At 72.3% G+C, this 43,516-nt stretch carries 35 protein-coding genes and 3 pseudogenes (1 of these 38 running past the window's edge); 32 read left to right on the forward strand and 6 right to left on the reverse strand.

Annotated features, from left to right (window positions below; translation table 11 throughout):
* The 12 genes from BZY54_RS14625 to BZY54_RS14680 form a co-directional block, all read left to right on the forward strand.
* A protein-coding gene (locus BZY54_RS14625) for a cell division protein SepF (RefSeq protein ID WP_208640653.1) crosses the window boundary here: on the forward strand, positions 1-204 show its 3' portion. The gene continues 186 nt to the left of window position 1, outside the view; 204 of the gene's 390 nt are visible here — the last part of the coding sequence; its start codon lies off the left edge, out of view; it ends in the stop codon at positions 202-204.
* Positions 205-333: 129 nt separating this feature from the next.
* Complete coding sequence (locus BZY54_RS14630) at positions 334-1,665, forward strand: AAA family ATPase (protein WP_244217169.1); 1,332 nt, start codon at positions 334-336, stop codon at positions 1,663-1,665.
* Positions 1,662-2,117 carry a nucleotide pyrophosphohydrolase gene (locus BZY54_RS14635; RefSeq protein ID WP_086725613.1) on the forward strand — a complete coding sequence of 152 codons (456 nt, stop codon included), beginning with the start codon at positions 1,662-1,664 and terminating at the stop codon, positions 2,115-2,117. The genes BZY54_RS14630 and BZY54_RS14635 overlap by 4 nt, the downstream gene beginning before the upstream one ends.
* Before the next feature lie 179 nt (positions 2,118-2,296).
* Positions 2,297-2,827, forward strand: a complete 531-nt coding sequence (gene cpt, locus BZY54_RS14640; RefSeq protein ID WP_086725650.1) for a chloramphenicol phosphotransferase CPT — start codon at positions 2,297-2,299, stop codon at positions 2,825-2,827.
* A gap of 328 nt (positions 2,828-3,155) precedes the next feature.
* Positions 3,156-3,629 (forward strand): DUF6099 family protein, encoded by a 474-nt coding sequence (locus BZY54_RS14645; RefSeq protein WP_086725614.1) that lies wholly within the window; start codon positions 3,156-3,158, stop codon positions 3,627-3,629.
* A 72-nt stretch (positions 3,630-3,701) separates the two neighbouring features.
* Entirely contained in the window at positions 3,702-4,625 is a 924-nt protein-coding gene (locus tag BZY54_RS14650) for an LLM class F420-dependent oxidoreductase (RefSeq protein WP_086725615.1), read from the forward strand.
* 169 nt (positions 4,626-4,794) lie between these two features.
* Complete coding sequence (locus tag BZY54_RS14655) at positions 4,795-5,721, forward strand: DUF4232 domain-containing protein (RefSeq protein ID WP_086725616.1); 927 nt, start codon at positions 4,795-4,797, stop codon at positions 5,719-5,721.
* A gap of 107 nt (positions 5,722-5,828) precedes the next feature.
* Complete coding sequence (locus BZY54_RS14660; protein ID WP_086725617.1) at positions 5,829-7,307, forward strand: 3' terminal RNA ribose 2'-O-methyltransferase Hen1; 1,479 nt, start codon at positions 5,829-5,831, stop codon at positions 7,305-7,307.
* Positions 7,304-9,871: a polynucleotide kinase-phosphatase gene (locus BZY54_RS14665; RefSeq protein ID WP_086725618.1), complete on the forward strand. Its 2,568-nt coding sequence runs from the start codon at positions 7,304-7,306 to the stop codon at positions 9,869-9,871. Before BZY54_RS14660 ends, BZY54_RS14665 begins: the two co-directional genes overlap by 4 nt.
* Positions 9,872-9,990: 119 nt before the next feature.
* Positions 9,991-11,217, forward strand: a complete 1,227-nt coding sequence (locus BZY54_RS14670) for an arginine deiminase (RefSeq protein WP_086725619.1) — start codon at positions 9,991-9,993, stop codon at positions 11,215-11,217.
* A 93-nt stretch (positions 11,218-11,310) separates the two neighbouring features.
* Positions 11,311-12,318 carry an ornithine carbamoyltransferase gene (gene argF / locus BZY54_RS14675; protein ID WP_086725620.1) on the forward strand — a complete coding sequence of 336 codons (1,008 nt, stop codon included), beginning with the start codon at positions 11,311-11,313 and terminating at the stop codon, positions 12,316-12,318.
* A 163-nt stretch (positions 12,319-12,481) separates the two neighbouring features.
* Positions 12,482-13,939 (forward strand): amino acid permease, encoded by a 1,458-nt coding sequence (locus BZY54_RS14680; protein ID WP_086725621.1) that lies wholly within the window; start codon positions 12,482-12,484, stop codon positions 13,937-13,939.
* Here BZY54_RS14680 and BZY54_RS14685 read toward each other — a convergent pair.
* Positions 13,899-14,354, reverse strand: a complete 456-nt coding sequence (locus BZY54_RS14685; protein WP_208640654.1) for an ATP-binding protein — start codon at positions 14,352-14,354, stop codon at positions 13,899-13,901. The two genes, BZY54_RS14680 and BZY54_RS14685, sit on opposite strands and share 41 nt — an antisense overlap.
* 400 nt (positions 14,355-14,754) lie before the next feature.
* On the opposite strand from BZY54_RS14685, the gene BZY54_RS14690 reads away from it, so the two are divergent.
* Together BZY54_RS14690 and BZY54_RS14695 are read left to right on the forward strand one after the other, a co-directional pair.
* On the forward strand, positions 14,755-15,582 hold the full coding sequence (locus BZY54_RS14690; protein ID WP_086725622.1) for an enoyl-CoA hydratase family protein: 828 nt from the start codon (positions 14,755-14,757) through the stop codon (positions 15,580-15,582).
* 6 nt (positions 15,583-15,588) lie between these two features.
* The gene (locus BZY54_RS14695; RefSeq protein ID WP_086725623.1) at positions 15,589-17,868 is read left to right on the forward strand and encodes a bifunctional salicylyl-CoA 5-hydroxylase/oxidoreductase; all 2,280 of its coding nucleotides are present in this window, start codon (positions 15,589-15,591) and stop codon (positions 17,866-17,868) included.
* Here the strand turns inward: BZY54_RS14695 and BZY54_RS14700 are convergent.
* From BZY54_RS14700 to BZY54_RS14710, 3 genes are all read right to left on the reverse strand, one after another.
* Complete coding sequence (locus BZY54_RS14700) at positions 17,852-18,760, reverse strand: sulfotransferase family protein (protein ID WP_086725624.1); 909 nt, start codon at positions 18,758-18,760, stop codon at positions 17,852-17,854. The two genes, BZY54_RS14695 and BZY54_RS14700, sit on opposite strands and share 17 nt — an antisense overlap.
* A 164-nt stretch (positions 18,761-18,924) precedes the next feature.
* Complete coding sequence (locus BZY54_RS14705) at positions 18,925-19,755, reverse strand: PaaX family transcriptional regulator (protein WP_086725625.1); 831 nt, start codon at positions 19,753-19,755, stop codon at positions 18,925-18,927.
* A gap of 31 nt (positions 19,756-19,786) precedes the next feature.
* On the reverse strand, positions 19,787-21,427 hold the full coding sequence (locus BZY54_RS14710) for an AMP-binding protein (protein ID WP_244217170.1): 1,641 nt from the start codon (positions 21,425-21,427) through the stop codon (positions 19,787-19,789).
* 123 nt (positions 21,428-21,550) lie between these two features.
* On the opposite strand from BZY54_RS14710, the pseudogene BZY54_RS55070 reads away from it, so the two are divergent.
* The 4 genes and pseudogenes from BZY54_RS55070 to BZY54_RS14730 all read left to right on the forward strand — a co-directional run.
* Positions 21,551-21,958 (forward strand): annotated as a pseudogene (locus tag BZY54_RS55070) (acyl-CoA dehydrogenase family protein); the annotation flags it as partial.
* 372 nt (positions 21,959-22,330) lie between these two features.
* Positions 22,331-23,122 (forward strand): annotated as a pseudogene (locus BZY54_RS55075) (acyl-CoA dehydrogenase family protein); the annotation flags it as partial.
* Positions 23,119-23,517, forward strand: coding sequence for a RidA family protein (locus BZY54_RS14725; protein WP_086725626.1), 399 nt, complete (start codon positions 23,119-23,121; stop codon positions 23,515-23,517). The pseudogene BZY54_RS55075 and the gene BZY54_RS14725, both read left to right, overlap by 4 nt.
* A 9-nt stretch (positions 23,518-23,526) precedes the next feature.
* On the forward strand, positions 23,527-24,351 hold the full coding sequence (locus BZY54_RS14730) for an alpha/beta fold hydrolase (protein ID WP_086725627.1): 825 nt from the start codon (positions 23,527-23,529) through the stop codon (positions 24,349-24,351).
* Between the two features lie 89 nt (positions 24,352-24,440).
* On the opposite strand, the gene BZY54_RS14735 is transcribed toward BZY54_RS14730, so the two are convergent.
* Positions 24,441-24,803, reverse strand: a complete 363-nt coding sequence (locus BZY54_RS14735; protein WP_341868689.1) for a hypothetical protein — start codon at positions 24,801-24,803, stop codon at positions 24,441-24,443.
* A gap of 227 nt (positions 24,804-25,030) precedes the next feature.
* On the opposite strand from BZY54_RS14735, the gene BZY54_RS14740 reads away from it, so the two are divergent.
* The 3 genes from BZY54_RS14740 to BZY54_RS14750 are packed head-to-tail and all read left to right on the forward strand — an operon-like array spanning position 25,031 to position 27,308.
* The gene (locus BZY54_RS14740) at positions 25,031-25,873 is read left to right on the forward strand and encodes a helix-turn-helix domain-containing protein (RefSeq protein ID WP_086725628.1); all 843 of its coding nucleotides are present in this window, start codon (positions 25,031-25,033) and stop codon (positions 25,871-25,873) included.
* Positions 25,855-26,064 carry a DUF397 domain-containing protein gene (locus BZY54_RS14745; protein ID WP_086725629.1) on the forward strand — a complete coding sequence of 70 codons (210 nt, stop codon included), beginning with the start codon at positions 25,855-25,857 and terminating at the stop codon, positions 26,062-26,064. The genes BZY54_RS14740 and BZY54_RS14745 overlap by 19 nt, the downstream gene beginning before the upstream one ends.
* Before the next feature lie 8 nt (positions 26,065-26,072).
* Positions 26,073-27,308: a hypothetical protein gene (locus BZY54_RS14750; protein ID WP_086725630.1), complete on the forward strand. Its 1,236-nt coding sequence runs from the start codon at positions 26,073-26,075 to the stop codon at positions 27,306-27,308.
* Positions 27,309-27,311: 3 nt separating this feature from the next.
* Here BZY54_RS14750 and BZY54_RS14755 read toward each other — a convergent pair whose 3' ends face one another.
* Positions 27,312-28,841, reverse strand: coding sequence for a helix-turn-helix domain-containing protein (locus BZY54_RS14755; protein ID WP_086725631.1), 1,530 nt, complete (start codon positions 28,839-28,841; stop codon positions 27,312-27,314).
* 1,116 nt (positions 28,842-29,957) lie between these two features.
* Here BZY54_RS14755 and acnA point away from each other — a divergent pair.
* From acnA to BZY54_RS14810, 11 genes and pseudogenes are all read left to right on the forward strand, one after another.
* A pseudogene (gene acnA, locus BZY54_RS14760) lies at positions 29,958-32,480 on the forward strand (aconitate hydratase AcnA); the annotation flags it as partial.
* Between the two features lie 584 nt (positions 32,481-33,064).
* Positions 33,065-33,964 (forward strand): sugar phosphate isomerase/epimerase family protein, encoded by a 900-nt coding sequence (locus tag BZY54_RS14765; RefSeq protein WP_086725632.1) that lies wholly within the window; start codon positions 33,065-33,067, stop codon positions 33,962-33,964.
* Positions 33,961-34,653 carry an EboA domain-containing protein gene (locus tag BZY54_RS14770; protein WP_086725633.1) on the forward strand — a complete coding sequence of 231 codons (693 nt, stop codon included), beginning with the start codon at positions 33,961-33,963 and terminating at the stop codon, positions 34,651-34,653. The genes BZY54_RS14765 and BZY54_RS14770 overlap by 4 nt, the downstream gene beginning before the upstream one ends.
* Complete coding sequence (locus BZY54_RS14775; protein WP_086725634.1) at positions 34,653-35,519, forward strand: TatD family hydrolase; 867 nt, start codon at positions 34,653-34,655, stop codon at positions 35,517-35,519. The genes BZY54_RS14770 and BZY54_RS14775 overlap by 1 nt, the downstream gene beginning before the upstream one ends.
* 2 nt (positions 35,520-35,521) lie before the next feature.
* Positions 35,522-36,688 carry a metabolite traffic protein EboE gene (eboE, locus tag BZY54_RS14780; protein ID WP_086725635.1) on the forward strand — a complete coding sequence of 389 codons (1,167 nt, stop codon included), beginning with the start codon at positions 35,522-35,524 and terminating at the stop codon, positions 36,686-36,688.
* Positions 36,685-38,082 (forward strand): alkaline phosphatase family protein, encoded by a 1,398-nt coding sequence (locus tag BZY54_RS14785; RefSeq protein ID WP_086725636.1) that lies wholly within the window; start codon positions 36,685-36,687, stop codon positions 38,080-38,082. The genes eboE and BZY54_RS14785 overlap by 4 nt, the downstream gene beginning before the upstream one ends.
* A gap of 52 nt (positions 38,083-38,134) precedes the next feature.
* Entirely contained in the window at positions 38,135-39,142 is a 1,008-nt protein-coding gene (locus BZY54_RS14790; RefSeq protein ID WP_086725637.1) for a sugar phosphate isomerase/epimerase family protein, read from the forward strand.
* 178 nt (positions 39,143-39,320) lie between these two features.
* Positions 39,321-40,010 (forward strand): hypothetical protein, encoded by a 690-nt coding sequence (locus tag BZY54_RS14795; protein ID WP_086725653.1) that lies wholly within the window; start codon positions 39,321-39,323, stop codon positions 40,008-40,010.
* Between the two features lie 119 nt (positions 40,011-40,129).
* Complete coding sequence (locus BZY54_RS14800; protein ID WP_107419717.1) at positions 40,130-41,125, forward strand: nucleotidyl transferase AbiEii/AbiGii toxin family protein; 996 nt, start codon at positions 40,130-40,132, stop codon at positions 41,123-41,125.
* Positions 41,126-41,253: 128 nt separating this feature from the next.
* Complete coding sequence (locus tag BZY54_RS14805; RefSeq protein ID WP_086725639.1) at positions 41,254-42,090, forward strand: nucleotidyl transferase AbiEii/AbiGii toxin family protein; 837 nt, start codon at positions 41,254-41,256, stop codon at positions 42,088-42,090.
* A 105-nt stretch (positions 42,091-42,195) separates the two neighbouring features.
* A complete protein-coding gene (locus BZY54_RS14810; protein ID WP_086725654.1) occupies positions 42,196-43,416 on the forward strand; it encodes an RNA-guided endonuclease InsQ/TnpB family protein in 1,221 nt (406 codons plus the stop codon).
* Positions 43,417-43,516: the final 100 nt, after the last annotated feature.

Raw genomic sequence — 43,516 nt, forward strand, 5'->3', positions numbered from 1 at the left:
ACGCTGATGGCGGGTGTCCCGGTGCTCCTGGACCTCACCGGTGCCGAGACCGAGGTCGCCAAGCGGGTGCTGGACTTCAGCACCGGCGTCGTCTTCGGCCTGGGGAGCGGGATGCACCGGGTCGACCGGAACGTGTTCCTGCTCACGCCGCCCGGCACCGAGGTGAGCGGGTTGATGGAAGGGGCGGCGGTTCCCAGGGCGTGAGCCGGGACGGCGGGCGGCGGGCGGTGCGGTGCACCGGTGAGGAGAGCCGCGCGGTGGCCGTCCCCCGATCGTAGGAAGGCCGACCGGGCGGAACGGTTCGCCCGCGCGTCCGGGCCGTACCGTCCGGGCATGCCCGTGTTTTCGGCGTCCGCCGTGTCTCCGTCCGCGCCCACGTCCACGTACCCGGCTTCCGGCTCTCCGGTCTCGTCTTCGTCTCCGTCTTCCGGTCCTGCGTCCTCGGTCTCCACGTCCTCCCTCTCGGCGCCTTCAGCCTCTGCGTCCTCCTCTTCCACGCCCTCGCATACGTCTGTGTCGCATACGTCTGCGTCGGGTACGTCCCCGTCCCGGCCGGAGCGGCCGTGTGTGACCGAGCTGCGGCTGTCCGCCTTCGCCGGGCACCGTGGCGCCCGCTTCCCGCTCGGGCCGCTCACCCTCTTCGCCGGGCCCAGCGGCTGCGGCAAGACCAGTGCGCTCAGGGCGTACGAGGCGCTCGCTCGGCTCGGTGGCGGTGCCGCGCTCGACGAGGTCTTCCCGGATCCCGGCGCCTGCGTTCCCGAACGCGCGCGGCCGGACGCCCAGCACCGGCGCGGATTCCGGATCGGCTGTACGGCGGACGGTCCCCAAGGGCCGGTGCGACTGGACCTGGCCGTGCAGGCCGAGCCCGGACTGCGCATCGTGGGGGAGCGGTTGACGGCCGGTGGGCGCGTCCTGATGGAGACCGCGCTGCGCGATCCGAGGCGCCCGGCGGTCCAGGCCACCTGGCACACGGCCGGCTCGGCGGTCGTGACCAGGGCACCGCTGCCCGACGACCGGCTCGGCACCGCGCTGTTGCCGTTGCGGGTGGCCGGGAAGACCGACGGGCAGCGGCAGGTGCTCGCCGCCGCCGAGCAGATGGTGGTCGCCCTGCGGTCGGTGTTCGCGTGCGAGCCGCAGCCCGGACGGATGCGCGGGCCCGCCACCGTCGGTGCGGGACGTCTGATGCGTGGGTGCGACAACCTGGCCGCCGTCCTGTGGCGCACCCGCACCGAGTGCGGGCGGCGGCACGGGCTGCTGGTGGAGGCGGCGCGCGCCGGATGCGCGGGCCCGGTGGCCGATGTGCTCGCCGAGGCGGTGGGCGACGGGCGGGTGCGGGCGGTGCTGGACCGTGGGGACGGGGTGCGCACCGGGTTCGAGCGGCTGGGCGACGGCGAACTGCGGTACACGGCGCTGGCGTTGGTGCTGCTGACCGGGCCGGGCGTGCTGGACGTCGACCCGGTGGGCGAGGTGCCGGCGGCCCTGCAGACGCTGACGGTGCTCTGCGACGACTTCGGGCTGGGGCTGGATCCCGGGCAGCGTGACGAACTGCTGCGGCTGGCGGCGCGGATGTGCGCACGGGGGCACATCCGCCTCGCCGGTGCGGTGAGCGACGGGACGTGGGCGGGTGGGGTCGGGGAGGCGCGAGTGGTAGATCTGGTGCGGTGACCGATCACCATGAGGAACGCGAGGAGTCCCGGGGCCCCGGGGACGTGGACCTGGCCGGACTGCAACGCCGGCTCGCGGAGTTCGCCGCCGCGCGCGACTGGCAGCCCTACCACACCCCGAAGAACCTGGTCGCCGCGCTCAGCGTGGAGGCGTCCGAACTGGTCGAGATCTTCCAGTGGTTGACTCCGGAGGAGTCGATGCGGGTCATGTCCGACCCGGAGACCGCCCACCGTGTGCGGGACGAGGTGGCGGACGTCCTCGCGTATCTGCTGCAACTGTGCGAGGTGCTCGGCGTCGATCCCCTGACGGCCCTGGCGGCGAAGATCGACCGCAACGAGAGCAGGTTCCCGGCGCCGCAGAGAGCGGCCCCGGCGGACACCTCCGGCACCGCGGGGTCCCCGGAGGCCCCGGAGCCTCCGGGGCCCGGGCGGTCACCGGGGGATCCGAGGTAGCGGCGGGCTCGGAAGGCGCTGGGGCGGGGCGCCGGGCCCGGGTCGGCCGGGCGGGTGGCCCGAGCCCGCGGCTCGGCCGGTGCTGTGACCGTATGGGTTCGCCGAATCGTGGCAGACGGTGCAGGGTCCGCGAAATTGCGTTTCGAGTGTTGCCCTGGTGCCTCTACTGTGGCGCGGTGATGGCTCAGGTGATCGTTGTCAACGGCGGTTCGAGCTCGGGTAAGTCCGGGATCATTCGGTGCCTGCAGGCGGTCCTGCCGGATGCGTGGCTGGCCCTCGGGACGGACACGCTGGTTGAGGCGATGCCGGCGTCCATGCAGGTGTCGGACGGTGGGATCGAGTTCGCTCCGGACGGAGAGGTGATCGTCGGTCCGCAGTTCCGAACGCTGGAAGCGGCCTGGATCGCAGGGATCGCCGCGATGGCCCGTGCGGGTGCCCGGGTCATCGTCGATGAGGTCTTCCTCGGCGGAGCGTACTCACAGCAGCGATGGCAGAAGGCCTTGGGCGAACTGCGGGTGCTGTGGGTCGGCGTCAGATGTGACGCTGCGGTGGCCGCGGGCCGTGAGGTCGCACGAGGCGACCGGACCGTCGGTATGGCTGCCTCGCAGGCGGAATCGGTCCACCAGGGCGTGGCCTATGACCTGGAGGTGGACACCACGCATGTGGAGGCGATGGAGTGCGCGCGGACCATCGCCGCGCATGTCGAGTGACCGACAGCCCGGCCATCTGCCGCTGTGACCGAAGCGCCGGGACGAGTCGGGCCGCGGTTGCCCTGGCCCGTCCGCCCCAGCGGCTGCCCCTCCTCGCTGCGGATGAGGGCGCGTTCCTGCACCCCCGCCGACCCGAACCCCCACCGAGGGAATTGACTCCTCCGCTATCACTCTCCGCAGTTGTTCTCTCGGTCGAAATCGATTCGTTGTCCAGAGATTTCCGTCTTCCTCTGGCTTTTCGCCTCATCCGGATTCACTCTGGGTAGTGGACAAGGGAGTTCGGGCCGACGTGTGGAAGCGAGCACGTGGGGAGAGACGGGGGCAGCGCATGGATGCGGTGCGGCTCATCCTGGCGAGCAGGCGTGCCCTGGCGGGGAGCGGCGAGGCCCCCGTCGTCCTGACCGAGGTGTGGCAGGCGCAGGCCCTTGCACAGGCGATAGGCAGCCGCCTCGCGGTCTCGGGACCGCCCGAGCTGCGGGGCGAGGCACTGGGACTGACCGAGCTGGCGGGCCGGGGTTGTGGTGTGCTGGACGCGCCCGATCTCGACCCCGGGGACCTGCGGGCGGCCCAGCTCACCGAACTCACCGACGCCCACGAGGCGTTGGTGTGCCTGGGCGGCCTGCTCGGCGAGGTCGGGATCGCCCTGGTCGGCGTGGCCAGCTCGGCCGCCGACGAGCGCACCTACTGGCAGTGCATGGAGGCGATCGACGCGGCCGACGAGTCCAGAGACCGGATCGGCGAGATGCTGCGGAAGCTGGCGGCCCGGGAGGCGGCGGCGCTGCCGGAGCGGGAAGCGGGCTGACGGGAGTCCGCTCGACCCGGGACGACCGGTGCCGGTGGGGCAGGCGTGACCGTCGGCGTGCAGGATGGAAGCATGGATCTTCGCATCTTCACCGAGCCCCAGCAGGGGGCCTCGTACGACACGCTGCTCGCCGTGGCCAAGGCCACCGAGGACCTCGGGTTCGACGCCTTCTTCCGGTCGGACCACTACCTGCGCATGGGCGACGTGGACGGACTGCCCGGCCCCACCGACGCCTGGATCACCCTGGCCGGACTCGCCCGCGAGACCAGGCGCATCCGGCTCGGCACGCTGATGACCGCCGCCACCTTCCGGCTGCCCGGTGTCCTCGCCATCCAGGTCGCTCAGGTCGACCAGATGTCCGGTGGCCGGGTCGAGCTGGGCCTGGGCGCGGGCTGGTTCGACGAGGAGCACACGGCGTACGGCATTCCGTTCCCGAAGGACAAGTTCGCCCGCCTGGAGGAGCAGCTGGCGATCGTCACCGGCCTGTGGGCGACGGAGGTCGGCAAGACCTTCGACTTCCGCGGGAAGTACTACGAGCTCACCGACTCGCCCGCGCTGCCCAAGCCCGCGCAGGCGAGGATCCCGGTGCTCATCGGCGGGCACGGCGCGACCCGCACCCCGCGGCTCGCCGCCCAGTACGCCGACGAGTTCAACATCCCGTTCGCCTCCATCGAGGACAGCGAGCAGCAGTTCGGCCGGGTGCGGGCCGCCGCCCAGGCGGCCGGCCGCCGCGCCGACGACCTCACCTACTCCAACGCGCTCGTCGTCTGCGTCGGCCGGGACGACCAGGAGGTCGCCCGCCGGGCCGCCGCCATCGGCCGCGAGGTGGACGAGCTGAAGGCCAACGGACTGGCCGGTTCCCCGGCCGAGGTCGTCGACAAGATCGGCCGCTACGCCGAGATCGGCTCCCGGCGGATCTACCTCCAGATCCTCGACCTCTCCGACCTGGACCACCTGGAGCTGATCTCCTCTCAGGTGCAGTCGCAGTTGTCGTAGGACGGCGACGCTCGTACGACGCCGGGATGCCTCCCGGCCCCGGACGACGGTGTCCGGGGCCGGGAGGCATTTCCGCCACGGTGGCGGCGCCCGGCCCTGTGACAGGTCTGTGACCGGAAGTATGGCTTCCGCCACAGTCGGAGAGCCGGCGTCCTGATGAGGTGACCGAATGCGCAGATCCGCCGCCCTCGTCCTCCCGGTCCTCTCCACGGTCCTGCTCCTCTCGGGGTGCGGATCGGAACACGCCGGCACCCCGAACGCCCGTTCCGGCGCGGCCACTTCGCCGCATCGCACCCGGGTCGACGCTCCGGGAACCGACGGCGTCCGGATCACCGCGGTGACCATCCCGTCCCCGTCGCCCTCGCCGACGCGCAGCCACTCGGTCCACGCCGACCGCCTGCCCACCGACTCGGGCGTCTTTGCCGAGTACGAGGTGACCAACGACGGCACGCAGGCGCTGACGTACACCGTCCTCTTCGACTTCACCACCGGCGCCGGCGAGGTCATGAGCAACAAGTGGGAGACGGTGCGCGACGTCGGCCCCGGCAGGACGGTGCGCGGGACGGTCCGTCTGGGGGTGCCGGCGCCCGGGGCGTCCCCGGTGACACAGGTCGAGGTCGCCCAGGTCACCAAGGTCCCCGCGGACGAGGCGCCGCCCGCGGCGGGTACCTGCCCGCCCTCCGGGGTCCGTGTCACGGCCGACCGGGGCGACGCCGCCATGGGGCTGCGCGTGGTGGGTCTGCACCTGGAGAACTGCGGAACGCGCGACTACACCGTGAGCGGCTACCCGCAGCTGGAGCTGCTGGACCAGGACCGCGAGCCGGTCGAGGGCGTCAGGATCCTCCGGGGCAGCGGTGCCATCACCACTCTGACCGAATGGGACAAGCCGCCCCGGCCCGTCGTCCTGAAGCCCGGCGAGACGGCGGTCTCCGGCCTGGTGTGGCGCAACACCACGGAATCCGGCACACCCGTCGACGTGCCGTACGTCCGGGTCCGCGCGAAGGCCGGCGCCGACCCGGTGACGGTGACGCCCCACCTCGACCTCGGAACCACCGGGAAGCTCGGCGTCAGGCCGTGGCAGCGGGAGCAGCGGTAGCGCGGAAAATCCCCGGTGCCCACGCGCCGATCTCTGTACGTTGGAGAGGCGCACAAGCGCACGACCAGCGCTTTCGCTTCTTCCGAAACCCTTCGAGGCAGCCCACCGTGTTCCTGACGATCACCACCACCGGTACCCCAGAACGCCCCGCCACCGACCTGGGCTTCCTGCTCCACAAGCACCCCGGCAGGGCGCAGGGGTTCTCCACCTCCTACGGCACGGCGCACGTCCTCTACCCCGAGGCGGACGACCGGCGCTGCACGGCGGCGCTGCTGCTGGAGGTCGACCCGGTGGCCCTGGTCCGGCGGGGCAAGGGCAAGGGCCGGGGCGGCGCACCCGACGCGGCGCTCGCCCAGTACGTCAACGACCGCCCGTACGCGGCCTCCTCGCTGCTCGCGGTGGCCCTGAGCAGTGTCTTCTCCAGCGCGATGCGGGGCGTGTGCGACGCCAGGCCGCAGCGCGCCCGGCAGCCGATGCCGCTGCGTATCGAGGTGCCCGCGCTACCGGCCCGCGGAGGCCCCGATCTCGTACGGCGTCTCTTCGAGCCGCTCGGCTGGACGGTGACCGCCCAGCCCGTGGCGCTGGACACCGAGTTCCCGGAGTGGGGCGACTCGCGGTACGTGGGCCTCGTCCTGGAATCCGGCGCGCTGACCCTCGCCGAGGCGCTGCGCCACCTCTACGTCCTGCTCCCCGTCCTCGACGACGGCAAGCACTACTGGGTCTCCTCCGACGAGGTCGACAAGCTGCTGCGGGCCGGTGAGGGCTGGCTGGCCGGGCACCCGGAGCAGAAGCTGATCACCAGCCGCTACCTGGCGCGCCGCTGGTCGCTCACCCGGCAGGCGATGGAGCGGCTGGAGCTGGTGCGGCTCGCGGAGGCGGACGACAGCGAGGTCGAGGACATCGACAACGCCGTCGAGGCGGAGAGCGAGACGGAGCAGAAGCCGACGCCGCTCGCCGTGCGGCGGCGGGAGGCGATCGTCGCCGCGCTGAAGGAGTCCGGCGCCGCCCGGGTCCTCGACCTCGGCTGCGGGCAGGGCCAGTTGGTGCAGGAGCTGCTGAAGGACGCGCGGTTCACCGAGATCGTCGGCGTCGACGTGTCGATGCGGGCCCTGACCATCGCCTCCCGGCGGCTGAGGCTGGACCGCATGGGGGAGCGGCAGGCGGGGCGCGTCGAACTCCTCCAGGGGTCGCTGGCCTACACCGACAACCGTCTCAAGGGATACGACGCCGCCGTGCTCAGCGAGGTGATCGAGCACCTCGACCTGCCGCGGCTGCCCGCCCTGGAGTACGCGGTGTTCGGTTCGGCCCGCCCGCGCACGGTCCTCGTGACCACCCCGAACGTCGAGTACAACGTCCGCTGGGAGTCCCTCCCGGCCGGACACGTCCGCCACGGCGACCACCGCTTCGAGTGGACGCGCGAGGAGTTCCGCGCCTGGGCGCACGCGGTGGCCGAACGACACGGTTACGGCGTCGGGTTCGTGCCCGTCGGACCGGACGACCCCGAGGTGGGGCCGCCCACGCAGATGGCCGTCTTCGAGCTGGGCACGGTCGGGTCGAGGACCGAGAAGGAGGCGAAGGCATCATGACCGAGACACAGACCACAGGACGGGTGCTGCCCGTCACCGACCTCTCCCTCGTCGTCCTCGTCGGCGCCTCCGGCTCGGGCAAGTCCACCTTCGCGCGCCGGCACTTCAAGCCCACCGAGGTCATCTCCTCGGACTTCTGCCGCGGCCTGGTCAGCGACGACGAGAACGACCAGAGCGCCACCCGGGACGCCTTCGAGGTGCTGCACTACATCGCGGGCAAGCGCCTGGCGGCCGGCCGCCGTACCGTCGTCGACGCCACCAGCGTGCGGCAGGACGCCCGCCGGCAGCTGATCGACCTGGCGCGCAGCCACGACGTGCTGCCCATCGCCATCGTGCTCGACGTGCCCGAGGAGGTGTGCGCGGAGCGCAACGCGGGCCGCGGCGACCGGGCCGGGATGCCGCGCCGCGTCATCCAGCGCCACATCCGCGAACTCCGCCGCTCCGTACGGCACCTGGAGCGCGAGGGCTTCCGCAAGGTGCACGTCCTGCGCGGCGTCGAGGACGTCGAGAACGCCACCGTCGTCACCGAGAAGCGCTTCAACGACCTCACCCACCTCACCGGCCCCTTCGACATCATCGGTGACGTCCACGGCTGCTCCGCCGAACTGGAGTCCCTGCTCGGCAAGTTGGGCTATGTCGACGGCGAGCACCCCGAGGGCCGCACCGCCGTCTTCGTCGGTGACCTGGTGGACCGCGGCCCCGACACCCCCGGCGTCCTGCGCCGCGTGATGTCGATGGTGGAGTCCGGCCACGCGCTGTGCGTGCCGGGCAACCACGAGAACAAGTACGGCCGTCACCTGGGCGGCCGCAGAGTCCAGCTCACCCACGGCCTGGCGGAGACCGTCGAGCAGATGGCGGGCGAGAGCGAGGAGTTCAGGGCCCGGGTACGGGGGTTCATCGACGGCCTGGTCAGCCACTACGTGCTGGACGGCGGCCGGCTGGTCGTCTGCCACGCCGGTCTGCCCGAGAAGTACCACGGCCGCACCTCCGGCCGGGTGCGCTCGCACGCGCTCTACGGCGAGACCACCGGGGAGACGGACGAGTTCGGCCTGCCGGTGCGCTACCCGTGGGCTGAGGACTACCGCGGCCGGGCGGCGGTGGTCTACGGCCACACCCCGGTCCCGCAGGCCACCTGGCTCAACAACACGATCTGCGTGGACACGGGAGCCGTCTTCGGCGGCAGGCTGACCGCGCTGCGCTGGCCGGAGCGCGAGCTGGTCGACGTACCGGCCGAGCGGGTCTGGTACGAGCCGGTCAAGCCGCTGCGCTCCGAGGCGCCCGGCGGACAGGACGGGAGGCCGCTGGACCTCGGCGACGTGCACGGCCGCCGGATCGTCGAGACCCGCCACGCGGGCCGGATCTCCGTCCGCGAGGAGAACGCGGCGGCGGCGCTGGAGGTCATGAGCCGCTTCGCCATCGACCCGAGGCTGCTGCCGTACCTGCCGCCCACCATGGCGCCGACCGCGACGTCCAAGGCCGGCGCCCGCGGCGGAGCCGCTGACGAACACTTCCTGGAGCACCCGGAGGAGGCCTTCGCGCAGTACCGGGAGGACGGGGTCGCGCGGGTGGTGTGCGAGGAGAAGCACATGGGCTCGCGGGCGGTGGCCCTGGTGTGCCGGGACGCGCAGGCGGCGCGCCGCCGTTTCGGCGCGGACGGTCCCACGGGGTCCTTGTACACCCGTACCGGCCGCCCGTTCTTCGACGACCCGTCGGTCACCGAGCAGATCCTCGACCGTCTGCGCACGGCGGCCGGCGACGCCGGACTCTGGTCCGAGCTGGACACGGACTGGATGCTGCTGGACGCCGAGCTGATGCCGTGGTCGCTGAAGGCCTCCGGGCTGCTGCGGGCGCAGTACGCGGCGGTGGGCGCGGCCTCCGGTGCGGCGTTCCCGGGCGTGCTGGCCGCGCTGGAGGGCGCCGAGGCCCGCGGCGTCGACGTCACCGACCTGCTGGGCCGCCAGCGCGAGCGGGCCGGTGACGCCGCCGCCTTCACGGCCGCCTACCGCCGCTACTGCTGGACCACCGACGGGCTGGACGGCGTCCGCCTGGCGCCGTTCCAGATCCTGGCGGTCCAGGGCCGCAGCCTGGCCGCGCTGCCCCACGACCGGCAGCTCGCACTGATCGACCGCCTGGTGGAGCACGACGGGACCGGTCTGCTGCGGACCACCCGGCGCCTGTACGTCGACACCGGCGACCCGGAGTCGGTGCGGGCCGGCGTCGACTGGTGGCTGGAGATGACCGGGCGCGGCGGCGAGGGCATGGTGGTCAAACCGCTGGGCGCCCTGGTGCGCACCGCGGAGGGCCGCCTGGTCCAGCCCGGCATCAAGTGCCGCGGCCGGGAGTACCTGCGGATCGTCTACGGCCCCGAGTACACCCGCCCGGACAACCTGGCCCGGCTGCGGCAGCGCTTCCTGAACCACAAGCGGTCCCTGGCGGTCCGCGAGTACGCCCTCGGCCTGGAGGCCCTGGACCGGCTGGCCGACGGGGAGCCGCTGTGGCGGGTGCACGAGGCGGTGTTCGGGGTGCTGGCCCTGGAGTCGGAGCCGGTGGACCCACGGCTGTGACCGGGAGCCTCGCGCGTGGAGGAACGGTGCATGACAAGGAGAACGGAGGGCCGTAACAAGAAGGCGCGGAAACGGACGAGGAGAGGGTGAAGTCGGTCACTGTTGGTCAGGATGGAGGCATGGGATTCCATGTCGACTCCGAGGCCGGGCGGCTGCGCCGCGTCATCCTCCACCGGCCCGATCTCGAGCTCAAAAGGCTCACCCCCAGTAACAAGAACGCCCTTCTCTTCGACGACGTGCTGTGGGTGCGCCGGGCGCGCGCCGAGCACGACGGGTTCGCCGACGTGCTGCGCGACCGCGGGGTCGCCGTGCACCTCTTCGGGGACCTGCTGACCGAGACGATGGAGATCCCGTCGGCCCGGTCGCTCGTCCTGGACCGCGTCTTCGACGAGAAGGAGTACGGGCCGCTGGCCGCCGACCACCTCCGGGACGCGTTCGAGACGCTGACCGCCCCGGAGCTGGCGGAGGCCCTGGTCGGCGGCATGACCAAGCGCGAGTTCCTCCAGTCGTACGCGGAGCCGACCTCCGTGCGCTTCCACGTGATGGACCTGGACGACTTCCTGCTCGGCCCGCTGCCCAACCACCTCTTCACCCGCGACACCTCCGCCTGGATCTACGACGGCGTCTCCATCAACGCGATGCGCTGGCCCGCCCGGCAGCGCGAAACCGTGCACTTCGAGGCGATCTACCGCTACCACCCGCTGTTCCGCGGCGAGAGGTTCCACTTGTGGTCCGAGGGGCAGGCCGACTACCCGTCCACCATCGAGGGCGGGGACGTGCTGGTCATCGGCAACGGCGCGGTGCTGATCGGCATGAGCGAGCGCACCACCCCGCAGGCCGTGGAGATGCTCGCGCACAAGCTGTTCGCCGCCGGGTCGGCCAGTACGATCGTCGCGCTCGACATGCCCAAGCGGCGCGCCTTCATGCACCTGGACACCGTGATGACCATGGTCGACGGCGACACCTTCACCCAGTACGCCGGGCTCGGCATGCTCCGCTCGTACACCATCGAGCCGGGCGCGGGGGACAAGGAACTGAAGGTCACCGACCATCCGCCGGAGCACATGCACCGCGCGATCGCCGCCGCGCTCGGGCTGAACGAGGTCCGGGTCCTGACCGCCACCCAGGACGTGCACGCGGCCGAACGCGAGCAGTGGGACGACGGCTGCAACGTGCTGGCCGTCGAGCCGGGCGTCGTCGTCGCCTACGAGCGCAACTCCACCACCAACACGCATCTGCGCAAGCAGGGCATCGAGGTGATCGAGATCCCGGGCAGCGAGCTGGGGCGGGGCAGGGGCGGCCCGCGCTGCATGAGCTGTCCGGTGCAGCGGGACGCGATCGCATAGAGATCGGGTCGCAAAGGAGATCGATCGCATAGAAATTCTGGGAGTCGTATAGAATTCCATCAGACCCTGTCCCTCACCCGTTGGAGCGCCCCCATGGCGACAGTCCCGACCGCCCTCGCCGGCCGCCACTTCCTCAAGGAGCTGGACTTCACCGAGGAGGAGTTCCGCGGCCTGGTCGAGCTGGCCGCCGAGCTGAAGGCCGCCAAGAAGGCCGGGACCGAGCCGCGGTACCTCGCCGGGAAGAACATCGCCCTGATCTTCGAGAAGACCTCGACGCGCACCCGTTGCGCGTTCGAGGTCGCCGCCGCCGACCAGGGCGCCTCCACGACCTACCTGGACCCCTCCGGCTCCCAGATCGGGCACAAGGAGTCCGTGAGGGACACCGCCCGCGTCCTCGGCCGGATGTTCGACGCCATCGAGTTCCGGGGCGACAGCCAGGACGCCGTCGAGGAGCTGGCCGCCCACGCCGGCGTGCCCGTCTACAACGGGCTCACCGACGACTGGCACCCCACCCAGATGCTCGCCGACGTGCTCACCATGACCGAGCACAGCGGCAAGCCCCTGAGGGAGATCGCCTTCGCCTACCTCGGCGACGCCCGCTTCAACATGGGCAACTCCTACCTGGTCACCGGCGCCCTGCTCGGCATGGACGTACGCCTGGTGGCGCCCAAGAGCTACTGGCCCGCCCAGGAGATCGTCGACCGGGCGCGCGAGCTCGCCGAGACCAGCGGCGCGCGCATCACCCTCACCGAGTCCCTCGAGGACGGCGTGCGCGGCGCCGACTTCGTCGCCACCGACGTCTGGGTGTCCATGGGCGAGCCCAAGGAGGTCTGGGACGAGCGCATCGAGGCCCTCGCCCCGTACGCCGTGACCATGGACGTGCTGCGCGCCACCGGCAACCCGGACGTGAGGTTCCTGCACTGCCTGCCGGCGTTCCACGACCTCGGGACCAAGGTCGGCCGCGAGATCCACGAGCGGCACGGCCTCACCTCCCTGGAGGTGACCGACGAGGTCTTCGAGTCCTCCCACTCCGTCGTCTTCGACGAGGCCGAGAACCGCCTGCACACCATCAAGGCGATCATGGTCGCCACCCTCGCCTGAGGCGAAGCCCGGCCGAAGCGCCCGGCCGAGGAGACAGGCCGGGAAACCCGGCCGAGGAGCCCGACCCCGTATCCTGACCGACGGCCCCGGAACCACCCATTCCGTGGTCGCCGAGCGACCTCACCCGGTCGCCCCGCATCACCAGAAACGAGCACCACCCCCCATGCCCGCTCCCCGCATCAAGTCCCCGGCCCTCCTCGTCGCCGAATCCGGCGCCGACCGCGCGGGCCACGGCCTCAGGCGCACGATGGGACTGTTCCAACTCGTGTGCTTCGGCGTCGGCGCGATCGTCGGCACCGGCATCTTCGTCGGTCTGTCCGACTCGGTCGCCCAGGCCGGCCCGGCCGTCGTCGTCTCCTTCGTGCTGGCCGCGATCACCTGCGTGCTCACCGCGTTCGCCTTCGCCGAGCTGGGCGGCGCGATCCCGGTCTCCGGCTCCTCGTACTCCTTCGCCTACGCGGGTCTCGGCGAGTCCACGGCCTTCCTGGTCGGCTGGTGCCTGCTGCTCGAATACGGCGTGTCGGTCTCGGCGGTCGCGGTCGGGTGGAGCCAGTACGTCAACGAGCTGCTGCACAGCCTCACCGGATGGCAGCTGCCGGCCGTGCTCTCCGCGGGCCCCGGCGACGGCGGGATCGTCAACCTGCCCGCCGTGATCGTCATCGCCCTGGCCTCCATGCTGCTGGTGCGCGGGGTGCGCGAGAGCGCCCGGGCGACCGCCGCGATGGCGGTGCTCAAGCTCGCCATCCTGCTGGCGTTCTGCGCCATCGGTTTCACCGCCTTCAAGCACGGCAACCTCACCCCGTTCTCGCCGGCCGGCCTCGGCGGGATCGGCGCCGGCACCACGGCCGCCTTCTTCTCCTACATCGGCTTCGACGCGATCACGACGGCCGGCGAGGAGGCCAAGAACCCGCGCCGGGACATCCCGCTGGCGATCCTCGTCTGCATCGGCCTGGTCACCCTGCTGTACTGCGCCGTCGCGCTCGCCGCGATCGGGGCCATCGGCGGCGACCAGGTCGGCGGCCGGCCCGCCGCGCTGAGCTACATCGTGAACGTGGTGACCGGCTCCTCGGTCGGCGGCGCCGTGATCGCCTTCGGCGCGGTCGTCGCCATCGCCTCCGTCGTGCTCGCCGTGATGTACGGCCAGACCCGCATCCTCATGTCGATGTCCCGCGACGGCCTCGTCCCGCGCGTCTTCGAGAAGGTCTCGCCGAAGACCTCGACGCCCGTCGCCGGCACCCTGATCGTCGGGATCGTCTTCGCGCTGCCCGCGGCCTTCGCGTCGCTGGACGCCGTGGTCAACCTGTGCACCATCGGCACCCTCGCCACCATGGCCGTGGTCAACGTCGCCGTGATCGCGCTGCGCCGCCGCGAGCCCGGCCTGGCCCGCGGCTTCCGGGTGCCGCTCTACCCCGTGGTCCCGCTGCTCGGCATCGTCTGCTGCCTGTACCTGATGTACGAGACGGGCTGGTCCACCTGGATCCAGTTCGCCGCCTTCCTCGCCGCCGGGGCCGTCGTCTACGTCCTCTACGGCCGCCGGAACTCCCGGCTCGGGGCGGCGCGGGCGGCGGGCTCCACGGCCGTCACGCCGGACGCAGCCGAGGCGGAGCCGCAGACAGTCTGAACCACACCGCCTTGCCCGACTCGGTCGGGCGGTGCCCGCAGGCGGAGCTGAGGGCGCGGATCAGCAGCAGGCCGCGCCCGTCCTCCCGCCAGGGGTCGGGCATCACGGGATCCGGGCGGGTCAGGCCGCCGGGCGGCGCCGGGTCCGGATCGTGCACCTCGACGTGACAGCCGGTCGGAAGCAGGTGCACCACCAGCTCTATCGGGCCGGTGCCCGCGGTGTGCTCCACGGCGTTGGCGACCAGTTCCGCCGTGAGCAGCTCCGCCGTGTCGCTGTCGGCCGTGACCGGGTGGGCCGGCTCGGCCAGCACCGTACGGACCAGGGCACGGGCCACCGGCACGGCGGCGGCCGTGTGCGGCAGCGCAACGCGCCAGGAGGCCGAGGCTGAGGGTTCGTGCACCGTGTGTCCGTTCATGGTGCAGGGCGTTGCGGTGACGACCATCCGGCTGCCCTGCTTTCGACGAGGGAATGGTACGGGGGCCGTCGCCGGAGGCTTCCGGCGGGCTCCGTCCGGGATCGACGGCCCCGGCACGGTCGGCCTACCCGGGGGGACGGCCGGCCTCCCGCGCCGGGTCCAGTCGTTACCGCGCTATTGACGAGCCGTGACGATGTGATGGACACCGGTCGCGCACCGTCCACATTCGTCCCACGCTCTATCGCGCACTCGTGACGACAGTCACGAATGGGTGATAACTTCGATGGGAAGAACTCGGCGAGGCGCAGCTACCGGTACAGGTACCTGCACCGGTCCAGCCAGAGGCAGCAGACAGCAGGCACGGGCAGTTCCCCGAGGAGCGCCGAGGAGGCCGTACGTCATGAGTCCCTTCACCGGCTCCGCCGGCCGCACCGCCGACTGGCGCCACCTGCGCGTCAAGCTCGACGGGGGCGTCGCCACCGTCACCCTCGCCCGCCCCGAGAAACTCAACGCGCTCACCTTCGGCGCCTACGCCGACCTGCGCGACCTGCTCGCCGAGCTGTCCCGGGAGCGGGCCGTGCGCGCCCTGGTGCTGGCGGGCGAGGGACGCGGCTTCTGCTCGGGCGGCGACGTCGACGAGATCATCGGCGCCACCCTGGGCATGGACACCGCCGAGCTGCTGGACTTCAACCGGATGACCGGACAGGTCGTACGGGCCGTACGGGAGTGCCCGTTCCCGGTGATCGCGGCGGTGCACGGGGTGGCGGCGGGGGCCGGGGCCGTGCTGGCGCTGGCGGCCGACTTCCGGGTGGCCGACCCGAGCGCCCGCTTCGCCTTCCTCTTCACCCGGGTCGGCCTGTCCGGCGGAGACATGGGCGCCGCCTATCTGCTGCCCCGGGTGGTCGGGCTCGGCCACGCCACCCGGCTGCTGATGCTCGGCGAGCCGGTGCGGGCACCCGAGGCCGAGCGGATCGGCCTGATCAGCCAGCTCACCGACGAGGGCTACGCAGACGAGGCGGCCCAGGTCCTGGCCCGCCGCCTGGCCGACGGCCCCGCCCTCGCCCACGCCCAGACCAAGGCCCTGCTCACCGCCGAGCTGGACATGCCCCTGGCCGCGTCGGTGGAGCTGGACGCCGCCACCCAGGCCCTGCTGATGAACGGCGAGGACTACGCCGAGTTCCACGCGGCCTTCACCGACAAGCGGCCGCCGAAATGGCGGGGGAAGTGAGCGGGGATGACCGGTGCCAGGACGGTCGCGGTCGTCGGCGGCGGCCCCGGGGGCCTGTACGCGGCGGCCCTGCTGAAGCGGCTCGACCCGTCCCGGGAGGTCACCGTCTGGGAGCGCAACGCCCCCGATGACACCTTCGGCTTCGGGGTCGTGCTCTCCGACGAGACGCTCGGCGGGATCGAGCACGCCGACCCGGTGGTGTACGAGGCGCTCCAGCGGGACTTCGTGCGCTGGGACGACATCGACATCGTGCACCGTGGCACCCGGTACACCTCCGGGGGCCACGGCTTCGCCGCCCTCGGCCGGCGCAGGCTCCTTGAGATCCTGCACGAGCGCTGCCGCTCGCTCGGCGTCGAGCTGCGTTTCCGTACCGAGGCGCCGCACCCGTCGCGGCTGACCGGGACGTACGACCTGGTGATCGCCGCCGACGGCGTGCACAGCGCCACCCGCGGGGCCTACCCGCACGTCTTCCGGCCCCGGGTGACGAGCCACCGGTGCCGTTACATCTGGCTCGCCGCGGACTTCCCCTTCGACGCCTTCCGCTTCGAGATCGCCGAGACGGAACACGGCGTGATGCAGCTCCACGGCTACCCTTACGCGGCCGACTCCTCGACGGTCATCGTCGAGATGCGCGAGGAGGTGTGGCGGGCCGCCGGATTCGACGAGCTGGACGAGGCGGAGTCCGTCGAGCGCTGCGCCAAGATCTTCGCCGACGCGCTCGGCGGGCGCCCCCTGCGCTCCAAAAAGTCCGCGTGGACCACCTTCCGCACGGTGATCAACGAGCACTGGTCGCACGGCAACCTGGTGCTGCTCGGCGACGCCGCCCACACCGCTCACTTCTCCATCGGCTCCGGCACCAAGCTCGCGGTGGAGGACGCCCTCGCGCTCGCGGCCTGCCTGGAGGAGCGGCCGTCGACGGCCGAGGCGCTCGCGGCCTACGAGGAGGAGCGCAAGCCGGTCGTCGCCTCCACCCAGCGGGCGGCCCGCGCCAGCCTGGAGTGGTTCGAGAACCTGGGCCTCTACCTCGACCAGCCGCCCCGCCAGTTCGCCTTCAACCTGCTCACCCGCAGCCGCCGCGTCACCCACGACAACCTGCGGCTGCGCGATGCCCGCTTCACCGAGGCCGTCGAGCGCGAGTTCGGCTGCCCGCCCGGCACGCCCCCGATGTTCACCCCGTTCCGGCTGCGCGGACTGACCCTGCGCAACCGGGTCGTCGTCTCACCCATGGACATGTACTCGGCGGTCGACGGTGTCCCCGGCGACTTCCACCTCGTCCACCTCGGCGCCCGGGCCCTCGGCGGCGCCGGCCTGGTGATGACCGAGATGGTGTGCGTCAGCCCGGAGGGCCGGATCACCCCGGGCTGTGCCGGGCTGTGGACCGGCCGGCAGGCCGAGGCCTGGCGGCGGATCACCGAGTTCGTGCACCGGCAGGCGCCGGGCACCGCGATCGGCGTGCAGCTCGGCCACAGCGGGCGCAAGGGCTCGACGAAGCTGATGTGGGAGGGCATGGACGAACCGCTGCCCGAGGGCAACTGGCCGCTGGTGGCCGCCTCCCCGCTGCCGTACGGGCCGGACAGCCAGGTCCCGCGCGAGCTCTCCCGCGCGCAGCTCACCGACATACGCGAACAGTTCGCCTCCGCCGCGTGGCGCGCCGCCCGGTCCGGCTTCGACCTCCTCGAACTGCACTGCGCCCACGGCTACCTCCTCTCCGGCTTCCTCTCCCCTCTGACCAACCACCGCACCGACGCCTACGGCGGCAGCCTGGACGAGCGGCTGCGCTACCCGCTGGAGGTCTTCGACGCGGTACGCGCGGTGTGGCCCGAGGAACGCCCGATGACCGTCCGCATCTCCGCCTCCGACTGGGCGGAGGGCGGCACGACGGCCGACGACGCCGTGGCGATCGCCCGCGCCTTCGCCGCGCACGGCGCCGACGCCATCGACGTGTCGACCGGGCAGGTGGTGACCGACGAGCGGCCCGAGTTCGGGCGGTCGTACCAGACGCCGTTCGCCGACCGGATCCGGAACGAGGCCGGCGTCCCGGTCGTCGCGGTCGGCGCGATCTCCTCCTGGGACGACGTCAACTCCCTGATCCTGGCCGGGCGCACGGACCTGTGCGCGCTCGCCCGCCCGCACCTGTACGACCCGCACTGGACGCTGCACGCGGCGGCCGAGCAGGGCTACCAAGGGCCCGCCGTCGCATGGCCGGCGCCCTACCGGGCGGGCAGCCGCCGCCCGCAGACCGGCCGCACGGACGCCCCGAAGCCCCGGCTCATGCTGCGGAGGTGACGCCACTCGGGGACATGTAGCCCCACGCCTGGCACAGCGGCCGCAGCGCCGGGGCGATCTCGTCGTCCGCCGGCAGCTCACGTCCCGGCTGCACCGTGCCCGTACGGATGTTGTCGCGCCAGTCGCCGAGTCCCCGGACCAGTTCGGCGCCGTCCTTGCTGCCGTACCGCAGCATCGCCGGCTCGTAGTCGACGCCGAGGAACGCGCACAGTCGGCGCATCTCCCGCTCGGGATCGGCCGTGATGTCCTCGTAGCGCACCGTGCAGCCACCGGTGTCGGCCCCGCGCACCTCCTCCACCGCCGTCATGTAGCGCAGAGCGTCGGTGACGGCCGTGTCGTACGGACGCTTGACGGGGTCGCTCTCGTGCCAGGAGCGGACGATCGACTCCGGGTGGCGCAGCAGCAGGACGAACCGCGCGTCGGGCCAGCAGTCGCGGATGCGCTCGTACATGAAGGCGTTGGCCGGGGTCTTCTCGACGATGACGTCCTTGCCGGACCTGACCAGTTCCCGGTGCATGACGCGGTCCCACAGCAGATGCTCCAGGTCGCCGCGCTCCAGGCCGAGGGCGCTCATCGCGCGCTGCGAGTGCCAGTTGTTGCAGATGACGTCCGTCCGGCCGAGGTGCAGTTCGTGCGGCGCGTGCAACCGCGAGTGGGCACCCAGCATCATGCGCAGCAGAGTGGAGCCGGAGCGCACGGAGGAGATGATGAACACGGGTTGCCGCAGCAACCGTTCGACGGGCAGGTCCTGCGCCGACGGACGCCGATAGGTGAGCGCGGGCTGCGTGGTCTCCGCCGCACCGGACGCCGGCGCGCCCGCCTGGGGAGCTCTCCGCACCTGGAGGCCGGTCGTGGCGGACAGTGCACGGTTCAAGCTACGCATGAGACTCATGCGCCGGACGCTAGGTAAGAACTCTGAAAAGACGATCGGAAGAGGCTGAGGGTTCTCTTACCGAATCCAGATGTGACGCACCTCATGTCTTGACGGGCGTCGTGGCCCGGTGTGAAGGCTGTCGTGGCCGACGCGGCGGCCGCCATGGTCCGAGGCGACGGCTCTCAAGGCTCGGCGACGCCCGCGAAGACCGCTCCCGCCTCCCGCAGCCGCTCGTGCAGCCCACGGAAGACGGCCGCCGAGCGGGCGCCCGGCCAGTCGGCGGGCAGCAGCCGGGCGGGCAGCCCGGGGTCGGTGTAGGGCAGGTGGCGCCAGGAGTCCAGGGCCAGGAGGTAGTCGTGGTAGGCCTCCTCGGGCGGGGTGTCGGCGCGCCGTTCCCAGGCGTGCAGCACATGCGCGTGCCGGCCGAGGAACGACTCGTGCTGCTCGGCGATCGCCGTCAGGTCCCACCAGCGCCCGACCGCCTCGGCGGTCGGCGCGAAACCCAGGTGCTCGCCCCGGAAGAAGTCCACGTACGCGTCCAGACGCAGCCGCCGCAGCGTGTGCCGGGTCTCCTCGTACAGCCGGGCCGGGGCGATCCACACGCCGGGCGCGGCCGTGCCGAAGCCGAGCCCGGCCAGCCGGGAACGCAGCACGTGCCGCTTGTTCCGCTCCGACTCCGGCACCGAGAACACCGCCAGCACCCAGCCCTCGTCCGCGGGCGGTGCGCCGGCGTAGATGCGGCGGTCGCCGTCCTCCAGCAACTGCCGGGCTTCCTCGGACAGTTCGTAGCCCGCCGCGCCCTGCTCCGTGCGGGCCGGCACCAGCAGTCCGCGCCGCTTCAGCCGGGACACCGAGGACCGTACCGAGGGCGCGTCCACGCCGACGGCGGCCAGCAGCCGGATCAGCTCGGCGACGGGCACCGGGCCGGGTGCGAACCGGCCGTACGCGCCGTAGAGCGTGACGATGAGGGACCTCGGGGCAGGTTGCGCGGGCTGCTCGGACACGTTGATCATTTTAGTTCGTCGGCGTCCGTGCCGGTCACCGTCACCGCTGCCGGTCCGCCCCGCGCAGCCGGAACCGTTGCAGCTTGCCGGTCGCCGTGCGCGGCAGCGCGTCCAGGAACACGATCTCGCGCGGGCACTTGTACGGCGCCAGCTCGGACTTCACATACGCCCGCAGGGCCTCCGCGTCCCGCGCCGCGCCGTCCCTCAGGACCGCGTAGGCCACGACGACCTGCCCGCGCTCCTCGTCGGGCCGCCCGACGACCGCCGCCTCCACCACGTCCGGGTGGCGCAGCAGCGCGTCCTCGACCTCCGGTCCGGCGATGTTGTAACCGGCGGAGATGATCATGTCGTCGGCGCGGGCCACATACCGGAAGTAGCCGTCGGGCTCGCGGACATAGGTGTCGCCGGTGACGTTCCAGCCGTCACGCACGTACACGCGCTGCCGTTCGTCGGCGAGGTAGCGGCAGCCGACGGGCCCCTGGACGGCGAGCAGTCCCGGCTCCCCGTCGGGCACGGGACGGCCCCGCTCGTCCTGCACCCGCGCGTACCACCCCGGCACGGGAACCCCGGTGGTGCCCGGCCGGATGTCCTCGTCGGCCGCCGAGATGAAGATGTGCAGCAGCTCGGTGGCGCCGATGCCGTTGACGATGCGCAGACCGGTGCGCTCGTGCCAGGCGCGCCAGGTGGCCGAGGGCAGGTTCTCCCCGGCGGACACGCAGCGCCGCAGCGACGAGACGTCGTGGGCGTCCAGCTCGTCGAGCATCGCGCGGTAGGCGGTGGGGGCGGTGAACAGCACGGACACCCGGTGCTCGGCGACGGCGGCCAGCAGCTGCCGGGGGTGGGCCTGTTCGAGCAGCAGGGCGCTGGCGCCGACGCGCAGCGGGAAGACGACCAGCCCGCCGAGCCCGAAGGTGAACCCGAGCGGGGGGCTGCCCGCGAACACGTCGTCCGCGCGTGGCCTGAGCACATGCCGGGAGAAGGTGTCCGCGATCGCCAGGACGTCCCGGTGGAAGTGCACGCAGCCCTTGGGCCGGCCGGTGGTACCGGAGGTGAACGCGATCAGCGCCACGTCGTCGGCGGCGGTGTCCACGGCCGGGAAAGGGGTCTCGGGTGCCGGGCGGCGCAGCAGGTCGTCGGGGGCGTCGCCGCCGTACGTGGTGAGGGCGAGCCCGGGCACCTCCGCCTTGACCAGGTCGTCCACCGAGCGGATGTCGCACAGCGCGTGGCTGATCCGGGCGATCCGGCAGATCGTGCTCAGCTCGTGCGGGCGCTGCTGGGCCAGTACGGTGACGGCGACCGCGCCGGCCTTGAGCACGGCCAGCCAGCAGGCCGCCAGCCACGGCGTGGTGGGGCCGCGCAGCAGGACCCGATTGCCGGGGACCACACCGAGGTCGCCCGTCAGCACGTGCGCGATCCGGTCGACCCGGGCGCGCAGCTCGCCGTAGGTCCAGCTCTCCCCGGCGCCGGTACGGAACGCCGGGCGCCCGGCGTCGGCGCCGTCCGTGCGGTCCAGCAGCTCCGCGGCGCAGTTGAGCCGGTCGGGGTACTGCAGTTCCGGCAGGTCGAAGCGCAGCTCGGGCCACTGGCCGGGGGGCGGGAGGTGGTCGCGCGCGAAGGTGTCGACGTGCGCCGAGGTCGAAGGCGGCCGGGTGTCGTCCCTGGTGGGAACCATCGGGTCCATGTGGTTCGCCCCCTCGTCGTGGTGGGCTCGCCCCTGGAGCGTATCGTCTTGGTGACGACAGTCAATGGTGCGCGATACGGTGGAGTGGACCCCGGTCGGCTCCGGGGGAGGGAGGACCGGCGAATGCCCGCATTCTCGCTCGAACCGGAACAGCTCGCCTGGTGTGCCGAGCTGCGCACCCTGGCCGCGGACCGGCTGCGCCCGCTCGCCGAGAAGGGCGAGCCGGGTCGCGTCAACCACGCGCTCCTCGCCGAACTGGGCAGACTCGGCCTGCTCGAGCGCCTGTTCACCTCCGGTGCCCTGGACCTGTGCCTCATGCGGGAGTCCTTGGCCTACGCCTGCACCGAGGCCGAGACGGCCCTCGCCCTCCAGGGCCTGGGCGCCCACCCGGTCCACGCCCACGGCACCCCCGACCAGCGCGAGCGCTGGCTGCCGGCGGTGACGGACGGCAGCGCGGTCGCGGCCTTCGCCCTGAGCGAGCCGGGCGCCGGCTCGGACGCGGCGGCGCTGGCCCTGCGCGCGGAACCGGAGGACGTGGAACCGGGGGACGGCGGGCCCTCCGGAGCCGGACGGCCGCCCGGCACCGCCTTCCCGGCGGGCACGGCCCGCGGAACCGAAGCCGGACCGCACCGTGAGCCCGGCGCGCCACCGCTCCCCGAGCCCGGTATCCCGCCGCGCACCGGGCCGGGAGGCCCACCCCTCACCGAACCCGGTGCCGGGCCGGGCGGCAGGTTCGGCGAGCCCGGCGTCCCGCCGCTCGCCGGCCCCGGCGGCTCCTCGCTCGCCGAACCCGGCGGTGCGCCACTGGTGGACCCCGGCGCCGGTCCCCTCGGCCGGGCCGGCGGTGCCACACCGCTCGCCGCGTCCGGTGGCTCGCCGCTCGCCGAGCAACCCCCTTCCCCGCTCGCCGGACCCGGCGCCACACCCTCCGCCTCCGCCGCCCCTCTCACCGCCCGCCCCGAGGGCCACGCCCGCTGGCGCCTCACCGGCCGGAAGTGCTGGATCTCCAACGCCCCCGAGGCCGACCTCTGCACCGTCTTCGCACGCACCACGCCCGGCGCCGGATCCCGTGGTGTCACCGCCTTCCTCGTCCCCGCCGACCGCCCCGGCCTCACCGGCAGCGCACTGGAGATGCTCTCCCCGCACCCCATCGGCACCCTCGACTTCGACGCCGTCCCGGTCACGGCGGACGACGTGCTCGGCGAGGTGGACCGCGGCTTCAGGGTCGCGATGGGCACCCTCAACCTCTTCCGGCCCAGCGTCGGAGCCTTCGCGGTGGGCATGGCACAGGCCGCGCTGGACGCCACCCTCGCCCACACCGCCCGCCGGCAGGCCTTCGGCGGCACGCTCAGCGACCTGCAGACCGTCGCCCACCAGGTCGCCGAGATGGCCCTGCGCACCGAGGCCGCCCGGCTGATGGTGTATGCGGCGGCCACCGCGTACGACGACGGCGCCCCGGGCGTCCCCCGGCGCGCCGCCATGGCGAAACTGCTCGCCACCGAGACCGCCCAGTACGTCGTCGACACCGCCGTCCAACTGCACGGCGCCCGCGCCCTGCGTCGTGGCCACCTCCTCGAACACCTCTACCGCGAGGTGCGCGCACCGCGGATCTACGAGGGCGCGAGCGAGGTGCAACGGTCCATCATCGCCAAGGAGCTGTACGCGGCCATGCACACGACCGGGGAGGCACCGTGACCGCCGAACGCGTCAACCCGCCCGAGCTGTCCCCGCCCACCGGCTTCTCCCACGCCGTCGCCGTCACCGGCTCCCGCGTCCTGTTCCTGGCGGGCCAGACGGCACTCGACACCGACGGCAAAGTGGTCGGCGACACTCTCCCAGAGCAGTTCGAGCGGGCCCTGACCAACCTCCTCACCGCCCTGGGCGCCGCCGGTGGCGCCCCCGCCGACCTGGCCCGCGTCACGGTCTACGCCACGGACCTCGCCGCCTACCGCACCCAAGCGCCCGAACTCGGCCGCATCTGGCGCCGGTTGGCCGGACGCGACTACCCCGCGATGGCGGTCGTGCAGGTGGTCCGCCTGTGGGACGAGGAGGCCATGGTGGAGCTCGACGGGTTCGCGGTCCTCCCCTAACATCCCGTCATGCCCGACATTTCGCTGTCCGCGGGAACCATCTCCTACGACGACACCGGCGGCGACGGCCCCGTCGTGGTCCTGCTGCACGGCCTCGTCCACGACGCCGCCGTCTGGCGCGAGATCATCGCCGGTCTGCGCGCCGATCACCGGGTGATCGCCCCCACTCTGCCCTACGGCGCCCACCGCACGCCCATGGACCTGCCACCCACCCCGGACCTCGTCAACGACCTGATCGCGGAGTTCCTCGACCGGCTCGACCTGAGGGACGTCACCCTCGTGGAGAGCGACTGCGGCCGGGCCCAGACGGTCGCGGGCCGGCACCCCGAGCGGCTGGCCCGGCTCGTGCTGATCTCGTGCGAGGCCTTCGACAACTACCCGCCCGGTCTGCCCGGCAAGATGATCGGCGCCGCCTGCAGGGTGCCCGGAGCCCTGCCGCTCATGGTCCGTGTGCTGGGCCTCAAGCCGCTGCGCCGCATGCCCGTCGGCTTCGGCGCCCTCACCAAGCGGCCCGTGCCGGACGAGATCGTCGAGCGCTGGCTGCGTCCGCTGCGCACCGACCCGGCGATCCGGCGCGACTTCCGTCACTACAACACGCACGTCCGCAGGACCGAGCTGCTCAAAGCCTCGGAAGGACTGCGGAAGTTCGACAGGCCCGCGCTCGTCGTGTGGGCCGCCGAGGACCTGATGATGCCCCGCGCGCACGGCCGCCGCCTGGCCGAACTCCTCCCGCAGGGGCGGCTGGTGGAGATCGAGGACTCCCGGACCCTGATCGCCGAGGACCGCCCGGAGCGACTGACCGAAGTGCTCCGGGACTTCATCGCCCAGACGTGACCGCACGCGACGGCGCGTGCCGGGACTCGCCACCGAGGTAGCGATGGCACCGACCCGGGCCTGGCCGGCGGACGGCCACGAGCGGGTCGTCACGTTCCGCCGCCGAGGGGCGCGCTCGGCGTCTGGAGGCTCGCTCCCGTGCGGCTGCGCTCGTTCGCCTCGGCCAGGCGGGCGCGGAGGAGTTCCGCCGGGGTGAGGGGCCGGCCGTGCTCGGCGCCCCTGGCGATCACGTCGGCGAGCGCGAGGGCGACGGGGGCCGAACAGACGCCGAGGTGGACGAGGGCGTAGCGGGTACTGGCGGGTGCCTCCGCCTGGCCGTGGAGGGGGTCCGCCCAGGGGGTGCGGACGTCCATGGCCGGCAGCTGGATACCGGCCCGGGTGAGCGCGGCGGCGAGCGCGTCGCGGGCGGCGGCGGCTTCACGGAGCTTGGGGGCGGGGTTCGGCTTCGGCATGGGCAGGACCCTTCGGGAGTGGTGGACGAAGTCGGAGAAGCGGGAAGGGGGGGGCGGGACGCGGACGAATTTGCGTGATATGGCCCCCGCGTCCGCACTCGCTGAATTACCGTGCGTAGTCGGTACGTTACGAGAATGCCGCGCGTACCAGCCGGTGTGCGGGGTGGAGGCGAGCTCGTTCCGCGCCGCACAGCGCACCTTCCACACCTTCCACGGGGGGAGCCCACGTGCCGCAGCGACGCCTCGTCACGGGCCGCAGCCAGGAACCACGCCAGCGGTTCGCCGAGGAGCTGCGGCAGTTGCGTGCCCGGAAGGGGGACAGCCTCCGGCAGCTCGGGGAACGGCTGGGCTGGGACTGGTCGTTGTTCGGAAAGATGGAGAAGGGGGAGACGCTGGGCGGCCCGGAGGTCGTCCAGGCGCTCGACCAGTACTTCGGCACACCGGGCATGCTGCTGGTCCTGTGGGAGCTGGCGCGCGGGGACAAGACCCAGTTCCGGGAGCAGTACCGGCGCTACATGGCCCTGGAGGCCGAGGCGACCAGCCTGTGGTACTTCGCGGTGAGCGTTCTGCCGGGGTTGTTGCAGACGCCGGGCTACGCGCGGGAGATCCTGGCGGCGGGCGGCCTCAGGGGTGAGGAACTGGAGCAGCAGGTGGGGGCGCGGACGGGGCGACGGGAGTTGCTGGAGGGGGCGGAGGCGCCGCCGTTCCGGTCGATCGTCTCGGAGGCAGTCCTGCGATCGCCGTTGCGTGACGCAGGGGAGTGGCGCAATCAACTGGAGCATCTGCTGGCGATGGGAGAGCGGCAGGACGTGATGTTCCACGTGCTGCCACTGAGTGTCGGGCCGCATGGCCTGATGAACGCCACCATCATGTTCCTGCGCTTGCTCGATGGCCGTACGGTGGCGTACATGGAGAACGGCTACCGGGGTGAACTGATCGAGGAAAACGGCCCGGTTGATCGTTTGCAGCGTGCGTACGATGCAGTGCGCGACCTGGCGTTGTCCCCCGCCGAGTCGCAGAAGTTCGTCCTGCGCCTGTTGGAGGAAACATCGTGCGATCCCTCGACCTGACCCTCGCCACCTGGCGCAAGAGCAGCTACAGCAACCAGGACGGAGGCGAGTGCGTCGAGATCTCCGACGACTTCGCCACCGTCGTCCCCGTCCGCGACAGCAAGACGGAGCACGGCCCGGTGCTCACGTTCACGGCGAATGACTGGGCCTCGTTCGTGACCGCCGTGAAGCGTGGTGAGTTGGGAGCCTGACCCTGGGCGTGGACACAGTGGTGCTCGCGTCGGTCGTGCCGGCCCTCGCGCTCACCCCGCGCGTCCTGGCCCGCCGTCCCGGCCCGGCCCCGACGGCGGGCCGCTCCATGTCCCCGCTCACCGCGCTGGGTGTCGTGACGGCGCTGATCTACGTCAACCAGGTGCTGTTCACCGTGTACGTGCTGCGTGTGCACGACGGGGACCCGTCGTTCGTCGCGCGCTATCTGCCCTCCGGGTGGTTCGACCTGGCCACGCACCATCCGGTGCTGCGCTCGCTCGCCCGTCACTTCCCCGCCCCGGAGCTGCTGGCCCCGTCGGTGCTGAGGGTGCAGGCGTTCCTGGAACTCCCGTTCGTCCTGACGGCGTTCGCGGCCGTGGTGCGCTGGCTGGACGCGGACCTGTACCGGGCGATCGCCCGGTCCGCGCTGCTGCCCCTCGCCTCGGTGTCCTGCACGCTCGTGTTCTGCGTGGTCGAGTGGGACCTGCGCAACCCCTACACGGCCGATGACATCGCCATCAGGGCCCTCTCCGCCCTGGTCACACCCGCGTTCATCGCCTGGACGGCTGCCCGCGACCGGGCCCGGGCCCGGCCGGTGACCGCGCTCCGCCTGCTCGTCTTCATCGCCTCCTTGGGCGCCCTCGGCGTGCTGGTCCTCGTCGTGTACGACACGGCGCTGCTGTACAACCTGGGCAGACTGCCCGAGCGGGCCGAGCCGGGGCTGACGGCCCTCGCTGCCCTCGCCGTCCTGCGCTGGGCGGACGCCCGGCTCCCGGGCCGCCCTCGGCCAGGACCGGCGGTCGACTTCGTGGGCCATGCCGTACGCGGCTGGCCGGCGTTCTTCCTCGTTCCCGCACTCGCGGTCCGGTACGGAGTGACGTTCGGTACGCCGGTGGCGGCGGCGGGCGCGGCCCTGCTGACCATGGCGGCAGCCGCGCTGCACGCCGTGCGAACGGTGTTGCGCGACCCACCCGGGTCACGGCCGGGGCGCCCATGGTGGCCGGCGGTGCAGCTCGGCACCGCGGCCCTGGTCGGGGCCGGGGCGGCGTACGTCGTGGCCCGACAGGCCGTCGGCTCCTACTACGAGGCGGCGCTGCTGCCGGCGGGCGTCGCGTTCCTGGTCACGGCGATCACTGTCTGCGCTGTGACCGACATGGTCGCCGGGCGAGTCCCGTGGGTGCCGCAGCGCCCCCTCGGTCCCGCGGGTGCGCAGGCCGAGGGGACGCGACGGCATGGTTCCGAGTAGTCCTCAGATGTCCCGGAAGATCTCGATCTGCGCCCCGATCGAGTTCAGGCGCTCCGCGAGGTCCTCGTAACCGCGGTTGATGACGTACACGTTGCGCAGCACGGACGTGCCCTCGGCGGCCATCATGGCCAGCAGGACGACGACGGCGGGGCGAAGGGCGGGCGGGCACATCATCTCGGCGGCGCGCCAGCGGGTCGGGCCCTCGACGAGGACGCGGTGCGGGTCCAGCAACTGAAGTCGGCCGCCGAGGCGGTTGAGGTCCGTGAGGTAGATCGCACGGTTGTCGTAGACCCAGTCGTGGATCAGCGTCTTGCCCTGCGCGGTGGCCGCGATGGCCGCGAAGAACGGGACGTTGTCGATGTTCAGGCCCGGGAACGGCATCGGGTGGATCTTGTCGATCGGCGCCTCCAGCTTGGAGGGCCGCACGGTCAGGTCCACCAGCCGGGTACGGCCGTTGTCCGCGAAGTACTCGGACGTGCGGTCGTGGTCGAGCCCCATCTCCTCCAGCACCGCGAGCTCGATCTCGAGGAACTCGATCGGCACCCGGCGCACCGTCAGCTCCGACTCGGTGACGACCGCGGCGGCCAGCAGACTCATCGCCTCCACCGGATCCTCGGAGGGGGAGTAGTCCACGTCCACGTCTATGACCGGCACACCGTGCACGGTGAGCGTGGTCGTGCCGATGCCCTCCACCCGGACGCCGAGCGCCTCCAGGAAGAAGCAGAGGTCCTGGACCATGTAGTTGGAGGAGGCGTTGCGGATGACCGTCACGCCGTCGTTGCGGGCGGCCGCCAGCAGCGCGTTCTCGGTCACGGTGTCGCCGCGCTCGGTCAGCACGATCGGGCGGTCCGGGTGGACGGAACGGTCCACGACGGCGTGGTACTGCCCCTCGGTGGCCGCCACCTCCAGGCCGAACCGGCGCAGCGCGATCATGTGCGGCTCGATGGTGCGGGTGCCGAGATCGCAGCCGCCCGCGTACGGCAGCCTGAAGCGGTCCGTGCGGTGCAGCAGCGGGCCGAGGAACATGATGATGGACCGGGTGCGGACGGCGGCCTCGGCGTCGATGGCGTCCAGGGCGAGGTCGGCCGGCGGCACGATCTCCAGATCGCCCCCGTCGTTGATCCAGCGGGTGCGCACGCCGATCGAGCTCAGCACCTCCAGGAGGCGGTACACCTCCTCGATCCGGGCCACCCGGCGCAGCACCGTGCGTCCCTTGTTGAGCAGCGACGCGCACAGCAGGGCCACGCAGGCGTTCTTGCTCGTCTTCACGTCGATGGCGCCGGACAGCCGGCGGCCGCCGACCACCCGCAGATGCATCGGGCCCGCGTAGCCGAGAGAGACGATCTCGCTGTCCAGGGCCTCGCCTATGCGGGCGATCATCTCAAGGCTGATGTTCTGGTTGCCGCGCTCGATGCGATTGACGGCGCTCTGGCTGGTGCCGAGCGCTTCGGCAAGCTGCGCCTGCGTCCAGCCACGGTGCTGCCGTGCGTCACGGATGAGCTTGCCGATGCGTACGAGGTAGTCGTCTGCCATGAGGTTGAGGTTATCTCAGATATGAGATGGCGCTCGTTAGGGGGGTCCATTCGGGTGAGTAACCGTCAGTGACCCTGCCGCCAGGGGACCGACGAGGTCACACGGCGTGTCGCGCGACGTCATGGGCGCCCGACACGTCCCGGCAAATCCCTCCATTTCGGATGACATCCGGGCGTGTCGCCCAGACCGCCGCCGGATCCCTCTCGGATACCCCGGCTCGGCCTACTGATGTCCCGCCCGACAGAGTTGACCCCGCGCCGGTCTCCGTCCGACGCCGGGGGGACCAAGGCTCCGGATCCGCTCGTCGTGCGGGTGGGGAAGCCGCACGGCCCCATCTCCGAGGCCCACTCGGCCGGTGACCACCTCTCCCTTTCTGAGGCTCGGCGGCTGGGACGGGCCACGGGACGGCCGGGAGTCCACGAGCCGTTCCTGAGGCTCGGCGGCTGGGACGGTCCGCGGGAGGGCCGGGAGCCCACGGGCCACCCCGCCGGTGGCCCGAGCGACCCGCCGGAGACTCCACCGACCACCTGCCGAAGACTCCACCGACCACCTGCCGGCGACTCCATTGATTCGGCGCCGGCCCCTCGCTCGCCGCCTGCCGGTGGCTGCGTCGGTCACGCGCCGGCGACTCCACCGACCATCCGCGGCTCCCCCGCCGGCCGTCCACCGGCGGCCCCCGCCGCGTCGGCCGTGGAGGCGCCCGCCCGTCCCGTCCGGTTGCAACCCTCCGAGCGCGGGCGCGGTCGTCGTGCGCGAACGCGGTCCTGCCCTCGTGCGCCTCGTACGGCCGGCGCCGGTGCCATGCGGTCGGCGCGCGCCCGTGGGTGGAACTCGCCCCGCAGGGGACCCGGCGCACGACGGCGCCTACGGGCGTACGACTCGCCCGGCCTGCGCGGCCCGCACGGGGTCGCGCGGCTCACCCCGCTCGTGCGGGCCGCACATGACCATCCGGCGCCCATGTACTAGAGTTATCTCGACATCGAGATATCTGCCGAGGAGCACCGCAGCCGCCACCCCGGTAAGGGTTACCTAACTTAGCCTGACCTTAGCGGATTGGCCGAGATGCCGTGGCGGCAGGATCGTGGTGGTACGCGCACATCAATGAAGGAGACTGTCGTGTCGGCGAACAGCTTCGACGCCCGCAGCACGCTGCAGGTGGGCGACGAGTCGTACGAGATCTTCCGGCTTGACAAGGTCGAGGGCTCGGCCCGACTGCCTTACAGCCTGAAGGTCCTGCTGGAGAACCTGCTCCGCACCGAGGACGGCGCGAACATCACCGCCGACCACATCCGCGCCCTCGGCAACTGGGACTCCCAGGCCCAGCCGTCGCAGGAGATCCAGTTCACGCCGGCCCGTGTGATCATGCAGGACTTCACCGGTGTTCCGTGCGTCGTGGACCTCGCGACGATGCGTGAGGCCGTGAAGGAGCTGGGCGGGGACCCGGCCAAGATCAACCCGCTGGCGCCGGCCGAGCTGGTCATCGACCACTCCGTCATCGCCGACAAGTTCGGCACCAACGACGCCTTCCAGCAGAACGTCGAGCTGGAGTACGGCCGCAACAAGGAGCGCTACCAGTTCCTGCGCTGGGGCCAGACCGCCTTCGACGAGTTCAAGGTCGTCCCGCCGGGCACCGGCATCGTCCACCAGGTGAACATCGAGCACCTGGCGCGCGTGGTGATGGTGCGGGACGGCAAGGCGTACCCGGACACGCTGGTCGGTACCGACTCGCACACCACCATGGTCAACGGCCTCGGCGTCCTCGGCTGGGGCGTCGGCGGCATCGAGGCCGAGGCCGCCATGCTCGGCCAGCCGGTCTCCATGCTCATCCCGCGCGTGGTCGGCTTCAAGCTCACCGGCGAGCTGCCCACCGGCACCACCGCCACCGACCTGGTGCTCACCATCACCGAGATGCTGCGCAAGCACGGTGTGGTCGGCAAGTTCGTCGAGTTCTACGGCGAGGGCGTGGCGGCCACCAGCCTCGCCAACCGCGCCACCATCGGCAACATGTCGCCGGAGTTCGGCTCGACCGCCGCGATCTTCCCGATCGACGCCGAGACCATCAACTACATGCGCCTGACCGGCCGCCCCGAGCAGCAGCTCGCCCTCGTCGAGGCGTACGCCAAGCAGCAGGGCCTCTGGCTGGACCCGAACGCCGAGCCGGACTACTCCGAGAAGCTCGAGCTGGACCTGTCCACCGTGGTGCCCTCCATCGCCGGCCCGAAGCGCCCGCAGGACCGCATCGTCCTGGCCAACGCGGCCCAGCAGTTCAAGCTGGACGTCGTCAACTACGTCGACACCGTCGACGAGGCGGGCAAGGAGTCCTTCCCGGCCTCCGACGCCCCGGCCGTCCACCCCAACGGCGCCCCGTCCAACCCCGTTCCGGTCACCGCCCCCGACGGCTCGACGTACGAGCTGGACCACGGCGCGGTCACCGTCGCGGCCATCACCTCCTGCACCAACACCTCCAACCCGTACGTCATGGTCGCCGCCGCGCTGGTGGCCAAGAAGGCGGTGGAGAAGGGCCTGACCCGCAAGCCGTGGGTCAAGACCACGCTGGCGCCGGGCTCCAAGGTCGTCATGGACTACTACGACAAGGCCGGCCTGACCCCGTACCTGGACAAGCTGGGCTTCAACCTCGTCGGCTACGGCTGCACCACCTGCATCGGCAACTCCGGCCCGCTGCCGGAGGAGGTCTCCAAGGCCGTCAACGAGCACGACCTCGCGGTCACCTCGGTCCTCTCCGGCAACCGCAACTTCGAGGGCCGGATCAACCCCGACGTCAAGATGAACTACCTGGCGTCCCCGCCGCTGGTCGTCGCCTACGCCATCGCCGGCTCCATGAAGGTGGACATCACCAGGGACGCCCTCGGCGTGGACCAGGACGGCAACCCGGTCCACCTGAAGGACATCTGGCCGTCGGAGTCCGAGGTCAACGACGTCGTCGCCAACGCGATCGGCGAGGACATGTTCTCCAAGTCCTACTCCGACGTGTTCGCCGGTGACGCCCAGTGGCAGTCGCTGCCGATCCCGACCGGCAACACCTTCGAGTGGGACGCCGAGTCCACCTACGTCCGCAAGCCCCCGTACTTCGAGGGCATGGGCACGGAGCCGGAGGCGGTCGAGGACATCACCGGCGCCCGGGTGCTCGCCAAGCTGGGCGACTCGGTCACCACCGACCACATCTCCCCGGCCGGCGCCATCAAGGCCGACACCCCGGCGGGCAAGTACCTCACGGAGCACGGTGTCGAGCGCCGCGACTTCAACAGCTACGGCTCCCGCCGCGGCAACCACGAGGTGATGATCCGCGGGACGTTCGCCAACATCCGCCTGCGCAACCAGATCGCGCCGGGCACCGAGGGCGGCTACACCCGCGACTTCGCGCAGGAGGGCGGCCCGGTCGCCTTCATCTACGACGCCTCGCGCAACTACATCGAGCAGAACATCCCGCTCGTCGTCCTGGCGGGCAAGGAGTACGGCTCGGGCTCCTCGCGTGACTGGGCCGCGAAGGGCACCGCGCTGCTCGGCGTCAAGGCCGTCATCGCCGAGTCCTACGAGCGCATCCACCGCTCGAACCTGATCGGCATGGGCGTCCTGCCGCTGCAGTTCCCGGAGGGCCGGACCGCGGCCTCCCTCGGCCTGGCCGCGGCCGCCGAAGGCCGGCGCGCGATGACGGTCGCCCTGCCCCTCGCGGCGACCGTCTGGGGGTACGACCTGTGGGCCAAGTCCCGTCCCGCGGGCCCCGCGGTGATGGCGGCCGCCCGAGGCCTCGACGTGCTGCTCGGCGCCCGGGCGGGCCGGACGCGGTCCGCCCTGCCGGCGGCCGCGACCGTCGCCGGGCACACCCTCGCCGTCACCGCGCTCAGCCGCGCCGAGGTCACGGGCGCGCAGCCGTGGCTGCCCCGAACGACACTCGCCGCCACCGCGGCCGTCGCGGCGGCGACGGCGCTCGGCGCCGGACCCGCCCGCCGGGCCACGGGCCGCCCGCACCGACTGGGCGTCGCGGGCGGGCTCCTCGCGTACGGCGCGACGGCCGGCCGCGCCCAGGCGCACGCCGTCACCGACCCCTCCCCGGGCACGGTCCGCAAGGCCGTCGGCGCGGGGATCCTCGGCCTGATCCCGCTCCAGGCCGCGCTCACCGCGGGCGCGGGCGCACTGCGCTCCGCCCTTCCGCTCGCCGCGGCCTTTCCACTGGCCCGAGCCCTGTCCAGGCGGGTGTCCCCGACATGACCGAACCACTCGACCGCGACACCACGACCGCCGAGCCCGCCCTGCGCTACGGGTTCGGCACCAACGGCTTCTCCAACCACCGGCTCCAGGACGCGCTCACCGTCATCGCCGACCTGGGCTACGACGGCGTGGCGCTCACCCTCGACCACCACCACCTCGACCCCTTCGCACCCGGCCTGGCCGCGCGGACCGCTGCCCTCGCCCGGCGACTGGACCGTCTCGGGCTCGGCGTCGTGATCGAGACCGGGGCCCGTTACCTGCTCGACCCCTGGCACAAGCACGAACCCACCCTGCTCGCGGCCGAGGGACGGGAACGCAGGGTGGACTTCCTGCGCCGCGCGGTGGCCGTCGGCGCCGACCTCGGCGCGCAGGCCGTCTCCTTCTGGGCGGGCGTCAGGCCCGCGCGCCTCGATGCGCGGACGGCCTGGGACCGGCTGGTCGCCGGATGCGCGGAGGTCGTCGAGGCGGCGGAGAAGGCGGACGTGCCGCTGGGCTTCGAACCCGAACCGGGGATGCTCGTGGAGAGCATCGACGAGTACACCAGGCTGGCCGCGGCACTCGGCGACCCCGCTCCCTTCGGCCTGACCCTCGACATCGGCCACTGCCGCTGCCTGGAACCGTACCCGGTGCCCGAGTGCGTGCGCCGGGCCGGGAGCCGGCTGGTGAACGTGCAGATCGACGACATGCGCCGGGGCACCCACGAGCACCTCGAGTTCGGCAGCGGCGAGATCGACTTCCCGCCCGTGCTCAGCGCCCTCGACGAGGTCGGATACCGCGGGCTGGTCGCCGTCGAACTGCCCCGGCACAGCCACGACGCCCCGGGCGTGGCCCGCCGCTCCCTGGACTTCCTGCGCTCGTGCGACCCCGCGGTCCGCCGTGAGGAGGAGATGGCATGACACCCGACCACCTCAGAACCGCACTGACCGAACGGATGACCGAGCAGGGCACGAAGTGGCTCGCCGGTGCGTGCGCCTCGGTCACCACCGACCCCGGAGTGGTCCGTGGTCTGTTCCCGCTGGTGGGACGCCGATGCGGACGCGGTCCGCTGGACCCCGCCGACCCGCACGGCTGGACGGTGGACGACGCTGCCCGCTCCCTGCTGCTGGCCGCGATGCCCCTGGCCGGCGCCGCGCTGCTGGAGGAGATCGGGGAGCTCTACCGCACCGGTGACGCGGCCGAACGGCGCGCCGTGCTGCGCGCCCTGCCGCTGCTGCCCGTCGGCGACGGCGGGCTGCCCCTGGTGCGCGACGCCCTGCGCACCAACGACACGCGGCTGATCGCGGCGGCCCTCGGCGACTACGCGACCGACCACCTGGACGCGGACACCTACCGCCAGGGCGTGCTCAAGTGCGTCTTCACCGGGATCCCGCTGGCCGCGCTGCCGGGCCTGCCCGGCCGGGCGGACGCGGAGATGGCCCGCATGATGGCCGCCTTCGCCCACGAGCGGACGGCCGCGGGACGCGACGTGCCCGACGACATCGGGCCGGTCCTCGCGCTCTTCCCGGACGTGGCGATGCCCGGCCACCGGGACCTCCAGGACGTCTCCACCGCGACCACCGACCGCCGAAGCCCCCGGGAGGCGTGATGCGTATCTTCGACCCGCACATCCACATGACCTCGCGCACCACCGACGACTACGAGGCGATGCACGCGGCCGGCGTACGCGCCCTGGTGGAGCCCGCGTTCTGGCTCGGCCAGCCGCGCACCTCCGTGGGCAGCTTCCTGGACTACTTCGACTCCCTCATCGGCTGGGAGCCGTTCCGCGCCGCCCAGTTCGGCATCCGCCACCACTGCACCATCGCCCTGAACCCCAAGGAGGCCAACGATCCGCGCTGTGCGGAGGTGCTCCAGCTCCTGCCGCGCTACCTGCCCAAGGACGGCGTGGTCGCCGTCGGCGAGATCGGCTACGACTCGATGACGCCCGAGGAGGACGAGGCGTTCGCCGCCCAGCTGCAGCTCGCCGTCACCCACGACCTGCCGGCGCTGGTCCACACCCCGCACCGCGACAAGGGGGCGGGCGTGGAGCGCACCCTCGCCGTGGTGAAGGAGTCGGGAATCGCCCCCGAGCGCGTCGTCGTCGACCACCTCAACGAAGTGACGGTACGTCAGGTCGTGGACTCCGGCTGCTGGATGGGGTTCTCCATCTACCCCGACACCAAGATGGACGAGCGCCGCATGGTCGCCGTGCTGCGCGAGTTCGGCACCGAGCGGATCCTCGTCAACTCGGCCGCGGACTGGGGCAGGAGCGACCCCCTGAAGACCCGGAAGACCGGGGACGCCATGCTCGCCGCCGGCTTCACCGCCGACGAGGTCGACACCGTCCTGTGGCGCAACCCTGTCGCCTTCTACGGTCAGAGCGGCAAACTGGAGCTCGACGACTCGCAGGCCCCCGGCACCGACGCCACCTTCGAGGGCAACTCCGTGCTGCGCGGCGTCCGGGCGGAGGTGTAGCCGTGCGTCTGCTCCACCCCGACGGCACGGTGGTCCACCTCGCGTACTGCACCAACGTCCACCCCGCCGAGGACCTGGACGGGGTACTGGCCCAACTGGCCCGGCACGCCCAGCCGGTACGCGAACGGCTCGGGGCGTCCGTACTCGGCCTGGGCCTGTGGCTGGCCCGCGACGCCGCGGCGGCCCTCGCCGCGGACGACGGCGCCGTCGGCAGGCTCCGCCGGGAGCTGACCGCCCGCGGCCTGGAGGTCGTCACCCTCAACGGCTTTCCCTACCGCGGCTTCCACGACCCCGTCGTCAAGCACGCCGTCTACCGGCCGGACTGGACCACGCCCGACCGGCTGCACTACACCCTCGACCTCGCCCGTGTGCTCGCGGCCCTGCTCCCCGAGGACGCCGCACACGGCAGCGTCTCCACCGTGCCGCTGGGCTGGCGGACCCCGTGGACGGCCGGGCAGGCGGACGACGCCGCCCGAACGCTCGATGCGCTGGCCGACGGCCTCGCCGACCTCGCCGCCGACACCGGCCGGACGATCAAGGTCGGCCTGGAACCCGAGCCGGGCTGCGTCGTCGAGACCACCGCCGAGGCCGCAGCCCACCTCGCCCGTGTGGACACCGACCGCATCGGCGTCTGCCTGGACGCCTGCCATCTGGCGGTCGGCTTCGAGGAGCCGGCCGCCGCACTCGCCCGCCTGGAGGCGGCCGGACTGACGGTGGTCAAGACCCAGGCGTCCTGCGCCCTGCAGGCCGCCGACCCGTCCGATCCGGCGACACTGGCGGCACTGGCCCGCTTCGCCGAGCCGCGCTTCCTGCACCAGGTCCGGGAGCGCGGCGCCCCGCCCAGGGCCGTGGACGACCTGGACACGGCCCTCGCCGGCGCCCTGCCCGGCCGCGATCCCTGGCGCGTCCACTTCCACGTGCCGCTGCACGCCGACCCGGAGCCCCCGTTGACCACGACCCGCCCCGAACTGGAGGCGACCCTCGCCGCCCTGCTCGGCGGGGACACCGCCCGCACCGCGCACGTGGAGGCCGAGACCTACACCTGGGGGGTGCTCCCCGAGGCCGTCCGCCCGCAGGGACCCGGCGCCCTCGCCGACGGCATCGCCGCCGAACTGGCCTTCACCCGCGACCACCTGATCTCTCTCGGCCTGAAGGAGGTCGCCCCGTGAGCCCCGCCCCCCTGCTCGTCCTCGACGTCGTCGGACTCACCCCCCGGCTGCTCGCCCACATGCCCCGGCTGCGCGCCCTGGGCGAGGCGGGCTTCACCTCAACGCTCGACACCGCCTTCCCCGCCGTCACCTGCACCGTGCAGTCCACCCTGCTCACCGGGGAGCCGGCCACCGGCCATGGCATCGTCGGCAACGGCTGGTACTTCCGCGAGCTGGGCGAAGTGTTCCTGTGGCGGCAGCACAACGCGCTGGTGGGCGGGGAGAAGTTGTGGGAGGCGGCGCGGCGCGCGCATCCCGGCTACCGTGTGGCCAACGTCTGCTGGTGGTACGCCATGGGCGCCGACGTCGACCTCACCGTCACCCCGCGGCCGATCTACTACTCCGACGGCCGCAAGGAACCCGACTGCTACACCTACCCGCCGCAGCTGCACGACGAACTCACCGCCAAGCTGGGCACGTTCCCGCTGTTCACCTACTGGGGTCCGACCGCCTCCCTCACCTCCTCCCGGTGGATCGTCGACGCCGCCCGGCACATCCTCACCACCGAGGCCCCCGACCTCACCCTCGTCTACGTCCCCCACCTCGACTACGACCTCCAGCGCTACGGGCCCGACGACCCCCGCGCCGCCGCGGCGGCGGCCGACGTCGACCGGGTCCTCGCCCCGCTGCTCGACGCCGCCGCCGCACGCTCGGTCACCGTGGTCGCCCTGTCCGAGTACGGCATCACCAACGTCTCCAGGGCGGTGGACATCAACCGCGTGCTGCGCCGGGCCGGGCTGCTGAACGTCCACACCCAGGACGGCATGGAGTACCTCGACCCGTGGACGTCGGCCGCCTTCGCCGTCGCCGACCACCAGGTCGCCCACGTCTACGTCGCCGACCCGGCCGACACCGAGCGCGTCCGCGACCTGCTGGCCAGCACCGACGGCGTGGCCGACGTGCTCACCGAGGCGGGCAAGAAGGCGTACGGCATCGACCACCCGCGTGCCGGCGACCTCGTCGCCGTCGCCGAGCCCGACTCCTGGTTCACCTACTACTACTGGCTCGACGACGACCGCGCCCCGGACTTCGCCCGCTTGGTCGAGATCCACCGCAAGCCGGGCTACGACCCGGCCGAGCTGTTCATGGACCCCAAGGACCCCAAGGTCAAACTGCGCGCCGCCACGGCACTCGCCCGCAAGAAGCTCGGCATGCGCTACCGCATGAGCGTCGTCCCCCTCGACCCGTCCCCGGTGCGCGGCAGCCACGGCCGCCTGCCCGACCACCCCGACGACGGCCCCGTGCTGCTGTGCTCCCGGCCCGGCGAGGCGCGCGACCACTACGACGCCACCGAGGTCAAGGACCTGCTGCTGCGCCTGGCCGGCCTCACGCCGAGCGCCTCCCCGGCCCCCTAGCCGCCATCACCCCTCACCACCGCCGACCGACGAACCGACCGGAGGAACCCAGATGCCACGCCCGATCACCCTGTTCACCGGCCAGTGGGCCGACATGCCGTTCGAGGAGGTGTGCCGGCTGGCGGCGAAGTGGGGGTACGACGGGTTGGAGATCGCCTGCTGGGGCGACCACTTCGAGGTCGACAAGGCCCTGGCCGACGACGACTACATCCCGCGCCGCCGCGCCCTGCTGGAGAAGTACAACCTGCGGTGCTGGACGCTCTCCTGTCACCTGACGGGCCAGGCCGTCTGCGACCACCCCATCGACGAGCGCCACAAGGGCATCCTCCCCGCCCGCATCTGGGGCGACGGCGAGCCGGAGGGCGTCCGGCAGCGCGCCGCACAGGAGATCAAGGACACCGCGCGGGCCGCCGCCGCGTTCGGGGTGGAGACCGTCGTCGGCTTCACCGGGTCCTCGATCTGGCACACCGTGGCGATGTTCCCGCCGGTCCCGCCGGCGATGATCGAGCGCGGCTACGCGGACTTCGCCGAGCGGTGGAACCCCATCCTCGACGTCTTCGACGAGGTCGGTGTGCGCTTCGCCCACGAGGTCCACCCCTCGGAGATCGCCTACGACTACTGGTCGACGGTGCGCACTCTGGAGGCGATCGGCCACCGGGAGGCGTTCGGGCTCAACTTCGACCCGTCGCACTTCGTCTGGCAGGACCTGGACCCGGTCGGCTTCCTGTGGGACTTCAGGGACCGCATCTACCACGTGGACTGCAAGGAGTCGGTCAAGCGGTTCAACGGGCGCAACGGCCGCCTCGGCTCCCATCTGCCGTGGGGCGACCCGCGCCGCGGCTGGGACTTCGTCTCCACAGGGCACGGGGACGTCCCCTGGGAGGCGTGCTTCCGGATGCTCAACTCGATCGGATACGACGGGCCGATCTCGGTGGAGTGGGAGGACGCCGGCATGGACCGCCTTGTCGGCGCCCCGGACGCCCTCAAGTTCATCCGCGGACTCACCGCGATCGAGCCGTCGGACCGGTCCTTCGACTCGGCGTTCTCCTCCGGGGACTGACGACGCAGGACCGGCCGATGCGTCCTGCCAGTTGAGGGACGTCGGCCCGCCACGAGGGGGCGGCCGACGGTGGCCGGCAAGGGGAGGGGCCCCTGCACTCGCAGGGGCCCCTGCCGGGGCACGGTGAAGGCGAGCGCCGCGTGCCTGGTTGTCAGTGGCCGCCGGTACGGTCGGCGCCGTGAACGCAGAGCGACACCGAAGTGATCCGGCAAGGCATTTCGAGGGCGAGTTCGAGACACACCTCACGCTCGCCCCACAGGTCGGCCTGGACAGTGACGAGCGGATCCGCGGCTGGGCGGAACGCCACGGCCTGAAGTACACGCGGATCGTGCTGGACCGGGGGCGGACACCGGACCAGCCGATGCTCACGTGCCGGGGCGAGGGGACCCTGACGGGGCAGGTGGCGGCGGCCCACCAGTGGGCCGAACGACTGCGCGGGGACGGATTCCACGTCACACGCGTGAAGATGGAGGTGGCGCCGTGGACCACCGGCGTCCCGCGGACCGACGCCGAGGCGGCGGCTCTGCCCGGGGACTGCTACTTCGAGCACCACGTGAAGCTGCTCCTGTCGGGAGAGCGGCAGGTCGTCGCCGTACGCGCGCTGGCCGAACCGCACACAGCCCACGTCTCCAGGAACGCCCGGCGGGCGTCGGCCGATGGCACGCACGAGCGCTTCGTCACCCAGCGCTGCCGGGGGGTCGGCCGCCGTGAGGCGCGCCGCAGCCTCGACGCACTGCTCCGCGCCCTGGCGGAGGCCGCTTGCACGGTGGTCGAGGTGGAGGAGGAGTTCGTCGTCCACGACGACAACCCGTCCGTGGACGCCGGCTGGATCGCGGGGGACAGCGAGGCCGGACCGAGGGCGGCATGACACCACCGGACCACTCCCGGCCGCCGGCTCAGGGCGGCCGGCGGTCACCGGCTCAGGGCGATCGGCGGCCACCGGCTCAGGCCGACCGCCGGACGGCGGCTTCGGTCGACCATCGGGCGGTGGCTCTTGCCGACCGCGGTGCGGCGGCCCGGCGCGCGGCCCTCGACCATGTCCTGGCCCTGATCGCGGACGCCCCCTGGAGCGGGAGCCTCGTGCTGCGCGGGAGCATGGTCATGCCGGCGTGGGTGGGGAGCGCGGCGCGTGAACCGGCCGACCTGGACTGGATCGCGCCCCGGAACGCCGTCGGGGTCGACGCGCGGGACCCGTATCCGTACGTCGACCGCCTGGCCACGGTGCAGCAGTGGCCCGAGGCGGCCGACGGCGCGGCACAGTACGAGATCTGGACGTACGAGGAGTTCGACACGGGCGGGCAGCGGCCCCGGCTCCCGCCGGAAGGACTGCGCTGGCTGCAGGAGGAGGAGAAGGTCGTGGACAGCGGCCCGCCCTACGCGGACCTGCTCGACCGAGTGGCCCAGTCGCCCGAGGCCGCTCCCCGTGTGCTCCTCGACGCGAACGACGCGCGCGTGGACGGCACGTGGACGTACGCGGAGTACGACACACCGGGCGTCCGGCTGGTCATCCCCTGGCGCGCGGAGGGACTGCCTCCGGGCGAGGTCCGACTGGACTTCGCCCGCGACGAGCGGCTTCCCGAACCACCGGTGTGGACCCTGGTCCCGAGAGGCGACGGCGGCACACCCACGGCGGTGCGGACGGCGAGCCGGGAGCTGTCCCTGGCCTGGAAGCTGCTGTGGATGCACACCGACAGCCGAGAGAGCGGCCGGGCTCAGGGCAAGGACCTGTACGACGCAGTGGTCCTCGCCGAGGCGGAAGGGGTGAGGCTCACATGGCGCCTGCTGCGGTCGGTCTTCGGCCGCACGATCGGCCCTGCTGCGGACAGCCCCTTGTCGCCGGCCGCCGTGTCAAGGTGGGACGTGGACTGGGCCGACTTCCAGGTCGGCCACCCCTGGGTGCCGGGAACGGCACGGGACTGGCTGCGCCGACTCGTCCGGGCCCTCGACTCCGTGATCCACGCAGGTGCCGCGGTCGAGCGGTAACTCGCTTTCCGCGCAGGGCGATCGCTTGCGAGGATCGTGATTGATCGAGGAGGGCCCGCGCGCTGGGGACGCCGTAGGCCACACACGGCGATCCCGGGAGTGGCCCCCGGAGGAGAGGCGAGTACGGGATGTCCGGTTCCTGGGAGGGCTTCGGCTGGCGGAGCGACACGGTGCCCCGGGCTCCGCTGGACGACGAGGCACGCTCCCGCCTCGACCTGCCGTCGACGCTGCGCCCGATCCCGGACGAGGGCGTGGTGCAGCGTCCGGTCTTCGACCCGGCGCTCAAGCAGTACTCCAACGCCTACCGCGCCGCAGACCCGCACTTCACCGACGATGACGCCGAACGCGCCTGGCGCGCGGCCCGCAGGACAGCGATCGGCCTCGTCCTCTCCGCGATCTCGGACTCGCCGTGGGCGGACTCGCTCGTGCTGCGCGGCAGCGTCCTGCTGCGGGCCTGGTTCGGGACCGCAGCACGGGAGCCGGGTGACCTGGACTTCGTCGTCGTGCCACAGTCCTGGCGGATCGACGAGAGCCGGACGCAGGCCATGCTCGCCGGCCTGGCCCGGGCGGCCGAAGCGGCAGCGCTGCGAGGCGCCGGTTCCGACCGCCTCGACTCCGATGGCGGCGCCGGTGCCGACCGCCTCGGCTCCCATGGCGGCGCCGTCCGGATCATCGCGGCGGAAGCGGCGAGCGACGACATCTGGACGTACGACCGGGTCCCCGGCCGGCGCATGGTCCTGCCCTGGACATGCGACGGCCTGCCCGGGGGAGTGGTCCAGATGGACTTCGTCTTCAACGAGCACCTGGCCCTCGACCCCGAACCGACCCTTCTCCCATGGGCCTCCGACGGCCCGGACGCCATCCTGAACGCGGCCACGCCCGAACTCTCACCGGGTTCCTCCGAGGATGCCCCGGCTGTCAGGCCGGGGTGGAATCGGGTTCCTGCGGAGCAGGACGGGAAGTAGGGGTTTCGCCTCCGGGGCGAAAGTCCGTCCACCCGCGACGAGGTGAGTGAGCCCGTGGCGATCAAGAGGCGTCAACTGTCAGTCCTCCCGTATAGGTTCGGATGCATGACGCCAGACGTGACCATGGAGGGGGCCGGGCATGCCCGGTACTCCTTCCGTGTGCGCCTGTCTGCTACCGCGCGGCGCGCACTTGAAGCGGAGTGGGACCGCTGCCGGTGGCTTTGGAACGAGTGCGTGGCCAAGTCGAAGCAGGTCCACCAGCAGAGCAAGGAGTCCGGTGAGAAGCTGACGTGTGGTCCGGCGCAGTTGGACAGGATGCTGACCGAGGCGCGTCGGGTGACGCCGTGGCTGGCTGCGGGTGCGTCGGTGCCGCAGCAGCAGGTGATTCGGGACTTCGCCAGGTCGAGGGCGAAGGCGTTGAAGGACATCAAGGACGGGCTTGCGCAGCACCGCCGGGCGGGGATGCCCCGCTGGAAGAAGAAGCGGGACAGCCGCCCGAGCCTGAACTACACGCGGCGCGGTTTCCGTCTGAAGGACGGTCGTGTGCACCTTGCGGGTGGGATCGTGCTGAGGGTGGTGTGGTCGCGGGACCTTCCGGCCGAGCCGTCGAGTGTGCGCGTGTACCAGGACACGCTCGGGCACTGGTATGTGTCCTTCGTCGCCCCCGCGCGGACCGCACCGCTTGCCTTCACGGGGCGTGTGCTCGGGGTGGACTGGGGTGTGAAGGAGACGGCCGTCACCACCGATGACGCCTACGATCTCCCGCATGCCGAGCACGGCAAGCGGGCCGCGCAGGGGCTGGCCCGCTATCAGCGGATGATGGCCCGGCGCCGGAGCCCGAAGGGCCGGCCCGTATCCAAGGGCTACCGGAAGGCGCAGGTGCAGGCGGCGAAGCTGCACAGGAAGGTCGCGCGGCAGCGGGAGGACACATCCCGCAAGTGGGCCAAGTCCGTGATGCGTGATCATGACGGGGTGGCGGTGGAGGACTTTAGGCCGAAGTTCCTCGCGAAGACCACGATGGCCCGCAAGGCGGCCGATGCCGCCATCGCCGCCACCAAACGCGCTCTGGTCGAGATGGGGCGCAAGCACGCACGGGACGTCCGTCTCGTGCACCCGGCGCACACCACGATGGACTGCGCGACGTGCGGAGCGAGAACCAAGCACGCACTGCCTCTGTCGATGAGAACGTATGCCTGCACCGTGTGCGGAGCCGTCTGTCCCAGGGACAAGAACTCCGCCCGTGTGATGCTGGTCCGGGCAGGTTGGAACCCGGACGGTGCCGAGGGCGTAAGACCACCTGAGCCGCCGGCTCAGGTGGCGGCCTGAGCCGTGAATCCCCACATCAGCCCTGGAGGGTGGAGAATCCCCTCCCTTCAGGGAGGGGAGCCTTCAATGCGTGTCGTGGTGCCGGTGCCAGGTGTCGAAG

The sequence above is a fragment of the Streptomyces carpinensis genome, assembly GCF_002154505.1.
Taxonomy (GTDB): Bacteria; Actinomycetota; Actinomycetes; order Streptomycetales; family Streptomycetaceae; genus Streptomyces; species Streptomyces carpinensis.

Bases quoted from the DNA above. Each gene is read 5' to 3' on its own strand.
- BZY54_RS14630 (WP_244217169.1), top strand. From the start codon at position 334: ATGCCCGTGTTTTCGGCGTCCGCCGTGTCTCCGTCCGCGCCCACGTCC.
- cpt (WP_086725650.1), top strand. From the start codon at position 2,297: ATGGCTCAGGTGATCGTTGTCAACGGCGGTTCGAGCTCGGGTAAGTCC.
- BZY54_RS14645 (WP_086725614.1), top strand. From the start codon at position 3,156: ATGGATGCGGTGCGGCTCATCCTGGCGAGCAGGCGTGCCCTGGCGGGG.
- BZY54_RS14650 (WP_086725615.1), top strand. From the start codon at position 3,702: ATGGATCTTCGCATCTTCACCGAGCCCCAGCAGGGGGCCTCGTACGAC.
- BZY54_RS14655 (WP_086725616.1), top strand. From the start codon at position 4,795: ATGCGCAGATCCGCCGCCCTCGTCCTCCCGGTCCTCTCCACGGTCCTG.
- BZY54_RS14665 (WP_086725618.1), top strand. From the start codon at position 7,304: ATGACCGAGACACAGACCACAGGACGGGTGCTGCCCGTCACCGACCTC.
- BZY54_RS14670 (WP_086725619.1), top strand. From the start codon at position 9,991: ATGGGATTCCATGTCGACTCCGAGGCCGGGCGGCTGCGCCGCGTCATC.
- argF (WP_086725620.1), top strand. From the start codon at position 11,311: ATGGCGACAGTCCCGACCGCCCTCGCCGGCCGCCACTTCCTCAAGGAG.
- BZY54_RS14680 (WP_086725621.1), top strand. From the start codon at position 12,482: ATGCCCGCTCCCCGCATCAAGTCCCCGGCCCTCCTCGTCGCCGAATCC.
- BZY54_RS14685 (WP_208640654.1), bottom strand. From the start codon at position 14,354: ATGAACGGACACACGGTGCACGAACCCTCAGCCTCGGCCTCCTGGCGC.
- BZY54_RS14690 (WP_086725622.1), top strand. From the start codon at position 14,755: ATGAGTCCCTTCACCGGCTCCGCCGGCCGCACCGCCGACTGGCGCCAC.
- BZY54_RS14695 (WP_086725623.1), top strand. From the start codon at position 15,589: ATGACCGGTGCCAGGACGGTCGCGGTCGTCGGCGGCGGCCCCGGGGGC.
- BZY54_RS14700 (WP_086725624.1), bottom strand. From the start codon at position 18,760: ATGAGTCTCATGCGTAGCTTGAACCGTGCACTGTCCGCCACGACCGGC.
- BZY54_RS14705 (WP_086725625.1), bottom strand. From the start codon at position 19,755: ATGATCAACGTGTCCGAGCAGCCCGCGCAACCTGCCCCGAGGTCCCTC.
- BZY54_RS14710 (WP_244217170.1), bottom strand. From the start codon at position 21,427: ATGGACCCGATGGTTCCCACCAGGGACGACACCCGGCCGCCTTCGACC.
- BZY54_RS14730 (WP_086725627.1), top strand. From the start codon at position 23,527: ATGCCCGACATTTCGCTGTCCGCGGGAACCATCTCCTACGACGACACC.
- BZY54_RS14735 (WP_341868689.1), bottom strand. From the start codon at position 24,803: ATGCCGAAGCCGAACCCCGCCCCCAAGCTCCGTGAAGCCGCCGCCGCC.
- BZY54_RS14755 (WP_086725631.1), bottom strand. From the start codon at position 28,841: ATGGCAGACGACTACCTCGTACGCATCGGCAAGCTCATCCGTGACGCA.
- BZY54_RS14765 (WP_086725632.1), top strand. From the start codon at position 33,065: ATGACCGAACCACTCGACCGCGACACCACGACCGCCGAGCCCGCCCTG.
- BZY54_RS14770 (WP_086725633.1), top strand. From the start codon at position 33,961: ATGACACCCGACCACCTCAGAACCGCACTGACCGAACGGATGACCGAG.
- BZY54_RS14775 (WP_086725634.1), top strand. From the start codon at position 34,653: ATGCGTATCTTCGACCCGCACATCCACATGACCTCGCGCACCACCGAC.
- BZY54_RS14790 (WP_086725637.1), top strand. From the start codon at position 38,135: ATGCCACGCCCGATCACCCTGTTCACCGGCCAGTGGGCCGACATGCCG.
- BZY54_RS14805 (WP_086725639.1), top strand. From the start codon at position 41,254: ATGTCCGGTTCCTGGGAGGGCTTCGGCTGGCGGAGCGACACGGTGCCC.
- BZY54_RS14810 (WP_086725654.1), top strand. From the start codon at position 42,196: ATGACGCCAGACGTGACCATGGAGGGGGCCGGGCATGCCCGGTACTCC.